This is a genomic window from Methylocystis sp. Uni0008, from assembly GCF_056838045.1.
In genome coordinates this window covers 1,602,369-1,657,892 of sequence record NZ_CM166370.1, presented here as the reverse complement: position 1 = coordinate 1,657,892, position 55,524 = coordinate 1,602,369, and the positions used below count along the sequence as shown (strand labels likewise).

General features: G+C 64.7%; 55 protein-coding genes (2 of these 55 running past the window's edge). 36 read left to right on the top strand and 19 right to left on the bottom strand.

Annotated elements, in window-relative coordinates; all coding sequences use genetic code 11:
• A protein-coding gene (addA, locus tag AC0X69_RS08115; RefSeq protein ID WP_482612957.1) for a double-strand break repair helicase AddA crosses the window boundary here: on the top strand, window positions 1–211 show its 3' end. Its footprint begins 3,275 nt before the window's first position; the window shows 211 of its 3,486 coding nt (coding positions 3,276–3,486); its start codon lies beyond the left edge, outside the window; the stop codon is at window positions 209–211.
• Here addA and AC0X69_RS08110 read toward each other — a convergent pair.
• From AC0X69_RS08110 to AC0X69_RS08090, 5 genes are all read right to left on the bottom strand, one after another.
• Complete coding sequence (locus tag AC0X69_RS08110; protein WP_482612956.1) at window positions 208–1,284, bottom strand: AI-2E family transporter; 1,077 nt, start codon at window positions 1,282–1,284, stop codon at window positions 208–210. The genes addA and AC0X69_RS08110 overlap by 4 nt on opposite strands.
• 177 nt (window positions 1,285–1,461) lie before the next feature.
• Window positions 1,462–3,618 (bottom strand): polyribonucleotide nucleotidyltransferase, encoded by a 2,157-nt coding sequence (gene pnp, locus AC0X69_RS08105; protein ID WP_482612955.1) that lies wholly within the window; start codon window positions 3,616–3,618, stop codon window positions 1,462–1,464.
• 197 nt (window positions 3,619–3,815) lie between these two features.
• A complete protein-coding gene (gene rpsO, locus AC0X69_RS08100; RefSeq protein ID WP_482613327.1) occupies window positions 3,816–4,202 on the bottom strand; it encodes a 30S ribosomal protein S15 in 387 nt (128 codons plus the stop codon).
• A gap of 29 nt (window positions 4,203–4,231) precedes the next feature.
• Complete coding sequence (locus tag AC0X69_RS08095; RefSeq protein WP_482612954.1) at window positions 4,232–4,684, bottom strand: PAS domain-containing protein; 453 nt, start codon at window positions 4,682–4,684, stop codon at window positions 4,232–4,234.
• Between the two features lie 16 nt (window positions 4,685–4,700).
• Window positions 4,701–5,225 carry an SRPBCC family protein gene (locus tag AC0X69_RS08090; RefSeq protein ID WP_482612953.1) on the bottom strand — a complete coding sequence of 175 codons (525 nt, stop codon included), beginning with the start codon at window positions 5,223–5,225 and terminating at the stop codon, window positions 4,701–4,703.
• Window positions 5,226–5,439: 214 nt separating this feature from the next.
• Here AC0X69_RS08090 and AC0X69_RS08085 point away from each other — a divergent pair, with 214 nt between their 5' ends.
• Window positions 5,440–6,249 carry a sterol desaturase family protein gene (locus tag AC0X69_RS08085; RefSeq protein ID WP_482612952.1) on the top strand — a complete coding sequence of 270 codons (810 nt, stop codon included), beginning with the start codon at window positions 5,440–5,442 and terminating at the stop codon, window positions 6,247–6,249.
• A gap of 68 nt (window positions 6,250–6,317) precedes the next feature.
• Here AC0X69_RS08085 and AC0X69_RS08080 read toward each other — a convergent pair whose 3' ends face one another.
• The 3 genes from AC0X69_RS08080 to AC0X69_RS08070 form a co-directional block, all read right to left on the bottom strand.
• Entirely contained in the window at window positions 6,318–8,096 is a 1,779-nt protein-coding gene (locus tag AC0X69_RS08080) for a sodium:solute symporter (protein ID WP_482612951.1), read from the bottom strand.
• 84 nt (window positions 8,097–8,180) lie between these two features.
• Window positions 8,181–8,783, bottom strand: a complete 603-nt coding sequence (locus AC0X69_RS08075) for a MotA/TolQ/ExbB proton channel family protein (protein ID WP_482612950.1) — start codon at window positions 8,781–8,783, stop codon at window positions 8,181–8,183.
• 33 nt (window positions 8,784–8,816) lie between these two features.
• Window positions 8,817–9,632, bottom strand: a complete 816-nt coding sequence (locus AC0X69_RS08070; RefSeq protein ID WP_482612949.1) for a hypothetical protein — start codon at window positions 9,630–9,632, stop codon at window positions 8,817–8,819.
• Between the two features lie 157 nt (window positions 9,633–9,789).
• Here AC0X69_RS08070 and AC0X69_RS08065 point away from each other — a divergent pair, with 157 nt between their 5' ends.
• From AC0X69_RS08065 to AC0X69_RS07970, 20 genes are all read left to right on the top strand, one after another.
• Window positions 9,790–10,863: an RluA family pseudouridine synthase gene (locus AC0X69_RS08065; RefSeq protein ID WP_482613326.1), complete on the top strand. Its 1,074-nt coding sequence runs from the start codon at window positions 9,790–9,792 to the stop codon at window positions 10,861–10,863.
• 56 nt (window positions 10,864–10,919) lie between these two features.
• Window positions 10,920–11,732: an ATP12 family chaperone protein gene (locus tag AC0X69_RS08060; protein ID WP_482612948.1), complete on the top strand. Its 813-nt coding sequence runs from the start codon at window positions 10,920–10,922 to the stop codon at window positions 11,730–11,732.
• A 185-nt stretch (window positions 11,733–11,917) separates the two neighbouring features.
• On the top strand, window positions 11,918–12,283 hold the full coding sequence (locus AC0X69_RS08055) for an NADH-quinone oxidoreductase subunit A (protein ID WP_428380643.1): 366 nt from the start codon (window positions 11,918–11,920) through the stop codon (window positions 12,281–12,283).
• The gene (locus AC0X69_RS08050) at window positions 12,274–12,864 is read left to right on the top strand and encodes a NuoB/complex I 20 kDa subunit family protein (protein WP_482612947.1); all 591 of its coding nucleotides are present in this window, start codon (window positions 12,274–12,276) and stop codon (window positions 12,862–12,864) included. The genes AC0X69_RS08055 and AC0X69_RS08050 overlap by 10 nt, the downstream gene beginning before the upstream one ends.
• A gap of 38 nt (window positions 12,865–12,902) precedes the next feature.
• The gene (locus AC0X69_RS08045) at window positions 12,903–13,505 is read left to right on the top strand and encodes an NADH-quinone oxidoreductase subunit C (RefSeq protein WP_482612946.1); all 603 of its coding nucleotides are present in this window, start codon (window positions 12,903–12,905) and stop codon (window positions 13,503–13,505) included.
• A gap of 10 nt (window positions 13,506–13,515) precedes the next feature.
• Window positions 13,516–14,736 carry an NADH-quinone oxidoreductase subunit D gene (locus AC0X69_RS08040; protein WP_482612945.1) on the top strand — a complete coding sequence of 407 codons (1,221 nt, stop codon included), beginning with the start codon at window positions 13,516–13,518 and terminating at the stop codon, window positions 14,734–14,736.
• The gene (gene nuoE / locus AC0X69_RS08035) at window positions 14,736–15,350 is read left to right on the top strand and encodes an NADH-quinone oxidoreductase subunit NuoE (protein ID WP_482612944.1); all 615 of its coding nucleotides are present in this window, start codon (window positions 14,736–14,738) and stop codon (window positions 15,348–15,350) included. The genes AC0X69_RS08040 and nuoE overlap by 1 nt, the downstream gene beginning before the upstream one ends.
• A gap of 12 nt (window positions 15,351–15,362) precedes the next feature.
• Window positions 15,363–15,617: a hypothetical protein gene (locus AC0X69_RS08030; protein ID WP_482612943.1), complete on the top strand. Its 255-nt coding sequence runs from the start codon at window positions 15,363–15,365 to the stop codon at window positions 15,615–15,617.
• Between the two features lie 10 nt (window positions 15,618–15,627).
• Entirely contained in the window at window positions 15,628–16,932 is a 1,305-nt protein-coding gene (gene nuoF / locus AC0X69_RS08025) for an NADH-quinone oxidoreductase subunit NuoF (RefSeq protein WP_482612942.1), read from the top strand.
• Between the two features lie 5 nt (window positions 16,933–16,937).
• Window positions 16,938–17,231: a hypothetical protein gene (locus AC0X69_RS08020; RefSeq protein ID WP_482612941.1), complete on the top strand. Its 294-nt coding sequence runs from the start codon at window positions 16,938–16,940 to the stop codon at window positions 17,229–17,231.
• On the top strand, window positions 17,228–19,288 hold the full coding sequence (gene nuoG / locus AC0X69_RS08015; protein WP_482612940.1) for an NADH-quinone oxidoreductase subunit NuoG: 2,061 nt from the start codon (window positions 17,228–17,230) through the stop codon (window positions 19,286–19,288). The genes AC0X69_RS08020 and nuoG overlap by 4 nt, the downstream gene beginning before the upstream one ends.
• An 11-nt stretch (window positions 19,289–19,299) precedes the next feature.
• Window positions 19,300–20,349 (top strand): NADH-quinone oxidoreductase subunit NuoH, encoded by a 1,050-nt coding sequence (nuoH, locus tag AC0X69_RS08010; RefSeq protein WP_482612939.1) that lies wholly within the window; start codon window positions 19,300–19,302, stop codon window positions 20,347–20,349.
• 7 nt (window positions 20,350–20,356) lie between these two features.
• The gene (nuoI, locus tag AC0X69_RS08005) at window positions 20,357–20,845 is read left to right on the top strand and encodes an NADH-quinone oxidoreductase subunit NuoI (RefSeq protein WP_482612938.1); all 489 of its coding nucleotides are present in this window, start codon (window positions 20,357–20,359) and stop codon (window positions 20,843–20,845) included.
• Between the two features lie 55 nt (window positions 20,846–20,900).
• On the top strand, window positions 20,901–21,503 hold the full coding sequence (locus tag AC0X69_RS08000; protein ID WP_482612937.1) for an NADH-quinone oxidoreductase subunit J: 603 nt from the start codon (window positions 20,901–20,903) through the stop codon (window positions 21,501–21,503).
• A gap of 14 nt (window positions 21,504–21,517) precedes the next feature.
• Complete coding sequence (gene nuoK / locus AC0X69_RS07995; RefSeq protein WP_171015128.1) at window positions 21,518–21,826, top strand: NADH-quinone oxidoreductase subunit NuoK; 309 nt, start codon at window positions 21,518–21,520, stop codon at window positions 21,824–21,826.
• A gap of 8 nt (window positions 21,827–21,834) precedes the next feature.
• Entirely contained in the window at window positions 21,835–23,868 is a 2,034-nt protein-coding gene (gene nuoL, locus AC0X69_RS07990) for an NADH-quinone oxidoreductase subunit L (RefSeq protein WP_482612936.1), read from the top strand.
• Window positions 23,868–25,376 (top strand): NADH-quinone oxidoreductase subunit M, encoded by a 1,509-nt coding sequence (locus tag AC0X69_RS07985; RefSeq protein WP_482612935.1) that lies wholly within the window; start codon window positions 23,868–23,870, stop codon window positions 25,374–25,376. The genes nuoL and AC0X69_RS07985 overlap by 1 nt, the downstream gene beginning before the upstream one ends.
• A 13-nt stretch (window positions 25,377–25,389) precedes the next feature.
• Entirely contained in the window at window positions 25,390–26,823 is a 1,434-nt protein-coding gene (gene nuoN / locus AC0X69_RS07980; RefSeq protein WP_482612934.1) for an NADH-quinone oxidoreductase subunit NuoN, read from the top strand.
• 15 nt (window positions 26,824–26,838) lie between these two features.
• A complete protein-coding gene (locus tag AC0X69_RS07975) occupies window positions 26,839–27,642 on the top strand; it encodes a biotin--[acetyl-CoA-carboxylase] ligase (RefSeq protein WP_482612933.1) in 804 nt (267 codons plus the stop codon).
• On the top strand, window positions 27,639–29,309 hold the full coding sequence (locus tag AC0X69_RS07970; RefSeq protein ID WP_482612932.1) for a ribonuclease J: 1,671 nt from the start codon (window positions 27,639–27,641) through the stop codon (window positions 29,307–29,309). Before AC0X69_RS07975 ends, AC0X69_RS07970 begins: the two co-directional genes overlap by 4 nt.
• A 31-nt stretch (window positions 29,310–29,340) precedes the next feature.
• Here AC0X69_RS07970 and AC0X69_RS07965 read toward each other — a convergent pair whose 3' ends face one another.
• The gene (locus tag AC0X69_RS07965) at window positions 29,341–29,652 is read right to left on the bottom strand and encodes a hypothetical protein (RefSeq protein WP_482612931.1); all 312 of its coding nucleotides are present in this window, start codon (window positions 29,650–29,652) and stop codon (window positions 29,341–29,343) included.
• Window positions 29,653–29,865: 213 nt separating this feature from the next.
• Here AC0X69_RS07965 and AC0X69_RS07960 point away from each other — a divergent pair, with 213 nt between their 5' ends.
• Window positions 29,866–31,032, top strand: a complete 1,167-nt coding sequence (locus tag AC0X69_RS07960) for a DNA cytosine methyltransferase (protein ID WP_482612930.1) — start codon at window positions 29,866–29,868, stop codon at window positions 31,030–31,032.
• Between the two features lie 181 nt (window positions 31,033–31,213).
• Entirely contained in the window at window positions 31,214–31,582 is a 369-nt protein-coding gene (locus AC0X69_RS07955) for a very short patch repair endonuclease (protein ID WP_482613325.1), read from the top strand.
• Window positions 31,583–31,697: 115 nt separating this feature from the next.
• On the opposite strand, the gene efp is transcribed toward AC0X69_RS07955, so the two are convergent.
• Complete coding sequence (efp, locus tag AC0X69_RS07950; RefSeq protein WP_482612929.1) at window positions 31,698–32,267, bottom strand: elongation factor P; 570 nt, start codon at window positions 32,265–32,267, stop codon at window positions 31,698–31,700.
• 96 nt (window positions 32,268–32,363) lie between these two features.
• Between efp and epmA the strand changes: the two genes are divergently transcribed.
• From epmA to typA, 3 genes are all read left to right on the top strand, one after another.
• Entirely contained in the window at window positions 32,364–33,407 is a 1,044-nt protein-coding gene (gene epmA / locus AC0X69_RS07945) for an EF-P lysine aminoacylase EpmA (protein WP_482612928.1), read from the top strand.
• A 130-nt stretch (window positions 33,408–33,537) separates the two neighbouring features.
• A complete protein-coding gene (locus tag AC0X69_RS07940) occupies window positions 33,538–35,013 on the top strand; it encodes a chymotrypsin family serine protease (protein WP_482612927.1) in 1,476 nt (491 codons plus the stop codon).
• Window positions 35,014–35,194: 181 nt separating this feature from the next.
• Window positions 35,195–37,015, top strand: coding sequence for a translational GTPase TypA (gene typA / locus AC0X69_RS07935; protein ID WP_482612926.1), 1,821 nt, complete (start codon window positions 35,195–35,197; stop codon window positions 37,013–37,015).
• A 100-nt stretch (window positions 37,016–37,115) separates the two neighbouring features.
• On the opposite strand, the gene AC0X69_RS07930 is transcribed toward typA, so the two are convergent.
• Window positions 37,116–38,132 (bottom strand): ribonuclease T2 family protein, encoded by a 1,017-nt coding sequence (locus AC0X69_RS07930; RefSeq protein ID WP_482612925.1) that lies wholly within the window; start codon window positions 38,130–38,132, stop codon window positions 37,116–37,118.
• Window positions 38,133–38,624: 492 nt separating this feature from the next.
• On the opposite strand from AC0X69_RS07930, the gene AC0X69_RS07925 reads away from it, so the two are divergent.
• Together AC0X69_RS07925 and AC0X69_RS07920 are read left to right on the top strand one after the other, a co-directional pair.
• Complete coding sequence (locus AC0X69_RS07925; RefSeq protein WP_482612924.1) at window positions 38,625–38,873, top strand: type II toxin-antitoxin system ParD family antitoxin; 249 nt, start codon at window positions 38,625–38,627, stop codon at window positions 38,871–38,873.
• Window positions 38,870–39,160, top strand: a complete 291-nt coding sequence (locus AC0X69_RS07920) for a type II toxin-antitoxin system RelE/ParE family toxin (RefSeq protein WP_482612923.1) — start codon at window positions 38,870–38,872, stop codon at window positions 39,158–39,160. Before AC0X69_RS07925 ends, AC0X69_RS07920 begins: the two co-directional genes overlap by 4 nt.
• A 10-nt stretch (window positions 39,161–39,170) precedes the next feature.
• Here the strand turns inward: AC0X69_RS07920 and AC0X69_RS07915 are convergent, their stop codons facing one another.
• Window positions 39,171–40,202, bottom strand: a complete 1,032-nt coding sequence (locus tag AC0X69_RS07915) for an RluA family pseudouridine synthase (protein WP_482612922.1) — start codon at window positions 40,200–40,202, stop codon at window positions 39,171–39,173.
• Window positions 40,203–40,277: 75 nt separating this feature from the next.
• On the opposite strand from AC0X69_RS07915, the gene AC0X69_RS07910 reads away from it, so the two are divergent.
• Window positions 40,278–41,654, top strand: coding sequence for a BaiN/RdsA family NAD(P)/FAD-dependent oxidoreductase (locus tag AC0X69_RS07910; protein WP_482612921.1), 1,377 nt, complete (start codon window positions 40,278–40,280; stop codon window positions 41,652–41,654).
• Here AC0X69_RS07910 and AC0X69_RS07905 read toward each other — a convergent pair.
• A complete protein-coding gene (locus AC0X69_RS07905; protein WP_482612920.1) occupies window positions 41,573–42,088 on the bottom strand; it encodes a DUF411 domain-containing protein in 516 nt (171 codons plus the stop codon). The two genes, AC0X69_RS07910 and AC0X69_RS07905, sit on opposite strands and share 82 nt — an antisense overlap.
• Window positions 42,089–42,210: 122 nt before the next feature.
• Between AC0X69_RS07905 and AC0X69_RS07900 the strand changes: the two genes are divergently transcribed.
• A complete protein-coding gene (locus AC0X69_RS07900) occupies window positions 42,211–43,395 on the top strand; it encodes a hypothetical protein (RefSeq protein ID WP_482612919.1) in 1,185 nt (394 codons plus the stop codon).
• Window positions 43,396–43,462: 67 nt separating this feature from the next.
• Window positions 43,463–44,266, top strand: a complete 804-nt coding sequence (locus AC0X69_RS07895; protein ID WP_482612918.1) for a creatininase family protein — start codon at window positions 43,463–43,465, stop codon at window positions 44,264–44,266.
• A 3-nt stretch (window positions 44,267–44,269) separates the two neighbouring features.
• On the opposite strand, the gene AC0X69_RS07890 is transcribed toward AC0X69_RS07895, so the two are convergent.
• Window positions 44,270–45,832, bottom strand: coding sequence for an OpgD/OpgG family glucan biosynthesis protein (locus tag AC0X69_RS07890; RefSeq protein WP_482612917.1), 1,563 nt, complete (start codon window positions 45,830–45,832; stop codon window positions 44,270–44,272).
• Between the two features lie 656 nt (window positions 45,833–46,488).
• On the opposite strand from AC0X69_RS07890, the gene AC0X69_RS07885 reads away from it, so the two are divergent.
• Window positions 46,489–47,634, top strand: a complete 1,146-nt coding sequence (locus tag AC0X69_RS07885) for a type III PLP-dependent enzyme (RefSeq protein WP_482612916.1) — start codon at window positions 46,489–46,491, stop codon at window positions 47,632–47,634.
• A gap of 234 nt (window positions 47,635–47,868) precedes the next feature.
• Window positions 47,869–48,462, top strand: coding sequence for a GNAT family N-acetyltransferase (locus tag AC0X69_RS07880; protein WP_482612915.1), 594 nt, complete (start codon window positions 47,869–47,871; stop codon window positions 48,460–48,462).
• 3 nt (window positions 48,463–48,465) lie between these two features.
• Here the strand turns inward: AC0X69_RS07880 and AC0X69_RS07875 are convergent, their stop codons facing one another.
• The 4 genes from AC0X69_RS07875 to AC0X69_RS07860 form a co-directional block, all read right to left on the bottom strand.
• Window positions 48,466–49,077, bottom strand: coding sequence for a phosphatase PAP2 family protein (locus tag AC0X69_RS07875; RefSeq protein ID WP_482612914.1), 612 nt, complete (start codon window positions 49,075–49,077; stop codon window positions 48,466–48,468).
• A 108-nt stretch (window positions 49,078–49,185) separates the two neighbouring features.
• Window positions 49,186–49,704, bottom strand: a complete 519-nt coding sequence (locus AC0X69_RS07870) for a hypothetical protein (protein ID WP_482612913.1) — start codon at window positions 49,702–49,704, stop codon at window positions 49,186–49,188.
• A gap of 68 nt (window positions 49,705–49,772) precedes the next feature.
• Complete coding sequence (locus AC0X69_RS07865) at window positions 49,773–51,587, bottom strand: aminopeptidase P family protein (RefSeq protein WP_482612912.1); 1,815 nt, start codon at window positions 51,585–51,587, stop codon at window positions 49,773–49,775.
• Between the two features lie 61 nt (window positions 51,588–51,648).
• A complete protein-coding gene (locus tag AC0X69_RS07860; RefSeq protein WP_482613324.1) occupies window positions 51,649–52,551 on the bottom strand; it encodes a 50S ribosomal protein L11 methyltransferase in 903 nt (300 codons plus the stop codon).
• Between the two features lie 102 nt (window positions 52,552–52,653).
• Here AC0X69_RS07860 and AC0X69_RS07855 point away from each other — a divergent pair, with 102 nt between their 5' ends.
• Together AC0X69_RS07855 and AC0X69_RS07850 are read left to right on the top strand one after the other, a co-directional pair.
• Window positions 52,654–53,634 (top strand): hypothetical protein, encoded by a 981-nt coding sequence (locus AC0X69_RS07855; protein WP_482612911.1) that lies wholly within the window; start codon window positions 52,654–52,656, stop codon window positions 53,632–53,634.
• Between the two features lie 77 nt (window positions 53,635–53,711).
• Window positions 53,712–54,521 (top strand): hypothetical protein, encoded by an 810-nt coding sequence (locus AC0X69_RS07850; protein WP_482612910.1) that lies wholly within the window; start codon window positions 53,712–53,714, stop codon window positions 54,519–54,521.
• A gap of 3 nt (window positions 54,522–54,524) precedes the next feature.
• Here AC0X69_RS07850 and AC0X69_RS07845 read toward each other — a convergent pair whose 3' ends face one another.
• A protein-coding gene (locus tag AC0X69_RS07845) for a hypothetical protein (RefSeq protein ID WP_482612909.1) crosses the window boundary here: on the bottom strand, window positions 54,525–55,524 show its 3' portion. Its footprint extends 1,139 nt past the window's final position; the window shows 1,000 of its 2,139 coding nt (coding positions 1,140–2,139); the start codon falls outside the window, past its right edge; the stop codon is at window positions 54,525–54,527.

The window sequence follows — 55,524 nt, the reverse complement described above, 5'->3', positions numbered from 1 at the left end:
GCGCGCCACATTGGAAGACGCGCATCTGCGACAGCTCGCGCTCTATCGCGCGGCCGTCGCGCCGCTCTTTCCAGGCAAGCGGCTGCGCGGCTTCGTGATCTTTACGCAGAACGCCAGCGTGCTCGAAGCGGACGAAATGGCGCTGATCGAGGCGCCTCAACGCGCGCTCACGTCGGGCGCTGCGTTGGGCGAGCCGAGCGGCCGAAGCTAAGACGCTTCGTCGGGCCCCACCCGGCGGCGCCAGAACTCCAGCAGCAGCGGGCTGAGCGCCATGACGATCGGGCCGAGGACGATGCCCGACGCGCCGAAGAGTTGAAGGCCCCCGAGCATGGCGACGAACGCCGGAACCGTGTGCAGCCGCATGCTGTCGCCAACGAGAAGGGGCCGCACCAGATTATCGATGCTGGCGATCACCACGCCGCCCCACAGGCCGAGAATGATGGCTTCGACCCACCGGTCCTCGATGAGGAGGTAGATCGTCGCGGGGATCCAGACGACGAACGAACCCAGCACCGGCACGATGGACAACAGGCCCATGATGAGCCCCCACAACACCGGCGAATTGAATCCCAGCACCCAGAAAATGAAGCCGCCGAGCACGCCCTGCAGCGCCGCGACGGTGAGCGTTCCGAAGATGATCGCGTTGATCGTGTCGCGCACGCGAACGATGATCTTGCCGGTTTCGAGATTGGAGAAGGGAGACAAGCGGGCGAGCGTTGGAAGCGCGAGGGCTCGATCGCGCAAAAAGAAGAAAAGGAGGTAGAAAGCGAGCAGGGTCGTGATGATCTGGCCGGTCGACGCTCGCAAAAAATTCGCGGCGATGTTGGTCACAGAGGCGCCGAGCTGCGACAGGATGGCCTGCAAATCAAGTCGGCGCTCCGCCCAGCGCTCGAAGCCCGCGAGCCACGGATGCGCGTCAAGCATCGTTCGCCATTGGCCGCCCTGCACCGTTTTCTGGACGTAGTCGACTCCCGCCGTGGCCTCATTGACCAGGCGTTCGAACACGAGAAGGAGCGGCGCGACCACGACGAGCGCCACGATCAGCGTGGAGAGTCCCGCCGCGACTGAGGGCGGCAGGAAGCGCTCCAGCATGCGATGCGGACCAATGAACATAACCGCGAGCACGAGCCCCCAGGTGAGCGCCGGCAGGAAGGGCGCGGCAACGAACAGCGTCGCGGCGATAATGGCGAGGGTGACGGCAAGCCTGGCGAGAACGAAAACGTCGATCGAAACGTTCTGATCCTGCTCGACGAGCGCCCCCGCCTCAAGCTGCTCCTCGTTCATGTCCGCCTCTGTCGCTGCATCCAGCCTATAGACAGGGCGCGCCGCGGGCTTGGCAAGGAGCCGCTTCGCGATTGGCGGTTCTCGTGAGTGAAGCTGTCCAGTCTGCTGGCGCGTCGATGCGTTGGCGAATCGCTGGGCGCAAAAAATTTGGGCGGCTTCGAGAGCCGCCCAAGCCTATCATTCCCCGCCGTTCGCTGCGGCGGCTTCGCGTTCGGCCTTTTCCTTGGCCTCCAGGTCCTCGCCGGTCTCCTGGTCGACGACGCGCATCGAGAGGCGGACTTTGCCGCGGTCGTCGAAACCAAGAAGTTTGACCTTCACGCGATCGCCTTCCTTCACGACGTCCGTCGTCTTGTTCACGCGCTGCTTTGAGAGCTGCGAAATGTGAACGAGGCCGTCCTTGGCGCCGAAGAAATTGACGAAGGCGCCGAAGTCTGCGGTTTTCACCACCGTGCCCTCGTAGATCATGCCGACCTCGGGATCCGAGGCGATGGACTTGATCCAGTTGATCGCCGCCTTGATCGAATTGCCGTCCGAGGAGGCGACCTTCACCGTGCCGTCGTCCTCGATGTTGATCTTGGCGCCGGTCTTCTCGACGATCTCGCGGATGACCTTGCCGCCCGAACCGATGACGTCGCGGATCTTGTCGGTCGGGATCTTCATCGTCTCGATGCGCGGCGCGAATTCGCCGAGCTCCGCGCGCGAGCTCGCGATCGCCTTCGCCATTTCGCCGAGGATGTGCATACGGCCGTCCTTCGCCTGAGCGAGCGCGACCTTCATGATCTCCTCGGTGATGCCGGCGATCTTGATGTCCATCTGCAGCGAGGTCACGCCATTGCCCGTGCCCGCGACTTTGAAGTCCATGTCGCCGAGATGATCCTCGTCGCCGAGAATGTCCGACAGCACGGCGAAGCGCTCGCCTTCGAGGATGAGGCCCATGGCGATGCCGGCGGTCGGCGCCTTGAGCGGCACGCCCGCGTCCATCAGCGCCAGAGAGGAGCCGCAGACTGTCGCCATGGAGGACGAGCCGTTCGACTCGGTGATCTCCGAGACGACGCGCAGCGTATAGGGAAACTCGGCCACGGCCGGCAGCATCGGGCGGATGGCGCGCCAGGCGAGCTTGCCATGGCCGATCTCGCGGCGCCCGGGCGAGCCCATGCGGCCGGTCTCGCCGACGCTATAGGGCGGGAAATTATAGTGGAGCAGGAAGCGCTCCTTATAGGTGCCCTCGAGCGAGTCGACATATTGCTCGTCTTCGCCCGTTCCCAGCGTCGCGACGACAAGCGCCTGCGTCTCGCCGCGAGTGAACAGCGCCGAACCATGCGTGCGCGGAAGAACGCCGACTTCGGCGACGATCGGGCGCACGGTCTTCACGTCGCGGCCGTCGATGCGCACGCCGGTGTCGAGGATGTTGTTGCGCACGACCTTGGCCTGCAGCGCCTTGAAGACTTCGCCGACCTGCTCTTTGCTGAATTTCGGCTCGCCGCCCTCTGGGAACAGCGCCGCCATCACCTTGGCCTTCGCTGCGTCGACGGCGGCGTAGCGCTCCTGCTTGACCGTATGCTTGTAGGCTTCGCGCAGCTCGGCTTCGGCGATCTGCGCAACTGCGTTCGCGACGTCCGTCGTGTCGGCGATGACGAGATCGCGCGGATCTTTCGCGGCGCGTTCGGCGAGGCGGATGATTGCATCGAGGACAGGCTGGAATCCACGGTGGCCGGTCATGACCGCTTCCAGCATCGTCTCTTCGGAGAGCTCCTTGGCTTCCGATTCGACCATCAGCACGGCGTCATGCGTTCCCGCGACGATGAGATCGAGCTCCGAAAGCTTCATCTCCTCGATGGTCGGATTGAGCTTCAGCTGACCGTTGACATAGCCGACGCGCGCGCCGCCGACCGGCCCCATGAAGGGGATGCCGGAAAGCGTGAGCGCCGCCGACGCCGCAACCATGGCGAGGATGTCGGGATCGTTTTCGAGGTCGTGCGACAGGACGGTGATGATCACCTGCGTGTCGCAACGGTAGCCGTCGGGGAACAGTGGGCGGATCGGCCGGTCGATGAGGCGGGAGATCAGCGTTTCGCGCTCGGAGGGGCGTCCCTCACGCTTGAAATAGCCGCCGGGAATGCGGCCTGCGGCGAAGGCCTTTTCCTGATAGTTGACGGTGAGCGGAAAAAAGTCCTGGCCCGGCTTTGGCGCCTTGGCTGAAACGACGGTCGCGAGCAAAGTCGTTTCGCCGTAGCTCGCCATAACGGCGCCATCTGCCTGCCGGGCGACCTTGCCGGTTTCGAGCACGAGCTTGCGCCCGGCCCAATCGATCTCTTCGCGGTGAATCTGGAACATGCTGGTCTTTCTCTGATGAACCTGCGGTTCGTCATGAGCAAGACGGCGAGAGGCTGCGGCAGCGATGTTTTCTAAAGCGTCGACGCAGCGTCCGGCGATCCTGCCATGACTTACGCGTTGGTCGTGGCGAGCGCCCTCTCGACGCTCCGTAATCGAAAGCGGCGCATCGGCGCGCCGCTCTCGCTTGAGTTTGCGGTTTAGCGGCGGATGCCGAGCCGCTCGATCAGGCTCTTATAGCGCGCTTCATCGCGCACCTTGACGTAGTCGAGGAGTTGGCGGCGCTGCGAGACGAGCTTCAGAAGCCCACGACGCGAGTGATTGTCCTTCGCATGCGTCTTGAAGTGTTCGGTCAGATTGGAGATTCGCTCGGTGAGAATCGCCACCTGCACTTCGGGCGAGCCCGTGTCATCGGCCTTGGTGGAATATTCCTTGATGAGCGCCTGCTTGCGCTCCGCCGTGATCGACATCGGATGTCCTTGTCTTTTGGGGTGATCCGCGCTCGGCGGCCGGGGCCGGGATGTCGTCCAGCAGGGTCGCGCGAAAACGGAGCCGCCCCGGCGAACCGGGGCGTGCGGGGCGGTTATAGCAGAAATGCGGGCGATGGATAGAGGGCTCAGGTCTTCTCCAGCGCCTTCAATCGCTGCCCCAGCTTGTCGATTTCCGCTTCCGCGCGGATAAGCTCGGTCACGTCATATTGGACCCCGAGATAGTACATCACCGCGCCGCGACTATCGAGCAGCGGCGTGATATTGAGCTTATTGAAGAACAACTCGCCGTTTTTCCGATAGTTGCGCAACGTCACTTCGATGTGTTCATGCTTGCGGATGGCGTCCCGCAGAGGGGCCAGCCCCTCCTGATCCCGGTCGTCGCCCTGCAGAAAGCGGCAATTGCGGCCAATGATCTCCTCCTGGCCATAGCCGGTCATGTTCTCGAAGGCCCTGTTCGCATAGACGATCGGCGCGTCGCTTTGGTCCGGGTCCGCCAGCGTGACGCCATTGACGCATGAGTCGAGGATCTGTGTCAGAATCTTTGGGATAATCCCGCCATCTTTCTCAACAACGAACATTTTCCCCGCCTCGGTTTCATTGTGGCGCATTCGCGCTTTCGGTTGAAGTTCCGCCGGTCTCGATCAGCGCCCGAATATTCTCGACGATCTGCTCTGCGCCGTCCTGCAATGCGGCGCGTATCAGTTTCACGAAGGGTCGCATCGACAATTCGATCTCGCGCAATTCGAAGGTGAACGTCAGCACGGTTCCATCCGACTCGCACGCCAATTCGTAGGAGGACGAGTAAGGTTCCGAGATCCCTTCCAAGGCGAGAAGGCGCGGAGGGTCGACGACCGCGATCTCAAACGTGCTCTCGCTGCGGATGCCGCGCTCCATGGTGACTTGACGCGCCGTCATACCGGCGCGCGCGGGCGTGTCGCCACTCGGCTCCAGTTCCGCGACTTGCGGGCACCATCGCTGGTAATTCGAGAAGAAATCGCGAGCGACAAAGTTGAAAACGTAATCGCGCGGGCGTGAAATCACAGTTCTGGCGACGCCGCCGACGGCCGGCTGACGCGGCGGCGCGCTCAATCCTTGGAAATTGACGTTAAGGCCCAACATCAAACGACCCTGCTGGCGATGGCGTCCTCACACGAGCTAGGCGTTTTCGGGCAAGTGACAAGGGCGATCCAGGCGACATCGTCTGCGCCGTCCAAAAACGGCTGCAACTTGGCGAACATTGACCGTCTTCAGCGCGCGCCGGGCGCCCATTTCGTGTTTCAGGGCTGCGTCCCGCACGCCTGAATGGACTCAATCGAAACCAGCGAGGTCGGCGATGACCCCTGCGCCACATACCCAGAACCTGTTGCTTGTCGCCGTGTTTTGTCTTTTCGCCATCCTCCTCGTTTTGGAGAAATTCTGTCCCTACAAGAAGTTCGCGGGCGCGGGGCTGAAGGCGTCATTCTCCACGAACACCTCGGCGTTCCTGATCAACAATGTCATCATGAACCTTTTGTCCGTTTCGAGCCTGCTCGTCGTCGCATCGAATTATTCGAGCCATGGGCTGCTCTCGAGCCTGCCGGACACGCCTTTGAAATGGTTCGCAAGCTTCATCCTGTTCGATCTTGCGGTCTATGCGTGGCACTATCTCGGGCACAAGTCGGAAGCGCTATGGCTGTTCCACAAGGTCCACCACAGCGACAAGAGCTTTCACGTCACGACCGGCTTGCGCTTCCATGTCTTCGATCAGTTGCTGGAAGTCGTCGTGAAATGCGTCTGCGCCATCGTCATCGGCGCGCCCGCGCATGTCGTCGTGTTCTGCGAGGTCGCGCGCATGTTCTTCGTGTTGTTCCACCACGCCAACATCGCGATTCCCGGCGAGAAAATTCTCTCCTATTTCATCATCACGCCGTCCCTGCACCGCGCCCACCACTCGACGTTGCGCAGCGAGCACGACAGCAATTATGGAATCGTGCTTTCGATCTGGGACATCATCTTCGGCACGCGGAAGGTTCTGACGCCGAAATCCATCGGCCTTGAACTGATCGAGGCGGAAAATTTCCTGCAGCTCTTCAGTTTGGCCTTTCTCACCGAGCGGCGGCTCGCGCGCGTCATGCATCTCGTTCCGCGAAAGCCCCACCCTTAGGCCGTTTTTACGAGGCCTTGATGCATCGCGCCGCTACTAGGATTTCTTCAAAAGCAAAGTTGTTCGTCCTAGGCGCCCTTGTCGGGCTGCAGCATCTGGGCGTCGCCGCGCAGCATGCGGGTGATGAAGGCGCGGGCCGCTGGCTTGTCGCTTTTTGAGGCGAGGCCCGACAGAAGGCCAAGCGCGCCGCCGAGCGTGACGCCCGCCAGCGCGCAGAGCGCATAGACTTCAATACGACTGGGCGACCCTGCCGCGGCGAGCGCGCTGAACAGGCCGACCGCCCCCCCGCAGAGCGCGACGATCGCTTCGCGGTCGCCCGCGCGCGGCCAGAAGGCGAGGGCGAGCGACGGCGCGAGGCAGGCGGCGGACACCGCAAGCGCCGCCGCCACGAGCGCCCCCGGCGTGAAGACGCCCGTGACCGCCGTCACGTAAGCCAGCGTCGATACGACCACGAGCGTGACGCGGTTGACGGCGAGACGCCGGCTGGTCAGGTCGATTTCGCCCCGCAGCCTGTAGAGCGCGTCGTGGCCGAAGGCCGTCGCGCAGGCCTGCAGGCCTGCCGTCGCGAGGGCAAGCCCGAGGGCGACGAGCGCCGAGGCGATAAGCCCCGAGGACGCCGCGCCGAGATCCGCCGTCTGCGGCAGCGCGCCGAGCAGAAAGTCCCCGTCGATCGGGCGAATCTCCGCCGCCGCAAGAGGCGCGCCGGGGGCGTAGCCTTTCGCGGCGCAGGCGCGCTGAGCCTCGGAGGGCCCGCGCACGTAATAGCCGCAGATGCTGACGAGACCGCGCTCGCTTGCCTGATAGACAGCTTGCGGCAGACGTTCCGGCGGCTGTCCCGCCGTGGCGCGGGCGAGAGACAAGGCAGAGGCGGCGATCGCCGCGGCCGCCAGCAGCGCGATGATGACGCTCCAGAATAGGCCGGCGACCCCGGCGCGCAGCGCGCTGCGTCGGTCCGCCGTCGTCACCGAGGCCGCCAGAACGGGCGCGAGCGTCGCCACGCCGAGCGCCGCGGCGATCGTCGTGGCCAATTCGACGGGCAAGCCCAGGTGCGTGGGCGTCACCCCCCAGCTTTCCAGCAGAGTCGCGGCCTCGCTCGAGGCGGCACCGCCAAAGATCAGGCCGCTCGGGAGGGCGTCGTGGAGGCTGAGCGCCGCGATCGGCCAGCCGAAGCCGAGCGTCGCGACCCCGGCGGCGGCGGCGGCCGCCCACATGACGCCCGAGAGCCCGCCGGGGCCGGCGATGATCAGGGTCGCCGCCGCGATGAGGAAGGCCGCGAAACCCCGATTGGCGCCCGTGAGCTCGACGAGCGCGTTGACCGCGATCAGGCCGCCCGCGGCGGCGAGAAGCGTCGAGGAGAGCGCCACCGCGCCGATGAAGCCGACCCGTGTCGCGGCGCTCTGAAAGCGTGCGCACAGGAGTTCGGAAATGGAGAAAACGCCGGTCTTGCGCAGCAGCGGCCCGAAATAAAGCCCGGCTGCGGCGAGCCCGATGAACACGCCCGCGACCGCGCCGACCGCCCAGCTGCGTCCGGCAAGCCGCGCGCCAAAGGGCAGCATCAGGGCGACGACGATCGCGGCGTTGGCGAAGCCGGCGTAGGCGGCGGGCAGGGCGCGGCCGGCGGTGTAATAGACCGAGACCCGCATCGAATGGAGAAGGAAGCCGAGTGTGGCGAGTCCGAGGATGGTGAAATAAGGCGGGGCGGCGCCGACGAAGCGCTCCGGCGCGCCGACCCGGTCGAGAAGCGCCGCAAAGGCGTAAGCCAGGAGGAAGCTCGCCGCCGCGAAGGCGATTCGGGCGTCAAGATTGGCTCTATCGAGAGCCGCCTGCTCGCTGGACCGATCGCTCATCCTTGGGGCCCTTCATCAAATCGGAATCGAAGAAACTCTAAATGAGGCGGCGCCGTAGGCCAAGACGGCGCAAGTTCCTGGCCGTTAAGCGGTCGAACGCGCGTAGATCGTGACGTAGCGGCTGATTCGCTCTTTCAGGCGGCCGAAGGCCATGCCCATGCGGTTATAGCCGATCGCCGCCGGAATCGCGGCGGCGAGCCCATAGGCCGTCGCGGCGAGCGCGTCGGCGATGCCAGGGGCGACGACCGCAAGACTCGTGTCCTGCGACTGCGCGATTCCGGCGAAGCTCGACATGATGCCCCAGACCGTGCCGAAGAGCCCGACGAAGGGGCCGGCCGAGGCGACAATGGCCAGAACGGGAAGCCCGCCTTCGGCGTCGAGCATGAATTCGCGCGCCGCGCGGTTCATCTGCTGCAGGATTCGTTCGCGCTTCTGGTGAGGCGTCTCGTTCGGCAATTCAGTTTGCGCCGCTTCGCGTCCGGCGGCGGCGATCGGCCAAAGAACGCCAATATCGCCGCCGGCGCGCACGCGATCCAGCGCCTTGGAAAGTCGCCGCAGCACAAAAACGCCGTCGATGATGAGCACCCAGGTCCAGACCGCCGCGGCGAGAAGAAGCGCCATGACGATCTTGCTGACCGGTCCGGCGTAGAAAAACATGCCGATCGGCGACATCGGGGCAAAATCCATCGCGACGCTCTCCCGCGGCTCGTGCGTTAAACCTTATTGAAACGTGATTCCCTGCCGCGCGAAGACTCGCCCGCAGTTGCTTGGCCCGCGCGAAGAGGCGACGATGCGCCTCGCCAGCGCCGCATGCGCAGGGCTTCCGCCCGAGACTGAAATGCCCGAAATGCCGCCGCCGGAGTTGATATAGAAGGAGACGGAGACTGTTCCGGGCCCAAGGCTTGTCACGGCGGGCGTGCGCCCACGGATCGAGGCGGCGACCTGGGCGAGGCAACTGGCCTGCGACGCGGCGGAGGCGTCGCCGCGACCGCCCGGCAATCCGAAGCGCCCGGCGACGCGCGCGGTCCCCGAGCCTTGGCCGGTTCCGGCCGGAAGGCCATAGCGCCGGGCTTTCTCGTTCGCGCGCCGTTCATCATCTGCGGCTTCACGGCGCTCGCGGGCGTTTTTCTCGACTTTCTTGGGCTTCTCGGCCTTTTCCTTTTTCTCGGCCTTTTCTTTCTTCTCCGGCGCCTGAACCGCGTCGGGCTCCATGATCAGCGGGGGCGGCGGCGCGTCGGAGATCAGCTCATCCATGCCCTCGACGGTAAGAGACGCCGTTTCGATGGGGAGCGGCTCCTCGAGCGAATCTCCCTCGGGCGCGGGATCGCCGGCCTCGAGGGAAACGCCTTCGGGAATGAGGTCTGCGCTAATGGCGTTCAGGTCGATGACCGCCGACTCGCGCCAATAGATTCCGGAAGCGAAGAAGGCGACGAAGATCCCGACGACCGCAGCGGTCGAGACGGGATGCAGCCAACGGGGTCTTAGCGGCGGGCGATCCTGCACGCCGCTCTGCGAATTCGTGGGAATCTTGTTCACTTGCAAGCGCTCCGCCGATGCGCCCATAGCGATGCGCATCATAGGGCGCCGAAGCTTGGCGCTTCAAGCCGTCGCCCGGAGGTGCGGCTTTGTGCGGCGCCTGAGAAGGTCGCGCGTCCTGATCGACATGCGGCTGGCTTTGACCGATAAGCCGGTCATGGCCGCCAGTCCGAAACCACAAACGCCCGCCGCTGCAATCGGCGTCTCCACCGCCATCGTCACCGAGGACGAGGCGGGGATGCGCGTCGATCGCTGGTTCAAGCGTCGTTATCCGGCGCTCGCGCTCTCCCATCTCGCGAAAATCTGCCGCAAGGGGGAAGTTCGGGTGGACGGAAAGCGCGTCGAAACCTCGACGCGGCTCGAAGAAGGGCAAAAGATTCGCGTGCCGCCTCTGAAGATCGAGGCGCCCGCAGCCCCCGCGGTCAGGCGCGCGCGGCCGGAGGACGCGCAGGCCCTGCGGGAGATGACGCTCTTCGAGGACAAGGACGTCCTCGTGCTCAACAAGCCCTATGGCCTGGCGACGCAGGGCGGCTCGGGCCAGACTCGCTATATCGACGGCATGCTGGAATCGCTGGCGACGGGGGATACGCGGCCGGCGCTGGTGCATCGCCTCGATCGTGACACGTCGGGCGTGCTGCTCGTCGCCAAGAATCGGCGGACGGCCGCCGAGCTTGGCGAAATCTTCCGATCCCGGCAGGCGAAGAAAATCTACTGGGCGCTGGTCGAGGGCGTGCCGAAGCCGGCGCAGGGCCGTATTTCGCTCTATCTGGCGAAAGGCGCCGGCATGGAGAAATCCAGAGGCGGCGCGAAGGAATTGGAAAAGATGCGCGTCGCCAAACATGGCGAGTCGGACGCCCAGCATTCGCTGACCTATTACGCGATCGTCGACAAGGTCGCGCCGCGCTGCGCCTGGCTGTCGATGAAGCCGCTCACCGGCCGCACGCATCAGCTGCGCGCCCATGCGGAGGCGATCGGCCATCCTATTTTCGGCGATCCCAAATATGGCCATCGCGCCGAAGACGAGGTGCGCCGCCGCGATCCGCTGCGGGCGGTGCCGGAGGGGCTCGACCGAAAGCTCCATCTCCTCGCGCGCCGCCTCATTCTGCCTCATCCGAGAGGCGGAACTCTGGACGTGACTGCGCCGCTGCCCGACCATATGCAAAAGAGCTGGGAGCTTTTCGGCTTCGACGTGAAGCGTCATGACCCGATCGAGGACGCGCCGGACGCTTGAGGCGGCTTTCGGCGAGCGCCGGGCTCGCGCGCAGGCGCCTGCGTAAGGACTGACAAATGTCAAAAGAACCGACGGGCCTTGACGCCGATTTCTTCGTCTCCGCCGGGGAGCGCGATCCGGTGAAGGCCGCGCGCGACCCCGCGCGCGCTCTGCCGAAGCGCTTCTACAAAGAGGCTGCCGCGGGCCCGGCCGAGCAGGGATACGGAATCTTCCTCGATGGACGGCCGGTCAATACGCCGGCGCGGCGTCCGCTGGTCGCCCCGTCTCTCCCGCTCATGGAAGCGGTCGCCGCCGAATGGGCGCGCCAGGGCGAGACGATCGATCCTGCGACAATGCCGCTGACGAAGCTCATGAACACGGCCCTCGACGGGGTGGCGTCGCATATGGCCGAGGTCGAGGCGGACACCGCCAGATACGCCGGCTCTGACCTCATCTGCTACCGCGCCGGCGAGCCCGAGAGCCTCGCGGCGGCTCAATGCGCGGCCTGGGATCCGCTCATCGCCTTCGCCCGGGAGAAGCTTGGCGCGAAGCTCGCGCTGGCCGAGGGCGTCATGTTCATCGAACAGCCGCAGGGGGCGCTCGACGCCGTTTCGCGCGCTTTGCGCGACTATGTGGGGCAGGGGGCGGGCGCGCCGTTCCGGCTCGCCGCGCTCAACGTCATGACGACACTCACCGGGTCCGTCATCATTGCGCTCGCCGCCGCCCTTCACCAAATAGGTGCGGGCAAGGCCTGGGAGGCGGCCAACGTAGACGAAGACTGGCAGATGCGCGCCTGGGGCGAAGACGTCGAAGCCATGGCCCGACGGGCGGCGCGTTTTCAGGAGTTCGAGGCGGCGGCCCTTCTGTCGCGCTATTCCACGCCCGACTGACTGATGCGCGATCAAGAGCCCGTCTCGCCGAAAGGCTGCGGCCAATCGCCGATGGCGCGGTTCCTCTCTTGCTTTGCACAATGGCCTTTGTTACGGAACGCGCGGCCTGGAGTCGTTCTAAGGAATACCGCCAAGGAAACGCTCCCGCGACCGGCCCTCGCCCCGCCGAAGTCGGACAAGACTCGATGCCCCTGCTGCTCGAACAATATCTGCCGCTGGTGATTTTCATCGCGCTTTCGGCCGTGATCGCCGGCGCGCTGCTCGTTGCGCCCTTCCTGCTCGCGTTCAAGGCGCCGGATCCCGAAAAGCTCTCCGCCTATGAATGCGGCTTCAATCCATTCAATGACGCGCGCATGAAATTCGACGTGCGCTTCTATCTGGTTTCTCTTCTTTTCATCGTCTTCGATCTTGAAGTGGCCTTTCTCTTTCCCTGGGCGGTGGCCTTCAAGGAAGCGGGCGCCTTCGGCTTCTGGTCGATGATGGTCTTCCTTGGCGTGCTCACCGTCGGCTTCGTCTACGAGTGGCGCAAGGGAGCTCTGGAATGGGATTGATCGAGAAGGAAGGCGCGCGCCAGACGCTGATCGCGCCGCAGCCCAAGGGACTGATTGATCCGCGCACCGGCAAGCCTGTCGGATCGGACGATCCGTTCTTCCTGCATCTTAACGACGAACTCGCCGACAAGGGGTTTTTCGTCACGGCGACGGACGACGTCATCAACTGGGCGCGCACCGGCTCGCTGATGTGGATGACCTTCGGTCTCGCCTGCTGCGCGGTCGAGATGATTCAGGCGGCGATGCCGCGCTATGATCTGGAGCGCTTCGGCTTCGCCCCGCGCGCCAGCCCGCGCCAGTCCGACTGCATCATCATCGCGGGCACGCTGACCAACAAGATGGCGCCGGCGCTGCGCAAGGTCTACGACCAGATGCCGGAGCCGCGTTACGTGATCTCGATGGGCTCCTGCGCCAACGGCGGCGGCTACTACCACTATTCCTATTCGGTGGTGCGCGGCTGCGATCGCATCATTCCGGTCGATATCTATGTGCCGGGATGCCCGCCTTCGGCGGAAGCGCTCGTTTACGGCATGCTGCTGTTGCAGAAGAAAATCCGGCGCACGGGCACGATCGAGCGCTAGCGACGCGAAGCGGGAACGCTTCCGAAGGAAACATGCGAATGGACGCGGAACTTAAGGCGCTGGGCCAGAAGATCAGCGGCGCGCTTTCCGGCGCGGTGACGGAGGTGAAGGTCGCCTATGGCGAACTTACGCTGACCGTGGCGCGCGCGCGCTGGCTCGAGGTCGCCCAATATCTTCGCGACAATCCCGACTGCCTTTTCGTGTGCTTCATCGATGTGACTGCGGCGGATTACCCCGAGCGCGCGGAGCGTTTCGAGGTCGTCGCGCACTTCCTCTCGCCGAAGCACAACCGTCGCATCCGGATCAAGACGCCGGCTTCGGAAGAAACGCCTGTCGCCTCGCTCACCGCGCTTTATCCCGGCGCCGACTGGTTCGAGCGCGAAACATACGACCTATTCGGCGTGATCTTCTCCGGCCATCCCGATCTGCGCCGCATCATGACCGACTACGGCTTCGACGGCCATCCGCTGCGCAAGGACTTCCCGATGACGGGCTTCGTCGAGGTGCGCTACGACGACGAGCAGAAGCGCGTCGTCTATGAGCCGGTGCGGCTCAGCCAGGAATACCGCAATTTCGATTTCCTCTCGCCGTGGGAGGGCGTGCATTACGACCTGCCCGGCGACGAGAAGGCGAGCAAGTGAGCGCGTCGAGATGAACGATCAAACACCCGCGCCGACGAAACCCGAGTCCCAGGGGCTGCGCAACTTCAACATCAACTTCGGACCGCAGCATCCGGCCGCGCATGGCGTGCTGCGCCTCATCCTGGAGTTGGACGGCGAGGTCGTCGAGCGCGTCGATCCGCATGTCGGCTTTCTGCATCGCGGCACCGAGAAGCTCATGGAGTCGCGGACCTATCTGCAGAACGTGCCCTATTTCGATCGGCTGGATTATTGCGCGCCGATGAATCAGGAGCATGCGTTCTGCCTCGCCATCGAGCGTCTGCTCGGCGTCGAAGTTCCGCGCCGCGGCCAGCTCATCCGCGTGCTTTACGCGGAAATCGGCCGGCTTCTGTCGCATCTCTTGAACGTCACCTCGCAGGCGATGGACGTCGGCGCGCTCACCCCGCCGCTGTGGGGCTACGAAGAGCGCGAAAAGCTGATGGTGTTCTATGAACGCGCCTCGGGCGCGCGCATGCACGCCAATTACTTCCGGCCCGGCGGCGTCGCACGCGACCTGCCCGACCAGCTCGTCGAGGACATCGGCGCCTTTTGCGATCCGTTCCTGAAGGTCGTCGAAGATCTCGACGAACTCTTCATCGGCAATCGCATCTTCAAGCAGCGCAACGTCGACATCGGCGTCATTTCGCTCGAAGACGCTTGGAAGTGGGGTTTCTCCGGCGTGATGGTGCGCGGCTCGGGAGCCGCCTGGGACCTGCGCAAGGCGCAGCCTTACGAATGCTACGAGGAAATGGAATTCGACATTCCGGTTGGCAAGCATGGCGACTGCTACGACCGCGCCGTGATCCGCATGGAGGAGATGCGGCAGTCGACGTCCATCATGAAGCAGTGCGTCGAGAAGCTCATGCGCGCGGAAAACCGCGGCCCGGTGATGGCGCCCAATCATAAGATCACGCCGCCTTCGCGCGGGGAAATGAAGCGCTCAATGGAAGCGCTGATCCACCATTTCAAGCTCTTCACCGAAGGCTTCCACGTTCCGCAGGGCGAGGTCTATGCGGCGGTCGAGGCGCCTAAGGGCGAATTTGGCGTCTATCTCGTGTCTGATGGCGGCGACAAACCTTATCGCTGCAAAATTCGCGCGCCGGGCTTCGCGCATTTGTCCGCCATGGATTTTCTCTGCAAGAACCACATGCTCGCCGACGTCTCGGCGATCCTGGGTTCGCTCGACATCGTGTTCGGGGAGGTCGATCGCTAATGTCCACCCGTCGTCTCGCCGAGGATCAGCCGGCAAGCTTCGAATTCACGCCCGAAAACAAGGCGTGGCTCGAGATGCAGATCGCCAAATATCCCGAGGGGCGTCAGGCGTCCGCGGTCGTTCCCGCGCTGTGGCAGGCTCAAAAGCAGAACGACAACTGGCTGCCGCAGGCGGCGATCGAAAAAGTCGCGGATGCGCTCGGCATGGCGAAGATCCGCGTGCTCGAGATCGCAACCTTCTATTCGATGTTCAATCTGGAGCCGGTCGGCAGATATTTCATCCAGCTTTGCGGCACGACCCCGTGCCTGCTCGCCGGCTCGGATGAGATCATCGACGTGCTGCAACGCCGGGTCGGCCCGCAGCGGCGCGTCACCGACGACGGCCTGTTCTCCTGGATCGAGGTCGAGTGCCTCGGCGCCTGCTGCAACGCGCCGATGGTGCAGATCAACGATGACTATTACGAGGATCTGACGGCCGAGAATTTCGAGAAGCTTCTCGACAATCTCGCCGCGGGTCGTCCGGTGAAGACCGGCTCGCAGACCGGCCGCGTCTCTTCGGAGCCGGCCGGCAAGCTCACGAGCCTGACGTCGCTTTACGGCGACGGCGCGAAGTAGGCGGGACGCCCTATGGCGGAAGTCACGAACGAACTCATCTACGAGGTGCTGAAAGCCATGCAGGTTCGCCTCGGCAATCTCGAAGAAAATACGCGCGAAGTTCGCGGCGAAGTTCGCGCGCTTCGGTCGGCGATTTCGGCGATCGACAATCGCATGGGCGCTTTCCATATGGATTTGGCAAATCTCTACGAGGCGTCTGGCGCGATGGAGGGTCGCATGTCCCGTATTGAGCGTCGTCTCGAAATTACAGACACGCCGAGCGCGTAAGGAATCCGAAATGCTCTCCGACGCGGATCGAATTTTCACCAATCTTTATGGCCTCGGCGACAGATCGCTTGCCGGCGCGCGTAAGCGCGGGCAGTGGGACAACACCAAGGCGCTGCTCGACAGGGGTCGCGACGCGATCATCAACGAGATCAAGGCGTCGGGCCTGCGCGGACGCGGCGGCGCCGGGTTTTCCACGGGTCTGAAATGGTCCTTCATGCCGAAGGAAGTCGATCCGAAACGCCCGCATTATCTCGTCATCAACGCCGACGAGTCGGAGCCCGGCACCTGCAAAGATCGCGAGATCATGCGCAACGATCCGCATACGCTGATCGAAGGCGCGCTCGTCGCGAGCTACGCCATGGGCGCGCACGCCTGTTACATCTACATCCGCGGCGAATTCATCGCCGAGCGCATCGCGCTTCAGAAAGCCGTCGACGAAGCGTATGAGGCGCGGCTGATCGGCAAGAACAACATCCACGGCTATCCGTTCGATCTTTACGTCCATCACGGCGCGGGGGCTTATATCTGTGGCGAGGAAACGGCGCTGCTCGAAAGCCTGGAAGGCAAGAAGGGCATGCCGCGCTTGAAGCCGCCGTTTCCGGCCAATGTCGGCCTCTATGGTTGCCCGACGACGGTCAACAACGTCGAATCGATCGCCGTCGCGCCGACCATCCTGCGGCGGGGCGCCGCCTGGTTCGCCGGCATCGGCAGACCGAACAACACGGGCACGAAGCTCTTCTCGATCTCGGGCCATGTGAATCGCCCGTGCAATGTCGAAGAGGCGATGTCGATCTCGTTTCGCGAACTGATCGAGACGCATTGCGGCGGCGTGCGAGGCGGCTGGGACAATCTGCTCGCGGTCATTCCCGGCGGCTCGTCGGTGCGCTGCGTGCCGTCGCATGAGATCGTCGACTGTCCGATGGATTTCGACAGTCTCGTCGCGCTGAAGTCCGGCCTCGGCACCGCGGCGGTGATCGTCATGGACAAGTCGACCGACATCATCCGCGCAATCGCCCGTCTCGCTTATTTCTACAAGCACGAGAGCTGCGGCCAGTGCACGCCCTGCCGCGAGGGCACCGGCTGGATGTGGCGCGTCGTGCAGCGCATGGTCGAAGGCCGGGCGCACAAGAAAGAGATCGACATGCTGTTCGACGTGTCGAAGCAGATCGAAGGTCATACGATCTGCGCGCTCGGCGACGCGGCCGCCTGGCCGATCCAGGGGCTCATCACCCATTTCCGCGACGTGATCGAAGCGCGCATCGATCAATATGCGGCCAATCCGCATCCCGAAGCCATCCGCGTGGCGGCGGAGTGAGAATCATGGCCCAAGAGCCCGACAATCTCGTTCTTGAGTTGCTGCGCGGAATGCGCGGGGACATCGCGGACCTTCGTGAAGGCGTGCGCGGGGTTCAAAACGACATTCGTGGCGTTCGCAATGCGCAGGACAATCACTCCTTGCGTTTCGACTTTCTCGAAGAGCGGGTCGAGACGCTTCGCGAAGCAACGATGACCGCGCTCGGTTTTGCGGTGAACGCGGATGAAAAGCACAAGAAAATCGAGGTTCGCCTGGCGGAGCTGACCGAACGCGTCGAGAAGTTGGAGAAGGCCAAGTGACCAAGATTCTCGTCGATGGCGTCGAAGTGGACGTGCCGGGCGATTTCACGCTGTTGCAGGCCTGCGAGCAGGCCGGCGCCGAGGTCCCGCGCTTCTGCTATCACGAGCGCCTGTCGATCGCCGGCAACTGCCGCATGTGCCTCGTCGAGGTGAAGGGCGGCCCGCCGAAGCCGCAGGCCTCCTGCGCCATGTCGGTGAAGGATTTGCGTCCGGGTCCGAACGGGGCGCCGCCGGAAGTTCTGACCAAGTCGCCGATGGTCAAAAAGGCGCGCGAAGGGGTGATGGAGTTTTTGCTCATCAACCATCCGCTCGACTGTCCGATCTGCGATCAGGGCGGCGAATGCGATCTGCAGGATCAGGCGCTCGTCTTCGGCGTCGACAGCTCGCGTTTCCACGAGAACAAGCGCGCGGTCGAGGACAAATATATCGGCGTCCTGGTCAAGACCGAGATGAACCGCTGCATCCATTGCACGCGCTGCGTCCGCTTCACGGCGGAGGTCGCCGGCACCGGCGACATGGGCGCCATCGGCCGCGGCGAGGATATGGAGATCACCACCTATCTCGAAAGCGCCATGAGCTCCGAGCTGCAGGGCAATGTCGCGGATCTGTGTCCGGTCGGCGCGCTGCTGCCCAAGCCGCAAAGTTTCCGCGGCCGTCCCTGGGAATATCAGAAGACCGAGACGATCGACGTCATGGACGCGCTGGGCTCGGCGATCCGCGTTGATTCGCGCGGACGCGAAGTCATGCGCATTCTGCCGCGCGTCAACGACCTCGTGAACGAGGAGTGGATCTCCGACAAGACGCGCCAGATCGTCGACGGCCTCAAGACGCAGCGCCTCGATCGCCCCTATATCCGCGAAAATGGCCGGCTGCGCCCGGCCAGCTGGCAGGAGGCGCTCGCCGCCGTCGCCGCCAAGACGAAAGCGACGTCCGCATCGCGCATCGGCGCGCTGGTCGGCGATCTCGCCGCGGTCGAAGAGACCTTCGCGCTGAAGCTGCTCATGGAGCAGCTGGGGACGCCGAACCTCGACTGCCGTCAGGACGGCGCCAAGCTCGACCCGAAGTTCGGCCGCGCGTCCTATCTCTTCAATGCGACCGTCGCCGGGATCGAGCAGGCGAGCGCGGCGCTCATCATCGGCGCCAATCCGCGCAGGGAAGCGCCCGTTCTGAACGCGCGGATTCGCAAGCGCTGGCTGAAGGGCGACTTCAAGATTTCGCTTGTCGGCGAGCGCGCGGATCTCACCTACGGCTACGACTATCTCGGCGCCGGTCCCGACTCGCTCTTGCAATTCATCCGCTCGGCGAAGCCGACGGAGAAGCTGCTTGTCATCGTCGGTCAGGGCGCCCTCGCGCGCGATGACGGAGAGGCGGCTCTCACCCTCGCTGCGCAAGCCGCACAAAATCTCGGCGGCCTCGGCGACGGCTGGAACGGCTTCTCCGTCCTGCATACGGCGGCCGCCCGCGTCGGCGCCCTCGATCTTGGCTTTACGCCGGACGCGGGCGGAATGGACGCGCGCGCGATGGCGAAGGCGGGCGCGCTCGACCTCATCTTCAATCTCGGCGCGGACGAACTTGCGATCGAGCCCGGCGCTTTCGTGGTGTACATCGGCACGCATGGCGACCGCGGCGCGCATCGCGCCGATGTGATCCTGCCGGGGGCGGCCTATACGGAAAAATCCGGCCTTTACGTGAATACGGAAGGCCGTGTGCAGCGCGCCTTCCGGGTGGTGTTTCCGCCGGGCGAGGCCCGCGAGGATTGGGCGGTGTTGCGCGCGCTCTCGGGCGCGTTCGGCAATCCGCTGCCCTTCGACTCGCTCGCGGCGCTGCGCCGGCGGCTCGTTGACGCGCATCCGCATTTTGCGCAGCTGGATGAGATCGCGCCTGGCGAGTCCGCGCAGGTCGCCGCTCTCGCCAAACATGCCGCCGTCGCGATGAAGGACGCCTTCGTCCCGGCGATCCAGAACTTCTACTTCACAAATCCGATCGCCCGCGCGTCGGCGGTCATGGCGGAATGTTCGGCGCTGGCGCAAGGCCGGCTGGCGCAGGCTGCGGAATAGGAGCTTTGGACGTGAGCGACGGTTGGGCGAGCGCACTTTCGGATTTCTTCATCGCGAATCCGCTTCTTCTCGCGATCGTGAAGAGCGTTCTGCTCGCGGTCGTCCTGCTCATCTATGTGGCCTATGTGATCCTCGCGGACCGCAAGATCTGGGCGGCCGTGCAGTTGCGGCGCGGGCCGAACGTCGTCGGACCCTGGGGGCTTCTGCAGAGCTTCGCCGACTTCATCAAATTCGCGCTCAAGGAGCCGGTGATTCCGGACGTCGCCAACAAGGGCATTTTCCTGTTCGCGCCGTTCATCATGGCGACGCTCTCGATCGCCGCCTGGGCGGTCATTCCGGTCGCCGACGGCTGGGCGGTCGGCGACATCAATGTCGGCATCCTCTATATTTTCGCGCTGTCCTCGCTCGGCGTTTACGGCGTCATCATGGGCGGCTGGGCGTCGAACTCGAAATATCCGTTTCTGTCGGCGCTGCGCTCGGCGGCGCAGATGGTTTCCTACGAAGTCTCGATCGGCTTCGTTATCATCACGGTGCTGCTCTGCGCCGGGTCGCTCAATCTGACGGACATCGTCAACGCGCAGGATACGTCCTACGGCATGGCCGGCTGGTATTGGCTGCGCCTCTTCCCGATGTTCATCATCTTTTTCGTTTCGGCGCTCGCCGAAACCAATCGTCCGCCCTTCGATCTCGTCGAGGCGGAGTCGGAACTCGTCGCCGGCTTCATGATCGAATATTCGGCGACGCCGTACGTGCTCTTCATGCTCGCCGAATATGTGGCGATCATCACCATGTGCGCGCTGCTGACGATCCTGTTCTTCGGCGGCTGGTTGCCCCCGATCAAGATCGCCCCGTTCACCTATGTGCCGGGCGTGATCTGGTTCATCCTGAAGGTGAGCTTCTTCTTCTTCTTCTTCGCCATGGTGAAGGCCTTCGTGCCGCGCTATCGCTACGATCAGCTGATGCGTCTGGGCTGGAAAGTCTTCCTGCCGATCTCCCTCGCCATGGTCGTCATCGTCGCCGCCGTCCTGCAGTTCTGGCCGGCTGGACCGGCAGGCGTTTGAGGCTGTCATGAAACTCGATCAAGCCGCCAAGTCGCTTTTCCTTTCGGAGTTCGTCGGCGCATTCCTGCTGTCGATGCGCTACTTCTTCAAGCCGAAGGCGACGATCAACTATCCGCATGAGAAGAACCCGCAGTCGCCGCGCTATCGGGGCGAACATGCGCTGCGTCGCTACCCCAACGGCGAGGAGCGCTGCATCGCCTGCAAGCTTTGCGAGGCGATCTGTCCCGCGCAGGCGATCACCATTGAGGCCGGACCGCGCCGCAACGACGGCACCCGCCGCACGACGCGCTACGACATCGACATGGTGAAATGCATCTATTGCGGCTACTGCCAGGAGGCCTGCCCGGTCGACGCGATCGTGGAAGGGCCCAATTCGGAATTCTCGGTCGAGACCCGAGAGGAGCTTTACTACACGAAGGAGCGTCTGCTCGCGAACGGCGACCGGTGGGAGCGCGAGATCGCGCGCAACATCGCGCTCGATTCGCCCTATCGCTGACGTAAGCCAATTGAGCCGCGACGGCGTCGCGCGCTCATGAGAAGAGGATGAGGACGTGGCGGCCGTATTTTTCTACCTATTCGCGACGATCATGATCGCCTCGGCCGGCGTCGTGATCTTTGCGCGCAACCCGGTGCATTCCGTCCTTTTTCTCATCCTCGCCTTCTGCAACGGCGCGGGGTTGTTCCTGCTCGCCGGCGCCGAGTTCCTGGCGATGATCCTCATTGTCGTCTATGTGGGCGCGGTGGCGGTGCTGTTTCTGTTCGTCGTCATGATGCTCGACGTCGACTTCGCCGAGCTGAAGCAGGGCTTCATTAAATATCTGCCGGTCGGCGCCGCCGTCGGCGTCGTCGTGCTCGCGGAACTTGGCATGATGGCGATCGGCTGGACGTCGGCGCCCTCGGCGACCGACGCCGTCGCCAATCCGATCATTCCGCAGATGAGCAACACCGCGGCGCTGGGGCAGATCCTCTACACGAAATATGTGATCTTCTTCCAGGCTTCCGCCCTGGTGCTGCTCACCGCCATGATCGGCGCCATCGTGCTGACCCTGCATCACAAGCCGAACATCAAGCGGCAGAAGATCGAAGAGCAGAACGCGCGCACGCGCGAGAATGTCATCGAGATCAAGAAAGTTCCGTTCCGGACCGGCGTCTAGCGAGGACATCCATGCTGACCATCGGACTTACGCATTACCTCGTCGTCGCAGCGATCCTGTTCACGCTCGGCGTCGCCGGGATCATCCTCAACCGCAAGAATATCATCGTCATTCTCATGTCGGTTGAGCTGATTCTGCTTTCGGTCAATCTGAACTTCGTCGCCTTCTCGCAGTCGCTCGGAGATCTCACCGGACAGGTGTTCGCGCTCTTCGTGCTCACCGTCGCGGCGGCCGAGGCGGCGATCGGCCTCGCCATCCTCGTCGCCTTCTATCGCAACCGCGGCACCATCGCGGTCGAAGACATCAATTCCTTGAAGGGCTGACCTCAGCGATGATTTACGCCATCGTCTTTCTTCCGCTTGTCGGCTTTCTGATCGCGGGCGCGTTCGGACCCTGGATCGGGGTGCGCGCCTCGGAACTCGTCACGACCGGCCTCCTGATGGTCTGCGCCGTGCTGTCGTGGGTCGTCTTCATCGACGTCGGGATCGGTCACAATGAGGGATATGCGCCCATCATCGCCAATTGGATGACCGTTGGCGCGCTCAAGGTGAACTGGGGGCTGCGAGTCGACACGTTGACGGCGGTGATGCTCGTCGTCGTCAACACCGTGTCGAGCCTCGTGCATCTCTATTCGATCGGCTACATGCACGAGGATCCGCATCGTCCGCGCTTCTTCGCCTATCTGTCGCTATTCACCTTCGCCATGCTGATGCTGGTGACGGCCGACAATCTCGTGCAGATGTTCTTCGGCTGGGAGGGCGTCGGCCTCGCCTCCTATCTGCTGATCGGCTTCTGGTATCAGAAGCCCTCGGCCAACGCCGCGGCGATCAAGGCCTTCGTCGTCAACCGTGTCGGCGACTTCGGCTTCGCGCTCGGCATCTTCCTGGTGTTCCAGCTCACGCAGTCCGTCGGCTTTCCTGAGGTTTTCGCCGCGGTTCCCGGTCTCGAGGGCAAGCCTATTCATGTCTTCGGCATGGATGTCGACGCGCTGACGCTCGCCACCTTCCTGCTGTTCGTCGGCGCGATGGGCAAATCGGCGCAATTCCTGCTGCACACCTGGTTGCCGGACGCCATGGAGGGCCCGACGCCGGTCTCGGCGCTCATTCACGCCGCGACGATGGTGACGGCTGGCGTCTTCATGGTGGCGCGGCTTTCGCCGATTTTCGAATATGCGCCCGCGACGCTCGAATTCGTGACGCTAGTCGGAGCAGTGACGGCCATGTTCGCCGCCACGGTCGGACTCGTGCAAAACGACATCAAGCGCGTCATCGCCTATTCGACCTGCTCGCAGCTTGGCTACATGTTCGTCGCGGAAGGCGTCGGCGCCTACAGCATCGGCGTCTATCATCTTTTTACCCACGCCTTCTTCAAGGCGCTGCTCTTCCTTGGCGCGGGCTCCGTGATCCACGCCATGCACCACGAGCAGGACATGCGCAACATGGGCGGGCTGCGCAAGGACATTCCCTTCACCTTCGCGATGATGGTCATCGGCACGCTGGCGCTCACCGGCTTCCCGTTCACCGCCGGTTTCTATTCCAAGGACGCGATCATCGAGGCGGCCTACGCGGCGAGCAAACATCATCACATGGCGATGTTCGGCTTTGTCGCGACCGTGGCCGCCGCCGGCCTGACCTCGTTCTACTCCTGGCGGCTGGTGTTCATGACCTTTTTTGGCGCCCGTAAGGAGCATGCCGTGCATACGGACCATGCGGATGAGGAGCCTACGGAAGCATCAGCCCATGCGCATGGCGATCAGGCGCATCACGATCATTCGCATGACCACGGCCATGGCTATCACGCGCCTCACGAGTCGCCGCTTGTCATGCTGGCGCCATTGGCGGTGCTCGGCCTCGGCGCGCTCGGCGCGGGGATCGTCTTTGGCAAATACTTCATCGGCCATGATTACGACGAGTTCTGGAAGGGCGCGCTCTTCACCGGCAGGGACAATCACATCATCCATGAGTTCCACGACGTGGCGCTCGGCGTGGGGCTTGCCCCGACCGTGGTGATGGCGCTGGGTTTCGCCGTCGCGCTCTACGTCTATGTGCTGAAGCCCGGAACCGCGCAGGCGCTGGCGAGGGCCTTCCCGCGGCTGTACCAGTTCCTCCTCAACAAATGGTATTTCGACGAACTCTACGACTTCCTGTTCGTTCGGCCGGCCTTCGCCATCGGCCGGCTGTTCTGGAAGGGCGGCGATGGCGCGATCATCGACCGCCTCGGGCCTGACGGCGTCGCGGCGCGGGTCGCCGACGGCGCGCGGCTCGCCGTGCGTTTGCAGACTGGCTACGTCTATCACTACGCCTTCGCCATGCTCATCGGCGTCGCGGCGGTCGTCACCTATTTCGTCGCCGGAGGGCTGCGCTGATGTTCGGGTTCGGCATTCTCTCCGGGGTCACCTTCCTGCCGCTCGTTGGCGTCGCCTTCCTGCTCACGCAAAAGGGCGACGATGAAGCGAGCCTGCGCAACATCCGCTGGGCGACGCTCGCGACCACGATTGCGACCTTCGCCTTGTCGCTCGTGGTCTGGTCGGGATTCGATACGACGAGCGCCGCCTTCCAGTTTGTCGAGCAGAAGAACTGGTTCGGTTCGGGCCTCGTCTACAAGATGGGCGTCGACGGCTTCTCGATGCCTTTCGTGCTGCTGACGACCTTCCTGATGCCCTTCGCGATTCTCGCCTCATGGGATTCGGTGCAGAAGCGCGTCAAGGAATATATGATCGCCTTCCTCGTGCTCGAGACGCTGATGATCGGCGTCTTCTGCGCACTCGACCTCGTGCTGTTCTATCTGTTCTTCGAGGGCGGACTGATCCCGATGTTTCTCATCATCGGCATCTGGGGCGGCAAGCGGCGCGTCTACGCGAGCTTCAAATTCTTCCTCTACACGCTCGTCGGCTCGCTGCTCATGCTGGTCGCGATTCTCGCCATGTATGGGAAGGCCGGCACGACCGACATCACCGTACTGCTGACGACCGATTTCCCCAAGGAGATGCAGACCTGGCTCTGGCTCGCCTTCTTCGCGTCATTCGCGGTAAAGATGCCGATGTGGCCGGTGCATACCTGGCTGCCTGACGCGCACGTCGAGGCGCCGACGGCCGGCTCGGTGATCCTCGCGGCGATTCTCCTGAAGATGGGCGGCTACGGCTTCATCCGCTTCTCGCTGCCGATGTTTCCGGACGCCTCGACCTATTTCGCGCCGCTCATCTACGCGCTTTCGGTGATCGCGATCGTCTACACCTCGCTCGTCGCGCTTGTGCAGGAAGACATCAAGAAGCTCATCGCCTATTCGTCCGTCGCGCATATGGGCTATGTCACGATGGGCCTCTTCACGCTGAACGCCCAGGGCATGCAGGGCGCGATCTTCCAGATGATCTCGCACGGCTTTGTCTCCGGCGCCCTGTTCCTTTGCGTCGGCGTCATCTATGACCGCATGCACACGCGCGAGATCGCGGCCTATGGCGGCCTCGTCAATCGCATGCCGATTTACGCCTTCGTATTCATGCTGTTCACCATGGCGAATGTCGGCCTGCCCGGCACGACGGGCTTCATCGGCGAGTTCCTGTCGCTGACCGGAACGTTCCAGGCGAATAGCTGGGTGGCGCTGATCGCGACGAGCGGCGTCATCTTCTCTGCAGCCTACGCGCTCTATCTCTACCGCCGCGTGGTCTTCGGCGTTCTGGAGAAGGCGAGCCTCAAGACCATCACCGATCTGACGCCGCGCGAGATCGCCATCTTCACGCCGCTGGTGCTGCTGACGATCTACTACGGCGTGCAGCCGCAGCCGATTCTGAGCGCGACGCAGGCCTCCGTCGACAATCTCATCCAGACCCATACGGCCCTCATCGACGCGATTAAGCTCGCGGCCGCTGGTCATTAACGGATCGCTGACGATGCCCTTTTTCGTTCAACTCGCGCATCACTTTCTTCCCGAGACCATTCTCGCGGTCGGCGTGATGGTTCTCATCCTGATCGGCGCATGGCGCGGCGAGCGCGGCTTCGGCCTCGTCGACGAGATGGCGGTCGGCATTCTGGGGCTCGCCCTGGTCACCATCGCGCTGTCGAGCACGCCGGACACGAGCGTCTTCGACGGCGCCTATATCGATGACGGCTTCTCGCGCTTCATGAAGGCGCTGACGCTCATCGGCGCCATCGCCTCCATTCTGATGTCTGTCGACTGGCTGCAGCGCAACGGACTCGAGAAATTCGAGTATCCCGTGCTGATCATGCTCTCTACGCTGGGCATGCTGCTGCTGATCTCCGCCGATAACCTCATCGCGCTCTATCTCGGCCTTGAGCTGATGTCGCTCGCCCTCTACGTCATGGCCGCCTTTGCGCGTGACGACGGACAATCCTCCGAAGCCGGGCTGAAGTATTTCGTCCTCGGCGCGCTCTCTTCCGGCATGATGCTCTATGGCGCGTCGCTGCTCTACGGCTTCGCGGGAACGGTGTCTTTCGCCGGGATCGCCGCCGTCGTTTCGACCTCGGCGCCGATCGGCGTGATCTTCGGACTGGTCTTCGTCCTCGCCGCCCTTGCCTTTAAAATGTCGGCCGCGCCTTTCCATATGTGGACGCCGGACGTCTATCAGGGCGCGCCGACGCCGGTCACCGCCTTCTTCGCTTCCGCCGCCAAGATGGCCGCCGTGGCGATCACCGCGCGCCTCGTCGTCACCGCCTTCCCGGGCGTGAAGGATCAGTGGCGCCAGATTGTCGTGTTCATCTCCATCGCGTCGATGCTGCTCGGTTCTTTCGCGGCGATCGGCCAGGAGAACATCAAACGGCTGATGGCATATTCCTCCATCGGCCACATGGGCTTTGCGCTGATCGGACTCGCGGCGGGCGACGAAGCGGGCATACGCGGCGTCGCGATCTATCTGGCGATCTATCTCATCATGACGCTGGGGACTTTCGCCGCTATTCTCGCGATGCGCGTCCAAGGCAGATATGTCGAGAATGTCGCCGATCTCGCCGGGCTGTCGCGCACCAATGGCTGGATGGCCTTTTTCCTGGCGATGCTGATGTTCTCACTTGCGGGCGTTCCGCCGCTCGCTGGCTTTTTCGCCAAATATTATGTGCTGCTCGCCGCCGTCGACGCCGGCCTCTTCGGCCTCGCGGTCACCGGCGTTCTGGCGAGCGCGGTTGCGGCCTATTACTATCTGCGGGTCGTCAAGGTCATGTATTTCGACGAGCCGGCGCCGGGCTTCGATCGCGCGCCGATGGCGCTGCGCGCGGTGCTCGCCGTTTCGACTCTGGCGCTGCTCGGCTTTTGGGTCTATCCCACGCCGGTCATGGACGCGGCGGCGGCGGCGGCCAAATCGCTTTTCTAGGAAGGAAGTTCGCGCGTGGAGTTGGGATCACTGGCGCGCGCCCGCGGCGTGCGCCTCCTCGCGCTGGAAAGCGTCGATTCAACGAATGACGAAGCCCGACGCCTGATCGAGGCGGGCGAACGCGGGCCTCTCTGGGTCGTCGCCGCGCGGCAGACGCGCGGCCACGGCCGCCTCGGACGCGAGTGGATTTCGCCCGCGGGCAATCTTCATGCGAGCTTTGTTCTCAGCGACTTCGGCGCGAACGCCGTCGCGCCGCAGCTCGGCTTTGTCGCGGCCGTCGCGGCGCTCTCCGCCTTGCGTGCGGCGACAGGCGACGCGGCCCGTTTCTCGGTGAAATGGCCGAACGATCTTCTGCTCGATGGGGCGAAGCTCGGCGGGATTTTGCTTGAGAACGTCGGCGTGCCGACCGGCGACGCGCGCACGCCGCGCGCCTCTGTCGCGATCATCGGCATTGGCGTCAATTGCGTCGAGGCGCCGCGCGACCTGCCGTTCGAAGCATGCGCGCTGACCTCGATCGGTCCCGGGGCGCCGCCCGCGGCGACGCTCTTCACGCATCTTTCCGACGCGCTGGTCGAAACCCTTGATCTTTGGCGCAGCGGCGAGGGTTTCGCCCATATTCGCGAGGCGTGGCTGGCCGACGCCGCCTATGTCGGCTCCCACATCAAGGTCGAGCTGCCGCGCGAAACGGTCGAGGGTCGCTTCGAGACGATCGACGCCACGGGCCGGCTCGTTCTGGCGACGCGCGACGGCGCGCGGGTCGTCGAGGCCGGGGACGTCTCGCTCGGCCCGCGCCAGACCAGTGCGGGAGGCGTCGCATGACGACGCCCGAGGCCGACCTCGTCTTCCTGCCGCTCGGCGGCCTGGGTGAAATCGGCATGAACATGGCCCTCTATGGCTATGGGCCGCCGCAGAAGCGCAAATGGCTGATGGTCGATTGCGGCCTTGGCTTTCCGGGGCCGGAAATGCCCGGCGTGGACCTGGTCTTTCCCGACATCGCCTTCGTCGAAAAGATCGCGCGCGATCTCGTCGGCATCTGCATCACCCATGCGCATGAGGATCATATCGGCGGGCTCGCGACCCTGTGGCCGCGGCTCAAATGCAAGGTCTTCGCGACGCCCTTCGCAGCAGGTCTCCTCGAAGTGCGGCGGCTGAACGAGCCCGGCGCGCCGAAGATCGACATCGCCCTTACGCATGCCGGCGCGAAGCTCGACCTCGATCCGTTCCAGGTCGAATATGTCGCCGTCGCGCATTCGATTCCGGAAGCCAATGCGCTGGCGATCCGCACGCCGCTCGGCCTGCTGCTCCACACCGGCGACTGGAAGATCGATCCGGAGCCTGGCGTTGGAACGCGGATCGACGAAGCGCGTCTCCGCGCCCTCGGCGACGAGGGCGTCACGGCGCTTATCTGCGACTCGACCAACATTCTGCGGGAAGGCGACAGTTTCTCGGAAGCCGACGTCGCGCGGACGCTGCGCACGCTGATCGCCGAAGCGCCGGGCCGGGTGCTGGTGACGACTTTCGCCTCCAATGTGGCGCGGCTGCGCGCCATCGCCGAGGCGGCGCATGCCTGCGGGCGCACCGTCATCGTCGCGGGCAGGGCGATGGATCGCGCCATCCAGGTCGCGCGCGAATGCGGCTATCTCGACGGCCTACCGGGATTCCACGCGCCGGAATTGCTGCCGACGCTGCCGCGCGACAAGACGGTGGTCATCGCGACCGGCAGCCAGGGCGAGACCCGCGCCGCGATGGCCCGCGCCGCGGCGAACGATCATCCTGCGATCAAGCTCGTCGCGGGCGATCGGGTGATCTTCTCGTCGCGCGTCATTCCGGGAAATGCGCGCGACGTCTTTCGCGTCATCAACAATCTTTGCGACATCGGCGTCGAGGTCATCACCGACCACGATCATCTCGTGCATTGCTCGGGTCATCCGCGCCGCGGCGAGGTCGCGCAAATGTATGAATGGGTCCGCCCGCAGATCGCCGTGCCGGCGCATGGCGAGTCGCATCATCTCACGGAACATGCTGCGTTCGCGAAGGCGCACGGCGCGTCGCAGGTTGTCTCGGCGCGCAATGGGGACATCGTGCGCCTGGCGCCCGGCGCGCCGGGCGTGATCGGCGAAGCGCCGCACGGGCGTCTCATGAAGGACGGCGATGTCGTGATCGCCGAGGACGACAGCGCCGTGCGCGATCGCGCGCGGCTCTCCTTCGCGGGCGTCGTTTCGATCGCGCTCGCCGTCGACCGCAAGGGCGAGCTGATTGGCGATCCGGACGTCGTCTTCGCCGGCGTGCCGAAACGCGGCAAATTCGGCGAAGACATGGGCGAAGTCATCGACGAGGCGCTGTTCGCCGCATTCGAGGGTCTGTCGCGCGGGCGACGCCGCGACGCCAACGCCGTTTCAACGGCGATCGAGCGGGCCGTGCGCGGTGCCGTCTCGTCGGTCTGGGGCAAGAAGCCGACCGTGCATGTGATGGTCGTCGCCGCCTGAGCGCGTGAAAAACGCGCCGAGGCGGTTTGCCTTAGAAGGCGTAAAACTTCTGCGTCTTGCCGTCGCTCGTCGTGATCGTGAATCCGCTGACGTAGAAGCAGTCATGCGCGCCCGGCAGCTTGAACTTGTCGCCCTTGTTCATGACCTTGCCATAGACCTTCGGATCGTTCGGCGCGGCGCATTGTCCCCCATCGATCGCGACGGCTTTCACGGCCACCTTGTCCTTCTTGACCTTGCATTCGACCTCGCCGTCGAACTTCTTATTGCAATCGAAGGCTTCATCTCCCGCCCAGGCGATCGCCGGCGCAAAAAGAATAGCAGTGAGAAGCAGAAGTTTTTTCATGAATTGCTCCATCATTCGCTGAGCAGGCGCAAGCGCGTCGAATGGCGCCTGCGAAACGGGGGGCCCGCTTGCCGGCAGGCAGGCAGTTTTTCCAAGCACGGCAGCATAAAAGTTATGTGACAATGTCGGCCTTCGCTCTGGCGAAGAGGTCGCCTTCTTTTCGGTCGCGGCGGCGGGGCCGGGCGGATACGCTGGAGGTGGAGCGAATCGCGCATGGACGGCAGGCCCACCTACTATGAATTCTTCGCCGGCGGCGGCATGGCCAGGGCCGGGCTCGGCGAAGGCTGGCGCTGTCTCTTCGCCAATGATTTCGACCGCAAGAAAGCGGAGAGCTACCGCGCCAATTGGGGCGGCGAAGAGCTTCATGTCGGCGACGTGCGCGAGATATCCACAGGGCAGTTGCCAGGGCGCGCCGATCTCGTCTGGGCGTCATTTCCCTGTCAGGACCTGTCGCTCGCCGGCGCCGGCGCGGGATTGAAGGGCGAAAGGTCCGGAACGTTCTGGCCGTTCTGGGAGCTGATGAAGGCGTTGCGCAAGGAGGGCCGCGCGCCGTCGCTCATCGTGCTCGAAAATGTCTGCGGCGCGCTGACCTCGCATGGCGGCCAGGATTTCATCAAGATCTGCGAGGCGCTGGCGAAGGAGCGCTACAGATTCGGCGCGCTGGTCATCGACGCGGCGCTGTTCGTTCCGCAATCGCGCCCCCGGCTGTTCATCATCGCTGTGCGTGAGGATGTGGCGGTTCCGACTTCTCTCCTGCGTCCTTGCGAGCGAAGCGAAGCAATCCAGAGCCACGGTTTGTTTCACACGCGCGTGCTCCTTTCCGCGCATGGGCGGCTGCCGAAAGCGTTGCGCAACAACTGGCTCTGGTGGAATTCGCCGGTGCCGCCGCTGCGCAATACGACGCTGATAGACATCGTTGAAGACGCGCCGACTGATGTGGCGTGGCATAGCGCTCGCGAGACAAATGCGCTGATCGCCATGATGAGCGAGGTCAATCTCGCGAAGATCGCCGAGGCGAAGCGCGCCGGGCGCAGGATGGCGGGGACGCTTTATCGCCGCACGCGCTATCAGAGTGGCGTGAAGATGCAGCGCGCCGAGGCGCGTTTCGACGAGGTTGCGGGCTGCCTGCGCACGCCGGCCGGCGGCTCCAGCAGGCAATATGTGCTGGTCGTCGACAAGGGCAGGGTGCGCTCGCGGCTGATGTCGGCGCGCGAGACTGCGCGGCTGATGGGACTTTCGGAAGTTTATTTGCTCCCGACGACCTATAGCGACGCCTATCATCTGACCGGCGACGGCGTGGTCGTTCCGGTGGTGCGCTTCATCGCAGCGAATCTGCTGGAGCCCTTGCTGAACGCTTGCGTCGTGTTGGAGGCGGCTTGAGTCCCCTCCCTGACCCTCCCCCGCTTCGCGGGAGAGGGAATCGGCGTCGCCGCGTTCGCTGCAATCTTCATGACGGGCGCTTTCCGCCCCCTCTCCCGCAAGCGAAGCGCAGCGGGGGAGGGCTGGGGAGGGGGCGCTCGATTTGACCAGGAAAGAAACCCCGGCCGAGCGTTCCGCGATCATGCGCGCGGTGAAGGGGCGGGACACCTCCCCCGAAATCGCGGTGCGGGCGATCTTGCGAAAATTCGCGCCGGGCTACCGGCTGCATCGCAAAGATGTCACCGGCAACCCCGACATCGCATTCGTTGGCCGCAAACGCGCGATCTTCGTTCACGGCTGTTTCTGGCACGGGCATGATTGTCCGCGGGGCGCGCGCAACCCTAAGGCCAACGCCGATTATTGGCGCGCGAAGATCGCGCGCAACCGCGCGCGGGACGCCGCGCATCAGACGGCGCTTGCGACGCAGGGCTGGCGGGCGCTCACGATCTGGGAATGCGAATTGAAGGACAGCGCCGCAGTGGAAAAGAAGCTGCGCGAATTTTTGGCGTAGGGGGGCATACCTCCCCCTCGAGGGGAGGTCGCGCCGCAGGCGCGGGTGGGGGGCTTTTCACCCCACCCGGTTCGCTACGCGAACCACCCTCCCCATCAAGGGGAGGGACGCGCCATCAATCCTTGGCGCGCTCGACATAGGCGCCGTCTTCCGTCTGGATGACGACGCGCGTGCCCGGCTGAATATGCGGCGGCACCATGACGCGCGCGCCATTCGCCAGCTTCGCCGGCTTGTAAGAGGACGAGGCGGTCTGGCCCTTCATCGCCGGCTCTGTCTCGATGATCTCCAGCGTCACGCGGGGCGGCAACTGAATGCCAACGGCCACGCCGTTAAACATGGAGAGGATGCAGACCATGCCCTCCTGCAGCCACTGCGCCTGGTCGCCGATCACATCGGCAGGCACGAGCACCTGCTCGTAGCTCGCCTGATTCATGAAGTGATAGCCGTCGTCGTCATTGTAGAGATAGCTGAAATCCTGATCCTCGACGAAAGCGCGCTCCACCTGCTCGGTCGTTTTGTAGCGGTCGGAGACTTTGACGCCGTCGGAGAGGCGGCGCATGTCGATCTGCGTCGTCGGCGTGCCCTTGCCGGGGAAAAAACTTTCGGCCGTCAGGACCACATAAAGCTGCCCGTCGTCTCTCTCGATGATATTGCCTTTGCGAATCGAACTGGCGATGACTCTCACGTCGGTATCCCTTATTGCCGGCCTGGTTTATGAACGGCGGTAAGACCATATTTCGGGCGCGCCGGCAATCCGGGGCCCGCACTCGCGGGAGGCCTCATGACGCGCGCGTCGCCCTGGTGGGCTCGGGATGTATACGCCGACCGCAAGCCCTTTCTTAAGGCGCGCGTGGCGATCGCCGCCGCCATCCGGCGCTTCTTCGCCGCCGAGGGGTTCGCCGAGGTCGAAACGGCGGCGCTTCAGCTGTCGGGCGGGAATGAAACGCACCTTTCCGCCTTCGCCTCCGAACTGATCGGCGCGGGCGGCGAGCGCAGCCGGCTGTATCTCCACACCTCCCCGGAGTTTTCCTGCAAGAAGCTGCTGGCGGCGGGCGAGGAGCGGATTTTCACCCTCGCCAGGGTCTTCCGCAATCGCGAGCGCTCGGCGCTGCACCATCCGGAATTCACCATGCTGGAGTGGTACCGCGCGGAGGCGCCGACGCTGCGGCTGATGGAGGATTGCGCCGGACTGCTGGCGAGCGCGGCGCGGGCGGCGGGCGCCAGCGATTTCACCTGGCGGGACCGCGTCTGCGATCCTTTCGCCGAACCCGAGATCATCGGCGTGTGCGACGCCTTCGCAACTCACGCCAGCATCGATCTCGCGGCGCTGCTTGACGATCGCGATGGGCTCGCGCGCGCCGCGGCGCGCGACGGCATAAGAGTCGTCGCAGACGATAGCTGGTCGGATCTCTTCAGCAAGATCATGTCCGAAAAGATCGAGCCGATGCTCGGCCGCGACCGGCCGACGATCCTGACCGATTATCCCTTGAGCGAGGCGGCGCTCGCCCGCGCCAACGCCGACGACCCGCGTTTCGCCGACCGCTTCGAACTCTACATCTGCGGCGTCGAGCTCGCCAATGGCTTCGCGGAATTGACCGACCCGGCGGAGCAGCGCCGGCGCTTCGAGGCGCAGATGCGGGAGAAGCGCCGCATCTATGGCGAGACCTATCCGATCGACGAGGATTTTCTCGCGGCGCTCGCCGAGATGCCGCCGGCCTGCGGCGTCGCGCTCGGCTTCGACCGGCTCGTCATGCTGGCGACCGGCGCCGAGCGCATCGAGCAGGTGCTGTGGGCGCCGGTGGCCGAACGCGGCTCGGCGCTCTAATTCTCATTCAAATGAACGACGTAAAGCTGGCGGGCGCATCCTACGCTGGCAGGGACGTCCATATTGGCGCCATTTGGCGGCGAACGAGGCTTTACGCGCTCGCAGGCCGCGCATCATTTCGGAGGGCGCAATGGGCCTTAACTTATTGCTGAAATCCTTCGTTGCGGTCGCCATGACGATCGCGACATCCGCCTTGGCGCAACAGAAGGAAGCGCCCGCGGCGCCGCCCGCGCCCATCACGACCTTCGACGATCAACTCGTGAAAATCGCCGAACAGGCGCCTGGCTTCGGCGGCATGTATTTCGACGAAGCGGGCGCGCTGCAGGTCTATATGAAAAACGCCGCCGAGCTGCGCGGCGCCGACGCGATGAAAGCCGCGCGGGCGCAGGTGACCTCTGCGATCAGCAGCGTGCTCGGCGCGGATTTCCTAGCTCAGGACGCGGCCCGCAAAGGCCGCGCCAGGGAGCCGAACATCATCAAAGGCGATTACGACGTCGTCGAACTCGCCAGATGGAAGAAGAGCCTCAGCCCCGCGCTCGACGGCCGGGAGATCGTCTTCGTCGATCTCGACGAGCGCCGCAATCGCGTGACCGTCGGCGTCGTCGGCGATCCGTCGCGTCCGAGATTCGAGGCGCTGGCGAAATCGCTTGGCGTTCCCTTCGAAGCGCTGATCATCGAAGAGACGCAGCCGATCCGCTTTCACGCGTCGTTGCGCGACAAACGCCGCCCTGTCCCCGCCGGCGTTCAGATCGAAATCGACACCGGCGTTTTCGCTTTCAAGATCTGCACGCTCGGTTTCAACGTCGTGCGCAACGGCCGCGACGGCTTTATCACCAATTCTCACTGCACGAAGAATCGCGGCGTCAGCAATGACGACGATTTCCATCAGCCCAACGATCCGCTGTTTTCGGGCAATAAGATCGGCGACGAGGATAGGGACCCGGCCTATTTCACTGGTGGCGTCTGTCCCTCGGGCAAGAAATGCCGCTTCAGCGACAGCGCCTACGCGGATTACCGAATCGACCGTGGTCGTTTCGAAATCGCGCGCACGACGAACAATACCGGCTCGCGGACGATCAACGGTTCACCGAGCTCATTTCTGATCGTCAGCGAGACGCCGGATTCGGTTGTAGGGATGCGGCTTAACAAGGTCGGCCGCACGACGGGCTGGGCCTTCGGCGACGTGCGATCGACCTGCATCGACGTCAATGTCGCCGACACGGACATCCGGCTCCTGTGCCAGAGCCGCGTCGGCCGGGTGAGCGGGACGAACAAGCTGACGGACAATGGCGACAGCGGGTCGCCCGTGTTCTCGATCCTGCCGACCGGCAGTCAGGCGAGCCTGCATGGCATCCTCTGGGGCGGACCCGACGACGGCAGCTCCTTTGTTTTCAGCCCGATGAGCCTGATCGAGCAGGAGCTCGGACCGCTGACCACCTTCACGGCGCAGCAGCCGCCGCACCCCCCGCCGCCGCCGCCGACCCCGCGCGAAGAGTGCCTGCAGGATTGCGCCAGAGAGCGCGACGCCTGCCTGGCGGAGGGCGGCTTGGGATCGCAATGCATTCCGGCCTTTCGCCGGTGCCGGGAGCAGTGCCCGCCGCGGTAGGCGCCGGCACGGCCCCCGGGCTGCGGGACGATCGGCCGCCGCTCCGCGGGGCCGGTTCCGCTTCCAAAATTCCCCGCCTTGGGGTAAGAGACGCTGCATCGCAACAACAGCCAGCGTCTCCTGTTCCGGCCGTCCATCGGCGGCCGCAGAGGCGGCTGTTTTACCTGGCCGGCCCTTGAACATGCAGCTGCGTAATATCGCCATCATCGCCCACGTCGACCATGGCAAGACCACGCTCGTCGACCGCCTGCTCCAGCAGTCGGGCGCCTTTCGCGAAAACCAGCGCGTCGCCGAGCGCGTGATGGATTCCAACGACCTCGAAAAAGAGCGCGGCATCACCATCATGGCCAAGGCGACCTCGATCGCCTGGAAGGATGTGCGCATCAATATCGTCGACACCCCTGGCCACGCCGATTTCGGCGGCGAGGTCGAGCGCATTCTCTCCATGGTCGACGGCGCGATCGTGCTCGTCGACGCGGCCGAAGGCCCGATGCCGCAGACGAAATTCGTCGTCGGCAAGGCCTTGAAGATCGGCCTCAAGCCCATCGTCTGCGTCAACAAGGTGGACAAGCCCGACGCGCGGGTGACGGAGGTCGTCAACGAGGTCTTCGATCTCTTCGCCGCGCTCGACGCCAGCGACGAGCAGCTCGACTTTCCGATCATCTACGGCTCGGCCAAGCAGGGCTGGATGGCCGAGGAGCCCACCGGTCCGCAGGAGGGCATGGCGCCTCTGTTCGATCTCGTGCTCAAACATGTGCCCGAGCCCAAGGTCGAGGACGGCGGCTTCCGTATGCTCGGCACGCTGCTCGAAGCCAACCCCTATCTCGGCCGCATCATCACCGGCCGCGTGTTCTCGGGCTCGGTGAAGCCGAACCAGCCGGTGAAGGTGCTCGACCGCACCGGCAAGATCGTCGAACAGGGGCGCGTCTCGAAGATCCTCGCCTTCCGCGGCATCGAGCGCCAGCCGATCGAAGAGGCGGAGGCGGGCGACATCGTCGCCATCGCCGGCCTCGAGAAGTTCAACGTCGCCGACACGCTCTGCGCGCTCGACGTGAACGAGCCGCTGCAGGCGCAGCCCATCGATCCGCCAACGCTCTCCATGACCTTCCTCGTCAACGACTCGCCGCTCGCCGGCACGGAAGGCGACAAGGTCACGAGCCGCATGATCCGCGCGCGTCTCTTCAAGGAGGCCGAAGGCAATGTCGCGCTGCGCGTCGAGGACGCGCCGATGGGCGACGCCTATATCGTTTCGGGCCGCGGCGAATTGCAGCTCGGCATTCTCATCGAGACCATGCGCCGCGAGGGCTTCGAGCTTGGCGTGTCGCGTCCGAAGGTCGTCTACAAGAAGGACGAGAACGGCGACATTCTCGAGCCGATCGAGGAGGTCGTCATCGACGTCGACGAGGAGCATTCGGGCGTCGTCGTGCAGAAGATGAACGAGCGCAAAGCCGAGATGATCGAGATGAAGCCTTCGGGCGGCAATCGCCTGCGGCTCGTCTTCCACGCGCCGACCCGCGGCCTCATCGGCTATCAGGGCGAGCTTCTCACCGATACGCGCGGCACGGCGATCATGAACCGCCTGTTCCACGAATATGCGCCCTATCGGGGCGACATTCAGGGACGCCGCAACGGCGTGCTGATCTCGAACGATCAGGGCGAAGCCGTCGCCTACGCCATGTGGAAGCTTGAAGACCGCGGCCCGATGATGATCGAGCCCGGCTGCAAGGTCTATCGCGGCATGATCGTCGGCGAGCACACGCGCGACAATGATCTCGAGATCAATGTCCTGAAGGGCAAGCAGCTCACCAACATCCGCACGCAGTCGAAGGACGAGGCGGTGCGCCTGACGCCGCCGATCCAGATGACGCTTGAGAAGGCGCTGGCCTATATCGAGGACGACGAGCGCGTCGAAGTGACGCCGAAGTCGATCCGCCTGCGCAAGGTGTTTCTGGACCCGAACGATCGCAAGAAGGCGAAGGGCAAGGCCGCGCTGGTGGAGTGACGGGCTTCAGAGCGCGTCATGCCCGCGCTTGTCGCGGGCATCCACGCGCCGCCGGTGAGCGAGAGCTGGACGCAAGACCTCTAAAGCTTCTAGCCCATTTCTACTGCAGTCCCACCGCATCCACGATGCCGCGCGGGCAGCCGGGGTCGGTCGCCGGCGCTGCGACCATGAGGTCGGCGAGCCTGCTGTCCGGCTTGACGTCGCCGACCAGTCCGATGGTCATCTCGACGATGAGATTGCGGCCGCCGTCTCGCTTGCAGGCGACGCGCACACGATCCGCGGCGTCGTCGCCGAATGTTTCATTGAAGGCCGCTTTCAGCTCTTCGCGCGTGATCTCCTTTCCGACATGCGCGGCGAAAAGCTCCCGAACCTTGGAGCTGTTCAGCTGCGACACCAGCGCCAGCGTCCGCGAGAAATAGGCGTCCGCGGCGGCGCCCGGAAAGCACGTGCCGTGCTTGATCCACTCGTGCCGTTCGAGCAGCGACATCGTTCCCGGCATGACTTCCGATAAGGCGCTCTTCGTCGCGCCGGAGAGTTCAGGCGCGGGCAGGCTCTCCCATCGGTTGTCCTTGTCGATCGCGACAATGTCCGAAGCGACGTTGCAATATTGTTTCTTCGGCCAGAGTCCATGCAGCGTGAAATGCGTCGCGTCGAAGCGGTCGGGCTTCTGCGTTTCGCATTCTCTCTTGTCGGGCTTGCCTTCGCAAAAGGCCGGCTGCCAGCTCACCGCAAGGATGTAGTCGGGCTTCTGCGCGGATTGGCCGCCGCCGCTCCCGCCACTGCCTGGTTCTTCTGCGCCGCCGTTTCCTTGCTGACCGCCGCCATCGGCGAGGATCGCTTCGCCGCATCCGACCGCGACCCAGCGGCGCGCCGGACGCGCGTCGGGAACCTCGATGAGATAATGCGTCGCGTCCGGCTTGTTCTTGGCGCGCAAAGTGTAACGCTGATTCGGCTTGACGCTGACATCGCCCGGATTGGCGCCGGTTCTGATGGATTGAAGCGCCGGACAGGACTGACGGGCGAGAAAGGTTCCGGACGCGGGCGTCTCCGCTGTCGCCTGAGGCGCGACGAACAACAGCGACGAACACAGTGAGGAGAAAACAGCGAATTTGCGCAAGGCGATGACTCCAAGAAATAAATAAACGCGCTGAATGTTAGCGCCGGCCGGCGTATGCGGACAAGCCTCGCGTGGTCGCGCCATGGGGTTGTGATTTCGGCGTCCTGTAAAGCATTGCGCCGCCCTCGTGCTTCGAGACGGCTGCTTCGCAGCCTCCTCAGCATGAAGGCTTAGAGCGCGCCCTCCAACGATTCCCTCAGCTCGCGGGGTCATCCGGCGAACGGCGTTCAAAGATCACTAGTTTTGCGGAACGCCACAGCGAAAAAATCAGAACGACAGCCATCGATTGCGTTACCGCGAAGCCCGCGCCAGCTGACGGCTGAACGGCAGTGACAGCGAGCTCCACAAAGCAACCTCATCCTGAGGAGCGCGCATCTCGAAGGACGAGGTTGCGGACCGTCGCGTCCAGACAAGCCGGCGCGACTTTCCAGGGATTGCGCTCAACGATGTGCTGTACCATATTTTGGTATCCAAGAGTTGGAGCCATCCGCCATGGCGAAGAACACGTCTATCGTGATTGGCGATCGCCTCGCCGCTTTCGTCGAAAGCCAGGTTGCCGAGGGGCGTTATGGTTCTGCGAGCGATGTCGTGCGAGCAGGGCTGCGCTTGCTGGAAGAGCAGGAGACCAGACTGGCCGCGCTGCGCGCCGCCTTGGTCGAAGGCGAGGAGAGCGGCGCGGCGATGCCCTTCGATGTGGAGGCGTTCATCGCACGCAAGCGCGCAGAAGACGTTAAAGGATGAGCCGCTGCGCGCTTACGCCCAAGGCGCAAGCGGACCTTGACGACATCTGGAATTATACAGTCGCGCAGTGGGGCGCCAATCAAGCGGAGAAATACCTTCGCCAGCTCGCGGAAGCGATGGCCTATGTCGCCGCCGATCCTGAACGAGGCCGCGCCTGCGACGAGGTGCGCGCCGGCTACCGGAAGCATGCGGTCGGCGCTCATGTGCTGTTTTATCGCAAAGCGACAAAGGGCGTCGAAGTCGTCCGCATCCTGCATCAACGCATGGATTTTCAGCGTCATGTTTGAGTGCTGAAGTTCAGCCGCTTTTCTTTGCGCTTTCCAGCGCCTCCCGCAGCTTCGACAGATCCTCCGGCAATTCGCTCTCGAACAGCATCTCTTCGCCGGTGATCGGATGCTCGAAGCCGAGCGTCGCCGCGTGCAGCGCCTGACGGCCCAGATGCTCGACGGCCTCTCGCGCGTGCGGCGTGAGTTTCGCGACCTTGGTCTTGAATCCCGCGCCGTAGGTTTTGTCGCCGATCAGCGGATGGCCGATATGCGCCAGATGCACGCGGATCTGATGCGTGCGGCCGGTCTCGAGCTGGCAGCGCAGCAGCGACGCGACGCCGTAGTCCTCGACCTTCTCCCAATGCGTGATCGCCTCGCGGCCGCGCGCCTGAGGCACAACCGCCATTTTCTCGCGCTGCGTCGAATGGCGGCCGAGCGGCGCTTCGACCATTCCATGCGCGCGGTCCGGAACGCCCCAGACGAAAGCCAGATATTCGCGCGTCAAATGCAGCGTGCGCCCGTGGTCGGCGAAGAGGCGCGAGAGGCCGTGATGCGCGGCGTCGGTCTTGGCGACGACGAGAAGCCCGCTCGTATCCTTGTCGATGCGATGCACGATGCCGGGCTTCTTCACGCCGCCGACGCCGGAAAGGCTCTCGCCGCAATGCGCGATGAGCGCATTGACCAGCGTGCCGCTCTCATGCGCGCTCGCCGGATGCACGACGAGCCCGGCGGGCTTGTCGATCACGAGTAGATGCGCGTCTTCATAGGCGATATCGAGCGCGATATCTTCGCCCTGCGGCTCGGCCGGCGCGGGCGGCGGCACGTCGAGCGCGACCCGATCTCCCGCGCCGAGCTTCTTCGCCGGATCGCGGACCGTTTCGCCGCCGACCGCGGCGCGGCCGTCCTCGATCAGCGCCTTGATGCGGCTGCGCGATAGATGCGCGGCGACGATCTCCGGCTGTTCGGCCAGAAAGCGGTCCAGCCGCGCGCCGGCATGCTGCGGCGCAGCGAGAAATTCGAAGCTTTCGCATGCGTCAATTTGAGGCGGAGCCTTGACGGTCATTCCAGTTTTTTTCCGCGCGCCGGCGCGCGCATGATATGAGGGCCACGGAAACGCAGGCGTGGCGCGAGCGGAGGCGTGAACCTTCGCCATACTGCGCATCGAATAACGCCGCCCAAGGGAGGCTCTTCCATTAGCGACGCCGAGGCTCCGTTCTGCGCCGTCATTGGCGCGGGCCCCGCCGGACTTTTCGCCGCCGACGCGCTTGCGCGCGCCGGCGCGCGCGTCGTCATCTATGAGCACAAAGCGAGCCCCGCGCGCAAATTCCTGATGGCGGGACGGGGCGGGCTCAACATCACCCATAGCGAAGGGCTGGAGCGCTTCATCTCGCGCTATGGCGCAGCGGCCGCGCGGCTCGCGCCCTTCATTCGCGCCTGGCCGCCGCAGGCGCTGCGCGACTTCTGCGCGGAGCTTGGGGAGACGACCTTCGTCGGCTCGAGCGGCCGCGTCTTCCCGGCGAGCTTCAAGGCCTCGCCGCTGCTGCGCGCCTGGCTCGCGCGGCTGTCCCGGCTGGGCGTTGTGATCGCGACCCGGCACGCCTTCGCGGGTTTCGCGGAATCCGGGGCGCTGCGACTGATCGGTCCCGATGGCGAATTCACCCGCAAGGCCGACGCGCTGGTGCTCGCGCTCGGCGGCGCCTCCTGGCCGCGGCTCGGCTCGGACGGCGCCTGGGCGGCGCGGCTCGGGGCCGAAGGCGTGCGCGTCACGCCGCTCGCCGCCGCCAACAGCGGCGCGCTGATCGAATGGAGCGCGATCTTCCGCAGCGACTTCGAAGGCCAGCCGATCAAGACGGCTCTGTTGCGCCATGGCGGCTCCTCTGCGCGCGGCGATGTCGTCGTCACCCGCGCCGGGCTCGAGGGCGGGCCGGTTTACGCGCTCTCTTCGCAGCTGCGGGAGGCCGCGCAAAAGCACGGCGAGACGACGCTGTCGATCGATCTGCGCCCCGACACGAGTCTCGAATGTCTGACGCGCAAGCTGTCACGGCGTGCGCAGAAGCAGTCGCATGCCAATTTTCTGCGCAAGGCCGGATTCTCGAAAGTCGAGATCGGCCTGTTGCGCGAGGCGCGGCCGGACGGCCTGCCGCGCGACGCCGATAGCCTCGCCGCCTTGATCAAGAACGCGCCGCTCGCCGTCACCGGCGTCGCCGGCCTCGAGCGCGCCATCTCGACAGCAGGGGGCGTCTCCTTCGACGAGCTCGACGAAAATCTGATGCTCAAGAAGCTGCCCGGCGTTTTCGTCGCCGGCGAGATGCTCGACTATGACGCGCCGACGGGCGGCTATCTGCTGCAGGCGGCCTTCGCCACCGGGCTGGCCGCGGGACGCGGCGCCGCCCGTTACCTGGGACTGTCTCTCGATCAGCAGACGACGCCGGCTCAGGACGAACAGGCGGGCTTGTCGCCCCGCCAGTCGCCGAACGGGCGCGACCCGGAAGCGTCGAACAAATACAGCCTGTAGACTTCCGGCTCGCCGCCCTCCATGCCGGGCGAACCGGCGGGCATGCCGGGCGCGGCGAGGCCGACGGCTTTCGGCCGCTCCTGCAAGAGTTGCGCGACCGCCTGCGGCGGAACATGGCCTTCGACGATGTATCCGTCGATCTCGGCCGTGTGGCAGGAGGCGAGCCTCTCAGGCACGCCGAGGCGCTTCTTGACCGCCTGCATATCGGCTTCGACGATCTCCTCGACGACATACCCCGCTTCGCGCATGCGCGCCGCCCATGCGCCGCAGCAGCCGCAGGTCGGGCTCTTGTGCATCGTGACCTTCGTGGCGCCTTCGGCGCGCGCCCATCCGGCGCGGAAAGCGAGACCCGCCGCGCCGAAGCCGCCAATGCGGAGAGCCTCGCGTCGGGTGAAGAGGTCATTCGCCATGCGCGGCGGTCCTTTCGCGTTCATGAGCTCTCGCGCCTTTCGCGCGTCTGGGGCTCGGTCTGAGTTGCAGTAGTATGTCGGCGCCGCCGGCGAAAGCGGCAAGGTTGCTCGCGATCCAACGCGACGACATTCCCCGGAAGGCGCACATGAGCCAAGTCGCCATTAGCCCACAGACTTTCGACGGATTGCTGGGGGAATTCTCGCTTCTCGGCGGGCCCCTTCATAGGATTGGCGTTCGGCTCGGCCTTGTGCGGCCGGGACCGAATACGCTGCCCCTCGGAATCGTCCTCGGACTGAGCTCCTGGATTATTCTCATGGCCCTGGCGGCGCTGGAAGGCGATCGCGGAGAGTTCTTTTCGCTCTCGGTGATCGGCGGGCATGTCCGATTGCTGGCGGTCATCCCGCTGCTCTTCCTCTGCGAGACCACTTTCGACCGGCAGGCTCGGGCGTTTCTCTCAACGCTCCTGCGCGCCGGCGTAGCGTCGAGCGCTGCTCTACCCGCCTTGCGGGCCGAAATTCGAAACGTCGCACGCTGGAGTAATTCCTGGATCCCCGACGCGGCTGCGCTGGCGGCGACGGCGCTGATGTCGCTTTTTGCGGCGCAGCTTCATCTGTCCGGAAAGACCGCAGCCTTCGAATCGACCAGAACCCTGGCGCTTATGCCGCTTGCAGGCCTCTGGTATTGGCTCGTCTGTCTGCCGCTGTTTCGCTTCCTCGCTTTTCGCTGGGCTTGGCGGCTCTTGCTTTGGTGGCGTTTCCTCTGGCGTCTCTCGCGTATGGAGCTTTGCCTGACCCCGACGCATCCTGATGGCGTCGGAGGTCTCGGCTACCTTGAGGTCGTCCAGACCCATCTCGCGCCTTTGGCGCTCGCCATCTCGATGCTTGTCGCCGCCGGCTTCGCCGAAGAAATTTCGGCCGGCGCTTCGTTCGACCCGGTCTATTTTGCGACCGCCGTCATCGTGATCGCGGACGTCGTAATTTTTCTCGGCCCGCCCTGTCTCTTCGCCCTCAAGCTGATGGAGTGCAGGGAGCGCGGACTGCGCGAATATACCGTGCTCGCCGCCCGATATGTGCAGGATTTCGAACGCAAATGGTTTGACGAAGCGCCTCATGCGCGAGAACCGCTGCTGGGCACGCCGGACCTGCAATCGCTTGCCGATCTCGGCAACAGCGTCGGAATCGTGCGAAATATGCGCCTCGCGCCGGTGAGCATACGCCTTTTGGCGACCATTCTCGTCGCGGCGTTGCTGCCGATGACGCCGCTCTTGCTGTTCGAATATCCTGTGGCCGAGATGGCTCAGAAGCTCTTCATGAAGCTGACGGGGCTTTGATAGGCGTGCCGGCGTCTGTTGAAGGCGCGGCATTTGCCTCCAAGCCCAAGGCGCATATGCTGCCCCTATGCTGCCGTCGCCCTTCTGGTCGGAACTCTCGCTGCGCGACATGCGCGCGCATGACATGACTCGCGTCATCGCCGTTCTGCCGATCGCGGCGGTGGAGCAACACGGGCCGCATCTGCCGCTCGGCGTCGACGCGATGATCATGGAAAGCTGCATCGATCAAGTCGCGGCGCGCCTGCCCGAAGATCTCGAAGCCGTCTTTCTGCCGGTGCAGAGCGTCGGCGTTTCGCCAGAGCACCGCGACTTTCCCGGCACGCTGACCCTGACGTACGAGACCGCCTCGCGCCTCCTGGCAGAAACCGCCGAGAGCGTCCTGCGCGCAGGCGTGAAAAAGCTGGTGCTCCTCAATTCACACGGCGGCAATTCGGCGCTTGTCTCGCAGACCGCGCTCGAGCTGCGCGCCCGCTTCGGCGCGCTGGCGGTCATCGCCTCCTGGGCGCGCTTCGGCTATCCGGACGGACTGTTTTCTGCGGCCGAACTGCGCCATGGAATTCATGGCGGCGAGATCGAGACGTCGCTCATGCTCGCGTTTCGGCCGGACCTCGTCGATATGGCGCGCGCCAAGAACTTTCCGCCCGCGACGCTCGATTTCGAGCGCGATTTCGCCTGGCTGCGCGCGGATCGCCCCGCCGGCTTCGGCTGGATGGCGCAGGACCTCTCGCCTGCGGGCGCGATGGGCGACGCATCCAAGGCCAGCGCCGAGAAGGGCGAAGCGGTGGCGGATTACTGGGCGACGGCTTTCGTCGAACTGTTGCGCGACGTCGAGGCGTTCGATCTGACGCGGCTCAAGAGCAGGGACGACTGAGCGTCACGCCGCCGTCGCCGTCCAGGGATAGGTCCAAGTCTCAGTCAGCGTTCGGCCATGCGCACGCAAGAACAGCCGAAGATCAGCGGTGTTGCCCGGCTTCACCGAGACGTCGAAAAGCGCTCGCAGCCCGTCGATATGCGCGTTGGCGGCGACGCTGGCGCGCAGCACGCGCCCCGCGTTCGTCGTCGCCACTGCTTCGACCTGACTGGGATCGGCGACGTAATAGGAGAGATCGCCGCCGGCGAAATCGACGATAAAGCGATGCGCGTCGGGATCCACGGGCTCGGACGATCCGAGCGCTCGCGCCGGCGCCTCGAACGTGTTGACCACCATCCCATTGGGCGCGAGCCGCGGCATGTCGAGCCCGGCGGTGATTCGATAGGCGTAGACGAACGGCGCGCCAGGCTCCGGCGATTTGGCCGGGGTCCAGCTCGCAACAATATTGTCGTTGGTCTCGTCGCGCGTCGGCAGTTCGATGAGTTCGACGCGGCCCTCTCCCCAGTCGCCGATGGGTTCGACGAAATAGCTGGGGCGATTTTCATAGGCGAGGTCGAGATCCTGATAGGACTCGAATGTCCTGTCGCGCTGGAGCAGGCCGAAGCCCCGATTGTTGTTGTCCAGAAAGGACGAGATCCGGGCGCGCGGCGGATTGCCGAGCGGACGCCACAGCCATTCGCCCGCGCCAGTGTGGATCAACAGCCCGTCGGAGTCGTGCAGTTCCGTACGGAAGCCGTCGCGCACCCGCCGATCGTTTTCGCCGGTCAGATACATCGATGTGAGCGGCGCGAGGCCGAGCTTCATGCTCGCGCGCCGCGGAAAAAGCGTCGACTGAACGTCGAGCGTGCTTTCCTGTCCGGCGACGAGATCGAATTTGAAGGCGCCCGTCGCGGCGTCGCCGTCGAGCAGCGCGTAAAGGGTCGCGCGATTGCTCCCCTTCTCGGGCGTTTCGATCCAAAACTCACGGAAGAACGGAAAGCTCTCGCCGTCCATGCCGGCGTCGACGCAAAGCGCCCGCGCCGAGAGCCCGTATTTCTGATCGCGGCCGAGAAAGCGAAAATAGCTCGCGCCGAGGAACGAGATCACCTCGTCGTGCACATGCGGGTCGTTGACGGGGAAATGAAGGCGGAATCCGGCGAAGCCGGTGTTCACCGGGGGCGCCTTTTCGACCTTGAGCCGGCCGTAGTCGAAGAGCGTCGGGGAATAGGGAATAGGCGTCGCGATGCCGTCGCGAATCATATTGATCGTCACGGGGCGACGATAGAGAAAGCCGAGATGGAACGTCTCGAGCCGGAAGCCGCCGTCCAAGCCGGCGAAGATATCATGCTCGCGCTTGAAGCGAATCGCCCGCCAGGTGTCGAAGTCCAAAGCGTCGAAAGGATCCGGCAGTCGCGGAGGGAGCGTGGCGTCGAAGGGCGCGAGCGCAAGGTCGCGCGCCCGCTGCACCACATGATCGAAGCCGAATCGCGGCGGAGAAAGGTCCGGGGCCGCCTGCGCTTTGAGCGCGAATTGCGCGCCGAACGCCGAGAGCGCCCCAGCGAACTGGCGCCGTGTTAATCGCGTCATTCCCGCATCCAAGCCAGGATCTTGCCTTCTGATTGACCGCTTGCCTGCTGCTCTAGCTCTATCGTTTCGGTCGCGCAAGCAGCGGCCGCTTGAGGCGGCGGCGCGCCAATAATGCATCACGCGCCGAAAAAATAATCGCGTCGCCCAAAAACCGCTTGTAACCGCGGCAAAAGCGCGTATCTACGTCCTTGCCCAAATCGCACGTGCCTGTGGTCGTGTGTCGGTAGGCGGGGATCCGGACAAGAGGCCGGTCAACCGCCAGCGTAGAACCGGCAGCCGGAGGCGAACCGGCGAACTCCGTCTCTGCGGAGGATCGCGACTTAAAGCAACGACGGACCGGGCTTTTTCGTCTCTGTCGACCCTCCAAAGGTCGGCGTACCGAAGAGGCTTGTCTTTCTTGCCGGGCGTGCGGATCGGGATTCTCCCTTTCCAATCGATGGCTGTCCTAGCGGAAGCGTGCGCGCTCAGTCGCGCATAATTGCGCTCATCGGTCAGTCAACGGCGCATCAACCGGCCGTTTGAGCGCTGCGCGCTCACGCGGCCCTGGACCGCTGAAACCGACGTTCGTCGCGTCTCCAAAGCGCGCGGGCGAACGGAGCGGCGCGTCCGTTGACGCTCAACGATCTGGGCGCGGTTCGCCGCGCAAGGGGGCCAAAATGACCGACCGCATCCTCGAATTCCTTGCCGAGCGCCGACGCAACGGCCGCGACAACGGGCCTTGCCTCGTCGTCGATCTGGATGTGGTGCGCGACAACTATCTCGGATTCGCCAAGGCGCTGCCCGACACGCGCGTCTTCTATGCGGTCAAGGCCAATCCGGCGCCGGAAGTGCTCTCGCTGCTGGCTGCGCTCGGCTCGTGCTTCGACACGGCTTCGGTCGTCGAGATCGAGCAGGTTCTCGCCGCCGGCGCGACGCCTGACCGCATCAGCTTTGGCAACACGATCAAGAAGGAGCGCGACGTGGCGCGCGCCTATACGCTCGGCGTGCGGCTCTTCGCCGTCGATTGCGAGGCGGAAGTCGAGAAGATCGCGCGCGTCGCGCCAGGCTCCAAGGTGTTCTGCCGCATCCTGTGCGACGGCTCCGGCGCCGAATGGCCGCTCTCGCGCAAATTCGGCTGCGCCCCCGAGATGGCGACGGGCGTTCTGGAGCATGCGCATCGACTGGGCCTGAACGCTTACGGCGTTTCGTTCCATGTCGGCTCGCAGCAGACGAATCCGCGCATGTGGGACGGCGCCCTGAAGTCGGCGTCCGACATCTTCCGCGAGCTCGCGGAGCGGGGGATCAATCTGCAGATGGTCAATCTCGGCGGCGGCTTCCCGACGAAATATCTGAGGAACGTGCCGGCGGTGAAGCAATATGGCGCCGCGATCTTCCGCGCGCTGTCCAAGCATTTCGGCAACCGCATTCCGGAGACGATCATCGAGCCGGGTCGCGGCATGGTCGGCAACGCCGGGCTGATCGAAGCGGAAGTCGTGCTGATCTCGAAGAAGTCCGAGGAAGCGGGCGAGATCCGCTGGGTCTATCTCGACATCGGCAAGTTCAACGGCCTTGCCGAGACGACCGACGAGATGATCCGCTATCCGATCCGCACGCCTTCGGACGGCGCGCCGACGAGTCCCTGCGTCGTCGCGGGCCCGAGCTGCGACAGCGTCGACGTGCTCTACGAGAAGCAGCCCTATCACTTGCCGGTCTCTCTGGAGATCGGCGCGAAGGTGCTGATCGAGGGAACCGGAGCCTACACGACGACCTATTCGGCCGTGGGCTTCAACGGCTTCCCGCCGCTCGAGACGCATGTGATCTGAGCGGCTCTGCGCGCCTCGCGCAGCAATTGCTTCATGGCCGGGCTTGCCCCGGCCATCCACGCCGAGAGGCTGCGCCAACGCTGAAGATTCGCATAGCGGCGCGCGTGGATGCCCGCGACAAGCGCGGACATGACGGCGAGAATCGAGAAGCGCGTTCAAATAATCCGGTCCCGTTCGGCGGGCGCGTCATGCGCCAGGCGCGAGGGTCGCTTGTCCTTCCGAAGGGAGGAAAAGATGGCCTTTGAACATGCATGCCCAAATCACATCGTCTCGCGCGTCGCGCCGAATGGGTGCGTCGCTCCGGCGCTTTTCGCAATGCGAGACGAAAAGTCGACGGACGTGGAAGCGCGCGAAGCCTTGCTGGACACCGCCTTCGGCCCCGCACGGTTTCTCAAAACTTGCCAACGACTCCGCAACGGATCGGCGCCGGCGCCTGGCCTCTCGCTTGTCGCGACGGAAAATGACGGCGCGCTCATCGGCACGCTGCGTCTTTGGCCTGTCCTGGCCGGCGGGCGCGCGTCGCTGCTGCTCGGCCCTCTCGCCGTATCGGCCGAGAAGCGCTCGCTCGGCGTCGGCGGCGCGCTGATCCGCGAATCGCTCGCGCGCGCGGCCGATCTTGGCCATCGCGCCGTGCTGCTCGTCGGCGACGCGCCGTATTATGCGCGCTTTGGATTCGAGCGGCGCTTTACTGAACGCCTGACGATGCCGGGACCGGTGGAGCGCGCGCGCTTTCTCGGATTGGAGCTTGTCGAAGGGGCGCTACGCGGCGTCGGCGGGCGGGTCATCGCCGCTTCGACGCCCGCGATCGATCTGCCGCAGGCCGCGTAAGGCTCACCAATAGGCGAGAATGCCGCTCGCGAGCGGGTAGGAAAGGCCGGCGCCGAGCGCGATGCCGGCGGCGACGTCGCTTGGATAATGATGCGCCGTCGCGATGCGCGACCAGGCCATCGACAGGACGAGCAGCGCCGCCGAGAGCGTCGTCGCCGGCCAGGCGATGACGATGGGCGCGAGCACGCCGGTCAGCGTCATCGCATGGCCGCTCGGAAAGGAATGATCGTCGAGCGTCTTGAGCAGCGAGGGCAGCCGCGCGTCGACATGGAACGGACGCCTGCGGCCGAAGCGCCGCTTGATGAGCGGATAGAGGATGTGCAGCAGCGCGGCGTTCAGCCCCGCGAGCGCCGCGACATGCAATCCCTGCCAGCCGAGCCCGATGAGGACGATCGGCGCAAGGATCAGATAGATCCAGCCATTGCCGAGCTTGCTGATGGCGACGGCGAGAAATCTGCCCAACGCCGGGCGCGCCATTCGTGAGAAGAGATGAACCGCCGCCATGTCGACTTCGATGAGACGTTGTCCCCACGTGGCGACGACGGCGACGTCTGTTTGCGGCTCGACTGACGCGTCTCGCGTCAGCTTCGCCAGCTGGTCCGATGTGAACGCCATGACGCAACGCTACGCGACGCACGCTGCGGTTTCGCGACGCGGAGGCTGCGGTTTGGTGACGTTCGGATAGAGGATGTGTGACGGTCGCGTGATGGTTTGATGACGCCGCTATTCCGGCGCGTGTTTGGCGAAGGCGTTGCGGAACACCGCATCGAAGGCGTCGGCGTTGACGTTGACCGTTTCGTTCTCGACGCCATCTTCGGCGACGCCGGAAAAGCGATATTGCGGGTCCGAGAATTCAAAGCCTTCGTCGTCTTCGGCGCTTTCATAGGGAAGCGCGATCTCGACCATCAACTGCCGCTTTAATGACAGCGCGCGCCCCACCAATGCGTCGATGCGGCCATCTTCGCCGCTGAGATAGCCGTCGAGAATGATCATGCAGATGTCGGCGTTTGGCGCTTCGTCTTCCAGCCACTGCAGCGCCGCTTCGACGCTCTCGGCGACGTCGATCTCGCCGGCCTCGCTGACGACGAACTGCTGCGGGCGGTCGACGCCCGCCTCCGACCGCGCGACGCCGAAGGGCGTCAGCATGTGTCCGCGCGCCAATGTCGTCACGGCTTTGGCGAAAGCCTCGCCGGCCAAAGCGGCGACGGGGTCGTTCGGACTCGATTCAGCGTCAAGGCTCATGACATTCTTCTCCGAGCGACCGGCGCTTTAGAGCGCAACAGAATCGAAAGTTCGCTGCTACGACATCTTCAAACTGACCGCGTCGCCTCGCGCAGCCACTTGCGCGTCCCGGCGTCCACGAGCGGCGAAAGCGTCTTGCGCACCTGCGCATGATAGGCGTTGAGCCAGCCGATTTCTTCCGGCGCCAGCAATTTCGGCTCGATGCAATTCAGATCGAAAGGCGCAAGCGTGATGGTCTCGAAACCATACATCTCGCGCTCGGCGCCCTTGATCTCGCGCTTCTCGACGATCACGAGATTCTCGAGCCTGATTCCATATTCTCCGGCGCGGTAATAGCCGGGTTCGTTCGACAGGATCATGCCCGGCTGCAACGGCGCAGCGCCGAGCTTCGAGATGCGCTGCGGCCCCTCATGCACGGAGAGGTAGGAGCCCACGCCATGTCCCGTGCCGTGGTCGAAATCGAGGCCCGCCTCCCACAGCGCGCGGCGCGCGAAGGCGTCGAGCTGCGCGCCGGACACGCCCTTCGGGAACACGGCGCGGGCGATGGCGATATGGCCTTTGAGCACGCGCGTGAAATGTTCGCGCAATTGTTTCGACGCCGGCCCGACGACGACGGTGCGCGTCACGTCGGTGGTGCCGTCGAGATATTGCGCGCCGGAATCGACGAGATAGACGCCGCGCCCGATCTTGAGATTGCTCTTTTCCGTCACCCGATAATGCGGGATCGCCGCATGTTCGCCGAAGGCGGAGATCGTCGGGAAGGAGATGTCGCGCAGATCGCCGTTCTCGCGGCGAAAGGTTTCCAGCGCCTCGGCCGCGGAGATCTCGGTGAGGCCCCCCTTCGGCGCGGCCTCCGAGAACCAGGCGAGGAAGCGCGTCAGCGCGGCGCCGTCGCGAATATGCGCTTCCCGCGCGCCTTGCAGCTCTCTCTCGTTCTTGATCGCCTTTGGCAGGGTCGCCGGATCGTCGGCGAGGCGCGGCTTGCCGCCCGCCGCGCGCAAAGTCTCGACGAGCTTCGCCGGCGCGGTCGCCGAATCGAAGAGGATGCTGGCGCCGCGCTTCCCGGCCTCGACGAGATCGTCGATGAGGATTTCGGGAGTCTTCAGCGTCAGGAATTTTTCCAACGCCGCGCGCACCTTGGGCGTGAGCTTCTCCGCGTCGATATAGAGCACAGGCGCGCCTTCCCTGGACAGCAGGGCGAAACCAAGCGCGATGGGCGTATGCGCGACGTCGGCGCCGCGAATGTTGAACGCCCAGCAGATCGCATGCGGATCGGACATCAACGCGGCGTCGGCGTCTTTGAGCGCCGCGCGCAGCTTCTTGATCTTCGCGCTCGCGCTCTCGCCGGCGTAGCGCGCTGGATGAATCGTCACCGCGCCCTTCGGCTCGGCCGGGCGGTCGGTCCACAGCGCGTCGATCGGATTGGCGTCGAGCGGAACGAGTTCGATCTTCTTGTCCGCGAGCGTCTTGGCGAAGCGTTCGATCTGCCCGCTGGTGTGCACCCAGGGGTCGTAGCCGATGCGCGCGCCTTCGCGCGCATGTTCGCTGAGCCAATTTGCGGGCGTCGTCTCGGCGATGTCGATCGGCTTGAAGAGCTTCGCGTCGATCTCGCCGCGCACCTGGATTACGTAGCGCCCGTCGACGAAGATCGCCGCCTGCTTCTCCAGCACGATTGCGAAGCCGGCCGAGCCGGTGAAGCCGGTGAGCCAGGCGAGCCGCTCAGCGCATTTCGGCACATATTCGTTCTGATGCGCGTCGGCGCGCGGCACGAGAAAGCCGTCGAGCCCCTGGCGTTTCAGTTCAGTGCGCAGCGCCTTGAGGCGCGCGGCGCTGTCTCCGCGCGCGGCGTCGTCGACGAAGGTCTGGAATTTCGCTTCGAACATGCGCACAACCTATGCACGTTGCGCGGCACGGGCAATGCCTCGAACTTTTGACGGGTGGGCGCTAGCTGCGACCGCCGCGCCTGAGCAGCAGAGTCGCCCAGCCGTCGATGTCGCCCCGCTCCGCCAAGAAAAATCCCTGGCCGCGGTAGGCGTCGAGCACGCCGGGCACGTCGCGCGCCAGCAGTCCTGAGAGCACCAGCTCCGCGTCAGGCGCAGCGGCGCTGGCGATCTGCGGCGCAAGCAGGCGCAAGGGCTTCGCCAAAATATTGGCGAAGATCAGATCATACTCGCCTTGCAGCGACGGGTGGCGCAGCCCGGCGGCGACCACGGGGCGCACATAGGGGCCGGCGCCATTGGCGATCGCGTTGGCCCTGGCCGTCTCGACCGCGACGGGATCGATGTCGCCGCAGGCGACGCGCTGATGAAAGATCAGCGCGGCGGCGATCGCCAGAACGCCGGTGCCGGTTCCGACATCCAGAATGCGCCTGGGGCGGCGGCGCTTGGCGATCCTGTCGAGCGCCTTGAGGCAGCCGAGCGTCGTGCCGTGATGGCCGGTGCCGAAGGCGAGCGCCGCCTCGATTTCGACGCCGATGTCGTTCGGACGCCGCCGGCTCCGATCATGGGCGCCATGCACGAGGACCCGGCCGGCCCGCACCGGCGCCAGCCCCGCCAGGGCGCTCTCGACCCAGTCCTCCTCGGCGACGGTCGAGAACCGCGCTGCCTGCGCGGTTTTTGCGTCTGTAGCGGCTGCGATGAGTTCTAGAATCTGCGCTTCGTCGGGAGCGTCGGCGAAATAGACCTCGACCGACCAGCGCGGCCCGCCGTCGAGTTCGAAAGCCGCGGCGGCGGTTTCTGTCGGATCGAAGGTCTCGACGATGAGATCGGCGATGGCGCGAGCGCGTTTTTCGTCGCAATCGAGGCGCAGCATGTGGCTGGCGTTATTGGGCGGAAGACCTTCAAGCATGCGCGCGCTTACCACGGCCATGGCGCGCGCGTCACCTTCCGCCGGGCGCCTGCCGCCTGTATTGTCGCGCTAAAGGCCGGTTCCAACGAGTTGAAGGCGTGAATGACCGAAAGACTTTCGATTTGTCTGATCGGCCCCAAGAAGGGCGGCAAGTCGTCTCTGCTCGCCTCGCTCGTCGATTGCGTCGCCCAAAGCGCCTTTGGCTATTCGCCGCGGCTGCGGCCGGGGCTGCAGCCCATCACGGAAGCCGAATTCTTCGCCGAGAGCGCTGAGCCGAAGAAAGCCGACCTGCTGCGGGTCGAACAGGGCGACTATGAGCGGCTACGACGAGACTTCGCCGACGGCGGCGTCGCCACCGACACGCTCGACACCTATGAATACCGCTTCCGCCTGACGGTGAACGGCGAAGCCCCGCCGGCCGCGCTGCTGCGCGGACCCTGGCTTCTCGAAATCATCGACTCGGCGGGCGAGATCGCCGTGCCGCCGGACGGCGCCGAAGTGGCTATCCTCAACGACGTGAAAGCCAAGCTCGCCAGGCAGATGCTCGACGCCGACGCCATCGTGATCGTGCTGCCGCTGGTGCGGCTTGAGGATTCCGGCTGGTCCGGCAATCTCGCGCGCCTCATCGACCGGCTCGCCCTGGCGCCCGAAAAAAAGCTCAGGCGGCTCGTCGTGGTTTTCTCGCAATACGAGCGGCTGTTCGCGCGCCTGGGGCCGAGCGCCTTCACCTACGCCTGCGATCCGGCGGTGGCGCTGCACGGCTTGCGCAAATCCTTACGCGCGGCGCCCTGGCTGGATCGGCTGCGCGCGCTGGAGACGCCGAGCGGCGGCGGCGTTTCGGTGCGCTTTACGGTTTCCTCGGCCTATGGCTTCGTCAAACGCTTCCAGAACCTCAACATCGATCCGCATCAGCCGGGCGAGCGCCGGTTTCGTCGCGTCGGCCTCGAAGGCGCCCGCGCCTATAATGAATATTGGCGTCCGTTCCTCACCGCCGAGCCGTTTCTCTACGCCGCGCTTGGCCTCGACAGCGCCTTCACCTTCTCCTATGCGCAGCTCGACGCGCGTATGGAGGAGATCGCCTGAGGCGGATTCCGTCAATCCTTGCTTAAGGCTCTTCAGCATAATGTGTCGCTTGGACTTTCAGCGCGAAAGGACGGGCGATGCGCAGCGCCGACCAGGCGGCCGAAATTTCTGTTGAGCGGCTGCATTATGGAAAGCTCGCCTCGGGCGAAACGCTCAGCGTTCCTCCGTCGGAAGGCTATGGCGTGACGTTGCGCAGCCGCAATCTGCGGCCCGCCGACGATCGGCTGTTTTCGCCGCCGCGCTTAATGGCGCTGCGCCGCGTCGAACCCGACCTCGTCGATCCCGCCGCGCGCTTGCGCGGCTCCCTTGTCGCGCGCGTCTCGCCGGAGCCAAATTCGGGCCGGGCGGTCTTTCTGCGCTCAAGGTTTCGCCCCGAGGACGGGGAAGGAGGCAATGGACGCCTCTATCAGCAAAGCGCCGTATGGAGCGTGGCCGCCGCCGAGTGGCGACGGCATCCAGCGGCGCTGCTGGCCATGGCCGGCGCCGAGCTTGAGGCGCGCCCGGACCTGGTGAGCGAGGACGAGCACGCGCGGTACAGCGCCGAGCCGGCGCGCTACGTCGTCCGCTGCCTCGACCCGCAGGATATCTGGAACGCGCTCGAGGATTCGCTGGACAAGTCGCGCTGGGCGGCGCCGACCCTCGAATTTCTGGCGCGCGGCGCCGAAACCGGCGCCGACGCCACGCTGACCTTCGGGGCCGACGATTTCGCAAGCGAAGCGGCGTTTCTCAGAGCCATCGGTCTGGCGCTGCAATTTCTGCCGGCGAGCTATCCAAGGTGGCGCGAGATCAGCGTCGTTTCCGGTCTGCGTCATGCGCCGCAGGGCCTTTGCCTGCGATACCTCCCATCGCAGCGGCTCGCCGCGCCTTCCGCCGCCGCCGCCGCCTGAACCCTAACCGGGCGAGCGTCTGTCACCCGACGCCGGTTCGGCGGTCAGATAGCGCTCGAGCGCGCCGGAGCGCCGCCGCGGCGAATTGGCGGCGCCGACGTCCGAATAATAGGCGCGCGGACCGCTGGCCGCGCCGTCGGCAGTGTAGTGCAGGGCGCGGGCGGCGCGCGGCTTCAGCGCCGCGAAGAGTCGCGATTCGATCTGCGCGACGGTGACATTGTCGACGAGATAGGCGCCTTTGCGATCGACATGGGCGATTTCGTCACGCACCAGCCGGTTGAGAATGGCGACGACATTTTCGTGGACATTCGGCGGCAGCGACGAAATTGCTTCGGCCTCGGGCGCGATCTCGCTCATATCGCCGTGAACCGGACGCGCCGCGCGCAGGATCGCCTTCATGGCGCGGACATCGACCGGCTGGTCCTCGTCATCGGAAAGATCGATGGGCGCGGCGAACTGACGCCGCTCACGCGCCTCGTAGCCGCGTTTGAAGATCTCCGACAGGAATTTCATGATGAACAGAAAGGCGTCCTGCGCCATGGCGACGCCGATCGCCATGGTCGAATCCGGGGTGAAGCTCCAAAAGGCTTCGCGCGCCAGTTCGAATTTGTTGCGCTCGGAGCTGTGCGTGCGCAGATAGGCGTCGCTCTTTTTTAAGAGCTCGCGCACCTCCTCGTCTGAGAGCCCCGCCGCCTTGCCGGAGACGACGCAGGCGTCGACGAGAGTCTTCGCCGCGTTGAAGCCGTTGGCGGCGGCCGCTCTGTCGGAGCCTGGCGCGGCGCGAATCTTGGCGACGATGGCCGAGATTTCGTCGCGCAGCTCGGCTTCGAGCCCGCATTTCTTGTCGAAGGCGGCGCGCGCGGCGATCGTTTCGTCGCGCGCCGAGAGCAGATCGCGCGCCTCGCCCTGCGGCTCGCAAGCGAAGTCGCGCGGAACGCTCCCCGGCAGCGCATTCGATTGCCGCGCCGCCGCGAGAATCGGCTCGCACAGGGGCTTCGCGTCG

What these genes read in the sequence shown, in the direction of transcription:
- AC0X69_RS07920 (WP_482612923.1), top strand. Translation starts at nt 38,870, where the DNA reads ATGAGCCGCTGCGCGCTTACGCCCAAGGCGCAAGCGGACCTTGACGAC.
- nuoI (WP_482612938.1), top strand. Translation starts at nt 20,357, where the DNA reads ATGAAACTCGATCAAGCCGCCAAGTCGCTTTTCCTTTCGGAGTTCGTC.
- AC0X69_RS07970 (WP_482612932.1), top strand. Translation starts at nt 27,639, where the DNA reads ATGACGACGCCCGAGGCCGACCTCGTCTTCCTGCCGCTCGGCGGCCTG.
- AC0X69_RS08085 (WP_482612952.1), top strand. Translation starts at nt 5,440, where the DNA reads ATGACCCCTGCGCCACATACCCAGAACCTGTTGCTTGTCGCCGTGTTT.
- AC0X69_RS08055 (WP_428380643.1), top strand. Translation starts at nt 11,918, where the DNA reads ATGCCCCTGCTGCTCGAACAATATCTGCCGCTGGTGATTTTCATCGCG.
- AC0X69_RS07870 (WP_482612913.1), bottom strand. Translation starts at nt 49,704, where the DNA reads ATGAGCCTTGACGCTGAATCGAGTCCGAACGACCCCGTCGCCGCTTTG.
- nuoN (WP_482612934.1), top strand. Translation starts at nt 25,390, where the DNA reads ATGCCCTTTTTCGTTCAACTCGCGCATCACTTTCTTCCCGAGACCATT.
- AC0X69_RS08020 (WP_482612941.1), top strand. Translation starts at nt 16,938, where the DNA reads ATGGCCCAAGAGCCCGACAATCTCGTTCTTGAGTTGCTGCGCGGAATG.
- AC0X69_RS07895 (WP_482612918.1), top strand. Translation starts at nt 43,463, where the DNA reads ATGCTGCCGTCGCCCTTCTGGTCGGAACTCTCGCTGCGCGACATGCGC.
- AC0X69_RS07900 (WP_482612919.1), top strand. Translation starts at nt 42,211, where the DNA reads ATGAGCCAAGTCGCCATTAGCCCACAGACTTTCGACGGATTGCTGGGG.
- AC0X69_RS08090 (WP_482612953.1), bottom strand. Translation starts at nt 5,225, where the DNA reads ATGTTGGGCCTTAACGTCAATTTCCAAGGATTGAGCGCGCCGCCGCGT.
- nuoF (WP_482612942.1), top strand. Translation starts at nt 15,628, where the DNA reads ATGCTCTCCGACGCGGATCGAATTTTCACCAATCTTTATGGCCTCGGC.
- AC0X69_RS07890 (WP_482612917.1), bottom strand. Translation starts at nt 45,832, where the DNA reads ATGACGCGATTAACACGGCGCCAGTTCGCTGGGGCGCTCTCGGCGTTC.
- nuoE (WP_482612944.1), top strand. Translation starts at nt 14,736, where the DNA reads ATGTCCACCCGTCGTCTCGCCGAGGATCAGCCGGCAAGCTTCGAATTC.
- AC0X69_RS08040 (WP_482612945.1), top strand. Translation starts at nt 13,516, where the DNA reads ATGAACGATCAAACACCCGCGCCGACGAAACCCGAGTCCCAGGGGCTG.
- epmA (WP_482612928.1), top strand. Translation starts at nt 32,364, where the DNA reads ATGACGCGCGCGTCGCCCTGGTGGGCTCGGGATGTATACGCCGACCGC.
- AC0X69_RS07850 (WP_482612910.1), top strand. Translation starts at nt 53,712, where the DNA reads ATGCGCAGCGCCGACCAGGCGGCCGAAATTTCTGTTGAGCGGCTGCAT.
- typA (WP_482612926.1), top strand. Translation starts at nt 35,195, where the DNA reads ATGCAGCTGCGTAATATCGCCATCATCGCCCACGTCGACCATGGCAAG.
- AC0X69_RS07960 (WP_482612930.1), top strand. Translation starts at nt 29,866, where the DNA reads ATGGACGGCAGGCCCACCTACTATGAATTCTTCGCCGGCGGCGGCATG.
- AC0X69_RS07885 (WP_482612916.1), top strand. Translation starts at nt 46,489, where the DNA reads ATGACCGACCGCATCCTCGAATTCCTTGCCGAGCGCCGACGCAACGGC.
- AC0X69_RS07940 (WP_482612927.1), top strand. Translation starts at nt 33,538, where the DNA reads ATGGGCCTTAACTTATTGCTGAAATCCTTCGTTGCGGTCGCCATGACG.
- AC0X69_RS08050 (WP_482612947.1), top strand. Translation starts at nt 12,274, where the DNA reads ATGGGATTGATCGAGAAGGAAGGCGCGCGCCAGACGCTGATCGCGCCG.
- AC0X69_RS07860 (WP_482613324.1), bottom strand. Translation starts at nt 52,551, where the DNA reads ATGCTTGAAGGTCTTCCGCCCAATAACGCCAGCCACATGCTGCGCCTC.
- AC0X69_RS07905 (WP_482612920.1), bottom strand. Translation starts at nt 42,088, where the DNA reads ATGAACGCGAAAGGACCGCCGCGCATGGCGAATGACCTCTTCACCCGA.
- AC0X69_RS08080 (WP_482612951.1), bottom strand. Translation starts at nt 8,096, where the DNA reads ATGAGCGATCGGTCCAGCGAGCAGGCGGCTCTCGATAGAGCCAATCTT.
- pnp (WP_482612955.1), bottom strand. Translation starts at nt 3,618, where the DNA reads ATGTTCCAGATTCACCGCGAAGAGATCGATTGGGCCGGGCGCAAGCTC.
- AC0X69_RS08060 (WP_482612948.1), top strand. Translation starts at nt 10,920, where the DNA reads ATGTCAAAAGAACCGACGGGCCTTGACGCCGATTTCTTCGTCTCCGCC.
- AC0X69_RS08095 (WP_482612954.1), bottom strand. Translation starts at nt 4,684, where the DNA reads ATGTTCGTTGTTGAGAAAGATGGCGGGATTATCCCAAAGATTCTGACA.
- AC0X69_RS08065 (WP_482613326.1), top strand. Translation starts at nt 9,790, where the DNA reads ATGGCCGCCAGTCCGAAACCACAAACGCCCGCCGCTGCAATCGGCGTC.
- AC0X69_RS07855 (WP_482612911.1), top strand. Translation starts at nt 52,654, where the DNA reads ATGACCGAAAGACTTTCGATTTGTCTGATCGGCCCCAAGAAGGGCGGC.
- AC0X69_RS07985 (WP_482612935.1), top strand. Translation starts at nt 23,868, where the DNA reads ATGTTCGGGTTCGGCATTCTCTCCGGGGTCACCTTCCTGCCGCTCGTT.
- AC0X69_RS08030 (WP_482612943.1), top strand. Translation starts at nt 15,363, where the DNA reads ATGGCGGAAGTCACGAACGAACTCATCTACGAGGTGCTGAAAGCCATG.
- AC0X69_RS07915 (WP_482612922.1), bottom strand. Translation starts at nt 40,202, where the DNA reads ATGACCGTCAAGGCTCCGCCTCAAATTGACGCATGCGAAAGCTTCGAA.
- nuoL (WP_482612936.1), top strand. Translation starts at nt 21,835, where the DNA reads ATGATTTACGCCATCGTCTTTCTTCCGCTTGTCGGCTTTCTGATCGCG.
- AC0X69_RS07865 (WP_482612912.1), bottom strand. Translation starts at nt 51,587, where the DNA reads ATGTTCGAAGCGAAATTCCAGACCTTCGTCGACGACGCCGCGCGCGGA.
- AC0X69_RS08110 (WP_482612956.1), bottom strand. Translation starts at nt 1,284, where the DNA reads ATGAACGAGGAGCAGCTTGAGGCGGGGGCGCTCGTCGAGCAGGATCAG.
- AC0X69_RS07955 (WP_482613325.1), top strand. Translation starts at nt 31,214, where the DNA reads ATGCGCGCGGTGAAGGGGCGGGACACCTCCCCCGAAATCGCGGTGCGG.
- AC0X69_RS07880 (WP_482612915.1), top strand. Translation starts at nt 47,869, where the DNA reads ATGGCCTTTGAACATGCATGCCCAAATCACATCGTCTCGCGCGTCGCG.
- AC0X69_RS08045 (WP_482612946.1), top strand. Translation starts at nt 12,903, where the DNA reads ATGGACGCGGAACTTAAGGCGCTGGGCCAGAAGATCAGCGGCGCGCTT.
- AC0X69_RS07925 (WP_482612924.1), top strand. Translation starts at nt 38,625, where the DNA reads ATGGCGAAGAACACGTCTATCGTGATTGGCGATCGCCTCGCCGCTTTC.
- AC0X69_RS07875 (WP_482612914.1), bottom strand. Translation starts at nt 49,077, where the DNA reads ATGGCGTTCACATCGGACCAGCTGGCGAAGCTGACGCGAGACGCGTCA.
- AC0X69_RS08075 (WP_482612950.1), bottom strand. Translation starts at nt 8,783, where the DNA reads ATGGATTTTGCCCCGATGTCGCCGATCGGCATGTTTTTCTACGCCGGA.
- AC0X69_RS07965 (WP_482612931.1), bottom strand. Translation starts at nt 29,652, where the DNA reads ATGAAAAAACTTCTGCTTCTCACTGCTATTCTTTTTGCGCCGGCGATC.